This window comes from Paenibacillus sp. FSL F4-0097 (genome assembly GCF_038593125.1).
Classification (GTDB): Bacteria; Bacillota; Bacilli; order Paenibacillales; family Paenibacillaceae; genus Paenibacillus_AQ; species Paenibacillus_AQ odorifer.
Window position 1 is genome coordinate 3,575,630 of the sequence record NZ_CP151965.1, and the last position, 57,671, is coordinate 3,633,300.

The window sequence follows — 57,671 nt, forward strand, 5'->3', positions numbered from 1 at the left end:
TAACTTAGGAGAGAGCGAAACGGAGCATTTATCCGTTTCGCTTTTTTTTGTACTAATATCCCGATAGCCCAATCCTTCATCATGAGCCTCAGCAACTGTGACTTTTTTCATAATACCCTTTCTATATTCGACCCGTTTTATAGGCCAAAAGTATAATTTTTACAGCAGTTTACATAAATCTATCTTTTTTTTAATTGTTTTGAGATAGGATAGTAGATGTCAAGCAGGAAGTATTTATGGTAATTACTCACCGGACTATTTCTTGAGGAGGAAGGGTATGAAGGAGAAGAATTCAGTTTGGAAAAAGAGGCTGATGAACAGCACTCTAGCTGTGGCGGTGGCCGTACCACTTCAGCTGTTCACGTTCGGAGCCGGTTCGGCGGTATTCGCAGAAGGACCAAACGATCCTGCACCGTACATTGAGGCCAAAGTGGTCAATGAGCATGCAGGCCAGAAGATCCTGTTTGACAATACCCATGAGCAGACTGCGGGAGCAGCCGATTGGGTGATTGACGGCGCTTTTTCAGACTTTGGGAATGCCCTTGCCCAGGAAGGCTATTATGTCAAAGAACTCCGCAAGACGACTCCAATTACTTTGAGTGATCTTTCCGATTATGATGTCTACATCGTCGCCGAATCCAACGTGCCCTACAAAGCAAGCGAGCAGCTTGCGATGGCGGAATATGTGGAGGATGGCGGCAGTATTTTCTTCATCGGCGACCATTATAATGCCGACCGCAACAAAAACCGCTGGGATGGTTCTGAAGCTTTCAACGGCTACCGCCGTGGAGCGTGGGACAATCCAGCCAAAGGCATGAATGCCGATGAGGTCGCTTCTTCAGCCATGCAGGGTGTGGTTAGCTCTGACTGGCTGGCGGACGAGTTCGGTGTCCGTTTCCGCTACAATGCGCTTGGCGACATTAACGCAACCAACATCGTGGCTCCCGATCAAGCCTTCGGCATTACAACGGGCGTATCGGCGGTAGCTATGCATGCCGGTTCCACGCTGGCCATTCTAGACCCAGCCCGTGCGAAAGGTATCGTCTACCTGCCGCAAACCAATGCTGCCTGGGCCAATGCCGTAGACCAGGGGGTCTATAACGGCGGCGGTGTGGCAGAAGGTCCTTATGTGGCAGTTGCGAAAAAAGGCGCCGGCAAGGCAGCCTTCATCGGTGACTCATCTCCTGTAGAAGATGCAACACCGAAATACCTGCGCGAAGATACCGGCGCCAAGAAAACAACTTACGATGGCTTCAAGGAAGTGGACGATGCCACACTGCTGGTTAACACCGTCAACTGGCTCGCTGAGCAGGAGAGCTATACGGATTTCACCCAGGTGAATGGCCTGATGCTAGATCAGCCGACAGCACTGCTGCCATTCGAGGAGCCAGCGCTGTCCACTGAGCCGCAACCGGAGCCTTGGGCTCAACCAAATGCTGGCTACAAATGGTATGATCGCAGCACCTTCAAAGCAGGCTCCTACGGCGGACCAGCAGCCACTGCAAGTGCGGTTTATAACTTCACGCACCAGGCTGTGCTGCCAAATGCACAGAATTTTCAGATTCGGGTGAGTGCAGATAATCTTCCAGCAGGCACAAGCGTTTCCGGCTTCCAGGTAGGTGTCTACCAGGTAAGCAGCGGCGCCCAAATCGCCAAGATTCAGAACAGCGACGGCACCTGGCCAAGCAGCTACGGCTATAGCTCCTCATTCAATCTGACGGCTGATCTGAACGGTCATGCCTACAAGGACCTGACGATCCAGATCAAGCCGGGCACCACAGCTGCATCCAATCTGCGCCTCCGTCAGAACAGTACAAACCTCAAGACTGAATCGGTGACGCTGGGCAATGTTCCTGCTGAACCGCTTCCGGCTGAGGAAGATCCCATTCCGGCTACAATCTCTATCGGCAATTCCCGGGCTAAGGCAGCCGGATCACTGGTAACGGTGGAGGGGACCGTGACGACCGAGCCGGGTATCTTTGGCGGACAGTCCTTCTATCTCCAAGATGGAACCGGTGGGGTTTATGTCTTCCAGAGTCAGAGCGGCTTCCACGTGGGCGATAAGGTCAAGGTAACAGCGTCCACCGCACTGTACAACACAGAGCTGGAGCTGACCGAAGCAGTACAAATTGCGAAGACGGGCACGGCGGCACTGCCGCAGCCGATTGCGGCGAACATGGTGAATGATGCCAACCAAGGCCAATTGGTTCAACTGAACGGTGTGACAGTGGCGAACATTATCAACGCTACGCCAAGCGGCTCCTTTGAATTCGACGCAGTCAACGCCGACGGGACAAGCAATCATGTGCGCGTGGATGCCCGGACAGGCATTACTAAGGATATCTTCCCTTATACTGAGGGACAAAAACTTAATATCACAGGTGTTGCCGCAATTTTTAAAGGCATCTACCAGCTCAAGCCGAGAAGCCTCGATGACTTCGCCGCAGCAGAAGAAGAGGGGGCTCCGGTGACAACGGCGACGCTGTCTGCCGAGCCTAATGCTTCCGGCTGGTTTAACCAGCCGGTCACCGTTACCCTGAAGGCGAATACAGATACAGCTAATGTTTATTACTCGCTTAACGGCAACAATGAAGCTGAGTACAGTACACCTGTGGACCTGAAGGAAGACGGGCGGCATACATTGACATACCATGCTGTGCCGGGAAAAGGCAAATCGGAAGATCCCAAGACGTTGAACCTCAATATTGATACGGCTCCACCGGTTGCCGAACTGAAGGAATCCGGCCATGAGGTGAGAGATGTAGAAGAAGGAGCGCAGCTTTACTTTGAATTGACTGCTGACGATATATTGTCAGGTGTCACCTCGAAACAGCTTCTATTAGATGGGAAAACGATTGCCGAGGGCCAGACCCTGAGCGCCGCCGATTTAGGCGCCGGCTCCCACACCGTGAAATACACCGTGCAGGATGCGGCCAGCAATACGACTGAAAAGAGCTATACTTTCCAGGTTATTGGCGGCCAGGTGATTGCGACTGGTAAGCCAGGACAGGCTGATCTTTCCTCCAACAGCAGCTATGCTAATGGACTTAGTGATGGTAACTATACGGTCACCATGAACCTATGGTGGGGTAATAACGGCACGAGCTACAAACTCTATGAGAACGGCACACTGATTGATTCTAAGACACTGAAGGATGTATCGCCGGCTGCCCAGACGGCAAGCACAGAGCTTCATGGCAAGGTGAACGGCACTTATGTATACACTGCGGAGTTAACCAACAAATATGGCACGACCAAGATCGATTCGCTTACGGTCACCATAAGTGACTCTGCGCCGGGCAAGCCGATTCTGTCCGAAGATAACTGGGACGGAGATGGCACCTATAAGGTGTCGATGAATCTTTGGTGGGGAACTAACGCTACAGAGTACCGACTGTATGAAAACGGGGAGCTCATCGACTCACAGCCGCTGAATGCCCATACACCTTCGGCGCAAAGTGCAGCAACCACCATCAGCGGACGCTCTGCCGGTGTGTACGAATATCGGGCGGAGCTGGTCAACGCGGCGGGAGTAACTGCCAGTGATACGATCAAGGTAACGGTCATCCGCTAAACTGAATGGCAGTAACAATAACAGTAAAAAACGAAGAGCGCCGGATTCCAGGCCGCTCTTCGTTTTTTACATTACCATTAGTTCATTGTGCCTCGCAAAAAGCCCTGGTTCGCACCAGGGCTGCAAATCATATGGATTATAGGCCGCTATCATCGGTAGTTTCGTAACCATAGTCGAAGGTCTCGATAGTACCATCATCATATTGAAGTGTGAGCTGGTCAATAATAATCGTATGTATTGTATTCTGATATGTAAAATCACTGAAAATAAATAAAGTATCATTGGGCTCAACCGGCCCCACATATTTAAGCGAAAAGCTGCTCTTGCCGTTCAGCTGATCATTGGAAGGATCGCCTACTGGATTAAACGTGCTGATGTGGGCTGTGTAATAATTGATCCTTTTACCGGTTAAGTTGTCAGCTTCCCAGGTCAGCTTAACAGCATCGGCAGAGTTCGTACTATACTTGAATTCTAATGGCGCACCAATCCCTTGCCCGGATGGGGTATCTGCTGCTGGCAGATCTTCAGCTTCATCACCGGCGGGTCCGGTATCATCGTCCGAAGGCATATCTTCCAAGACAACGGCTTCCGGGGAAGGTGAAGATTCAGTAGGATCTGATTCAATAGAATTGGACCCAGTAGTGTTGGATTCAGCAGCAATAGCAGCTTTATCTGCGGTACTAGGTGGTATTTCTTCGATAACGGGATTACTTGCCACATTCTGCCCATTCAAGCGTGTTTCAACGCTAGGGGCCACGTAAATTCCTAAAAGAAAAGCTATCATGATGGATAAAACATAGATGAGGACTAAATTGAACCGATTCAAATACACACTTCCTTTATTGTTATTTTTAATATGAACCTACTTATAATGACATGATTATTAAGGATTTGACAATATTATTGCAAAAAAAAGTTGCGACTGTGCAGAGGCCAAATGTTTAAAGATCAACTCATTTAATATGGGTTGATTTTTTTATGTCCTACATGAAATAAATCAAATTAAGACTATTAATTTAAAAAGATTATGCTATAATCGTAATTATTACGATTAAGATCTTGGAGTTGAATGCCATCAATCGATACTTGTTGCAACGCTTATTGCAGCTCATCCCCGTGCTGCTCGGTATCTCTTGCATTACCTTTGCGCTGATGCACTTAACGCCAGGTGATCCAGTGGAGATCATGCTGCGTGCTGACGGCATTAAACCCACGCAGGAAGCTGTTGAGGTGACCAGACTTGCACTTGGTCTGGATGGTCCTGTACATAAGCAATATTTTCATTGGTTGAACCGGGTGTCCCATCTCGATTTAGGCCTATCTTACAGCAGCGGTCGTCCAGTATTCACAGAGCTAATGAGTCGCTTTCCGGCAACTATACTGCTCAGTGCCTGTTCCGTATTGTCCGCTATTCTTATTGCCTTGCCTATAGGAGTGGGATCTGCACTAAATCCGGGTAAATTGCTTGATCGACTGGGAAGAGTATGTGCACTGCTCAGTGTTTCAATGCCGGGATACTGGCTAAGTCTGCTCCTAATTTATTATGGTGCGGTGAAGTTTAAGCTATTTCCTGTGATGGGAATGGATGGGGTATCCAGTGTCATTCTACCTGCCCTCACACTAGGATTTGGAATGGCAGGAGTCTACATCCGCTTGATTCGTTCCAGTCTTCTAGACGTTTTGGGCAAGCGGTACATCACAGCAGCTAGAGCTAAGGGGCTGCAGGAATGGAGAATAATCATTCGGCATGCACTTCGTAATGCGCTTCTTCCGAGTCTTACCCTCCTTGGAGTTAACATAGCGGGGCTATTGGGCGGTTCCGTTATTGTTGAAACTATATTTTCTTGGCCGGGAATCGGTAAGTATGCCATTGAGGCGATTTTTGCGAAAGACTATATTGTCATTCAGGGTTACGTATTATGGATGGCTGTTGTCGTTGTCCTGATTAACTTGACAGTGGATTTATTACATCTGCTGCTGGATCCGCGAATCAGGCTGCGGTGACGATTTAGAAGGAGCGGATTGTCATATTTCGTATTAGCTTATTTAAGAATAAGGGATCAAGGTTAGGAGCGGGCATAGTACTTTTGTTCATATGCGTTGGAGTCTTTGCCCCATGGCTTTCACCTTCCGATCCGCTGCAGATTCACATGGAACACAAACTGGCTATGCCTTCCTGGCAATACCCGCTTGGTACGGATCATCTGGGACGCTGTGTCTTATCCCGATTAATCTATGGGACCCGAACCACCCTGAATTATTCGTTTATGGTGTTGATCGTTGTTTTTGCGATTAGCATCCCTGTTGGTTTACTGGCTGGTTACGCTGGCGGCAAGATCGATCATTTGATTATGCGGATCATAGATATATTGCTTGCCTTTCCCAGCTTAATCCTATCCCTTGCGATTACAGCCATGCTAGGTCCCAGTATGAAGAATCTGCTAATCGCATTTGCTGCTGTCTGGTGGACGGGGTATGCCAGAGTGATACGCAGCATGGTCCTTCAAATCAAGGAAAGTGAATATATTACAGCGGCCAAAGCGTCAGGCACTTCTCATTTACAAATTATTTTCAGGCATATTCTGCTGAACGCAGCCCGGCCTATTCTGGTTCTTGCTTCTATGGAAGTGGGTACGATTATGCTCTCCATTGCGGGTTTGTCCTTTCTGGGTTTGGGAGCTCAGCCGCCTACACCGGAATGGGGAGTAATGCTGAACGACAGCCGTGCCTATATTCAAACGGAGCCACGGTTGATGCTATTTCCGGGAATGATGATCATGCTGGCGGTTCTGGGCTTTAATCTGTTGGGAGATGGCTTGCGACAACCAGAGCGTGTTTTCGATTCTGCAGTGAAGTGGGGGGCCAGAACATGATGGCAGAGTCTCCACTGCTGAAGGTCAGTCATTTACGCACCTGCTTTCACACAGGCAGTTATAAAGTTACGGCAGTTGATGATGTCAGTATCGAGGTGAAATCCCGGCAGATTGTCGCACTTGTAGGCGAGAGCGGCAGCGGTAAAAGTGTTACGGCAATGTCCATATTAGGATTATTAGATTCTCCAGGCTTAGTTGAGAGTGGAGAAATCTGGCTTAAGGGTAACAATCTTCGTGAGTGCTCCAGCCGTCAGTTACGGAAGCTTCGGGGAACAGAAATGGCCGTAATCTTTCAAGATCCTATGAACGCGCTGAATCCGGTACTTACTATTGGCAGGCAGATCACGGAGACGATTAAACTGCATAAGCGGGTGTCGGGAAAAGAAGCAAGATTACTTGCCATGAAGCAGATGGAGCAAGCAGGGCTCAGCGATCCTGAATTACTTTTCAATAAATATCCTTTTCAAATTAGCGGTGGTATGTGTCAAAGAGTAATGATTGCCATCGCACTGGTATCCGGTGCAAAATTATTAATTGCAGATGAGCCTACAACGGCATTGGATGTAACCATTCAAGCCCAGATTCTTAAAGAGCTGGACCGAATCAGATGGACGAACAATGTCGGCATCCTATTAATTACCCATGATCTAGGCGTTGTTGCGGAGCTTGCAGATTATGTATATGTGATGAAGTCCGGGAAGATCGTGGAATCAGGCAATGTGTTTGAACTCTTTTCTAATCCCGTGCATCCCTATACTCAATACTTAATGGAGTGCAGATAACAACGGTAATATTACATTTTTCAGGGACGTGGTGATCTTGAAGTTATTGGAAGCGGTAAGCCTGAACAAGAAATATGGGATGGAAAGGGGGTGGTTCACACGTAATGCCAGAAGTGTTCATGCCGTCAACAACCTGTCTCTCAGTCTGGAGAGCGGCGAAACCCTTGGATTAGTGGGGGAAAGTGGCTGTGGTAAGAGCACTTTGGCCAGACTTCTTCTGGGACTGGAGAAACCATCCTCCGGAAGAGTTATGTACCGGAACGAGGATTATACGGACTGGAGCTTCAGCGAAATGCGCATGATCCGCAGGAAGATGCAGATGGTGTTTCAGAACAGTCTGGCTTCATTTAATCCGTTGTTTACGGTAGAGCAGATTATCGGGGAGCCTCTTCGAAACTATGGAGAGAGGAAGGCTGGAGCCCGCAGGGTTACGGTAGCAGACACACTTGAGCTTGTGGGACTTGAACGGCAGCATATTCACCGCTATCCGCATGAACTCAGCGGTGGACAGCAGCAAAGGGTCGGAATTGCACGAGCGATCACCTTGCGGCCGGAGCTGATTATCTGTGATGAACCTTTCTCGAGTCTCGATGTCACCCTGCGAAAGCAAATGATGGATCTGCTGCAGGAGTTGAAGCATGAGCTGGGATTATCCTATGTATTCATTACACATGACTTGTCAGTTGTAAATCGTTTTTGCGACAGTGTGGCAGTGATGTGTCAAGGGGAAATAGTAGAGAAGCAATCAGGTGCAACTATGTTGCAGCAAGCAGACCACCCTTATACAAGAACATTACTCTCTTCGGTACCCGTGCAGGACCCCCGCTTAAGGAAGAAGAGACTGGGCACAGAGTGGCAACCCAGCCATTCCTATGATGTTAAGTAGAGAAAGGATGTACCAAGAATGAGAACGAACCTTAAGACAAAAAGCCTATTATCAAAATCGTTATTCTTTATGCTTCTTGTGGTAGTTATGGTGATATCAGGTTGCGGTAACAGTAATAACAGCAATTCTACGGCTAGAGCCAATAATACCGCCAATAATGAAGCTGCACAAGGATCTGAAGCTCAGGACAAGACAGTCACTGTTGCTATATCGTCCGATGCCGGTATAGACCGATTGGATGCCGGTGCCTATGATGGTTCGATGAATGTGCACGCGATGATATATGAGGGATTAGTGGAGTATAGTGAAAAAGGCGAAATACTGCCGTCGCTTGCGGAGTCTTGGGATATTTCAGAAGATGGGAAAGTATATACGTTCCATCTTCGCCATGACGTCAAATTCTCTGACGGTACGGAGTTTAATGCTGATGCGGTTAAATTCTCCTTCGAACGCTGGATTAAGGATCCAGCCAATTCGTTAAATGTGGCGACTGCGATGCAATCCCTTGTTGTTGTGGACGAACATACGATTACAATGACATTCAACAAAGCGTATTATCCCTTCTTAACCGAGTTATCCTTTGCAAGACCGGTCCGAATTATCAGCCCTTCCGCTGTGGAACCCACAGGAGATATTACGGGTAAATTCATCAAAGCGATTGGAACTGGCGCATGGATGGCTGAGAGCTACAAAACAGATCAGGAAGCCGTACTCGTCAGAAATCCGAATTATTGGGGAGAAATGCCGAAGCTGTCGAAAATTATTTTAAAGGTAATCCCTGATCCACAGTCCAGAGTACTAGCGCTGCAAGCGGGAGATGTTGACATTGCCGGGGGACAAATGGGAAAGATTCCGGTCGAAAGCGTGCCAGTGATTGAAGCGGATTCTTCGCTGACCTTGCAAAAAGCACAAGGAACAAACTCTCATTTCATGATCTTTAACTACAAAACGCCCGCACTTCAAGATCTGAATGTGCGCAAAGCTATCAATTTGGCAATTAATAAAAAAAGCATTGTCGATGATCTTATGGACGGTATCGGCAGTGAAGCCCAAGGTCTGTTCCCGTTGACGGTTCCTTATGTGACGGAATCCAATAATACCTGGTACGGCTTCGATCCGCTGGAAGCGAAGCAGCTGCTAGCAACTGCCGGTTACACGGATTCGGACGGAGATGGAATGGTACAGAAGGACGGAGCGCAGCTTGAGCTTAATTTCGTGCTGCAGCAGGCTGAGTATCCCGAATGGAAGTCCATCAGTGAACTGGTTCAGTCTGAGTTAAAGGAGATTGGCATTAGAGTGAATCTTCAGGTTCTTGAACCGAATGCCTATTACGATGCCTTATGGACAAGCAAAGCCTATGATCTAATTATGTACCGGACTTATGACGATGCCTATAATCCGCATGCATTCTTGCTCTCCTTATTTCATAAAACAGCTGATGCATCTGCTGTGGTATGGTCTGATCCTGCACTAGAATCTCAAATTGACACAGCAGTAGGAACAACCGATATTCAGGAACGTCAGACCGCATATGACTCCATTTTTTCCAAATTGTATCAGGAGGCTATGTTTGCAGCTATTTATTTCCCTGACGATATCTTGGCAGTAAATAATAGAGTGACTGGATTTAAACCGGGGTACTCCACCTTTATGCCGGTCTTCTGGAATCTACTCGACATAGGAGAAAAATGATGTTAAAAGAGATTTCGAAATACTGGACATCAAGCTCGGAGAGTTATGACAAAGTCATACAGACTCAATTCCGCAGTAAAAAAACTATAAACCTCTGGAAACAACTGCTTATTAAAGGGTTGGGAACAACTCCCCAGCAAAAGGTGCTGGATGTGGGAACAGGACCTGGCTTTTTCTCCATACTCTTATCACAGATGGGTCATCTGCCTACAGCGGTGGATGCCTCTCAGGGAATGATAGATAGAGCTTCACGAAATTTTGAGAGTTATGGATACAAAGTTCCAGCTTATGTCGCTGATGCTGCCGACTTGCATATGGAGCTAGAGAATAGCTTTGATGCAGTGGTCTGCAGGGATGTAGTATGGACGCTGCCTGATCCACAGAGGGCTTATGCTGAATGGTACCGGATTCTAAAACCGGGCGGGACTCTGATTATTTTTGACGGCAACTATTTATATAAAGAGAGCAAGACTGTATTCCGTAAACTTTGGTATGCTTTGTCCTGGACGCTGATTCTGCTCACAGAACAAAGAATCCGCCAGCGAAGCAGTCAAGATAAAAGCCTGCTAAGCGAGTTGCCATTTGTTAATGTATTACGGCCTGAAGCTGACGAGACAGCGCTGAAACAGGCCGGGTTCCGAACCATAGATGTTCACCGAAACTTTATCCCTGCCCGTGCGATGCCGCTAGATTATTTGAAATACGGTTACCAGAATGTAAACCGGTTCATGATACTTGCCAAGAAGGAGTGAATGATAAATGGGTATACAACAAGAGGTGGAAATGTATTGGGAAGGCGAAGCTGAGCTGTACAGCGAAGGCATTCAGAAGGAACTGAACGGATTCCAGCGGGAGGCCTGGCTGAAGCTTATCCTCGCTAACGCACCACAGAAGGAAAGATTGCAGGTTCTAGATATTGGCTGCGGGCCTGGCTTCTTCTCTGTGATTCTCTCAAGTGCCGGGCATCTGGTTACTGCGATCGATTGTACCGACAATATGCTGGAAGAAGCACGTTCCCACTCCAGTCGGGAAGGTGTCACCGTTACTTTCCGCAAGATGGATTCGCACAAGCTTGACTTTGCTGCGGAGAATTTCGATCTGATCGTGTGCCGCAATGTTACCTGGAGCCTTACCGATCCGCAGTCAGCTTACAAAGAGTGGAAAAGAGTACTTAAGCCTGGGGGACGGCTACTGGTTTTTGATGCCAACTGGAATCGCCATCTCTGGGACGAAGAGATGCAGCAAAAGCGAGTAGAGGATCAGAAAGTCTATGTAGATAAGGGCTTTGGTGAGCTCCCGCATCATAAGGACATAGAGGAGACAGACCGTCTGAGTCTTGTATTGCCACTGACCAGAGAGTGGCGTCCCGAATGGGATATACGGACTCTCAAGGAAGAAGGATTCACCACTATTTTTGCTGAAGAGAATTTGAACGCCAAAGTACTGGATGAGAAACAGCAAGTCTTAAACCGGTCAACACCGATGTTCATGATTTGTGCTGAAAAATAATATAATAGTGAGAACCTACACATAATTAAATGAAGTAACAATAAAAAGCAGCGATCCTCTAAATGAGAGGCGCTGCTTTTTGAGTAAAGGACAAGAACATTATTTCATTTCCGATTTGATGTTGATCTAAAACCTCTTTTTTGGCTTGTTCATATTCCGTTCATATTGTCGTCACGAAGAGTACATCTTGATTGATTACACTTTGAATATGTCGTCAAGGCGGCACTTCAGATACAGGGACAAGGAAGGGAAGAGATCAACGTGGCAAATAAGGTGGAAATAAAAACAACTGGGACTAAGAGCCACAAGAAACGGAACCTATGGTTAAAAATAATCGGAGGTATTGTAGGGGCGCTAGTGTTGTTCATGGGCATCGTTTTTATCGTTGATGCAATCAGCGACGGGGTAGAGAAAAAGAAAATCGAATCGTATGGCCAGTATGTCAATGTGGATGGGAAAAAGATGAATGTGCTTATTCAAGGCAGCGGAGAACAAACGGTTGTACTCCTACCAGGACAAGGAACCCCGACACCTGCACTTGATTTCAAATTGCTGATCGATGAGATTACCCCTAATTACAAAGTCGTGGTGGTCGAGCCTTTCGGTTATGGTTTGAGCGATGAAACCGAGAAGGAAAGAACGACTGAGAATATAGTAAGTGAGGTTCACGAAGCTTTGCAGCAACTGGGTGTAGACCGTTACATTCTAATGGGACATTCCATCGCGGGACTATACGGAGCGACCTATGTGAACACATATCCGGATGAAGTTCTTGCTTTTGTCGGCATCGATAGCAGCGTTCCCAATCAACCCGGAATGGATGTCAAATTACCTTTGAAAGCCATGCAATTTCTTCAAAAATCAGGTCTAATGAGATTGGTCCAAAAAGTGAGCGGAGATCCGTATGAATCGCTTGCATTCGATGAGCATACCAAAGAACAAATGCGTTTGATTTCGAATCAAGTCGCGACCAATCCAACGTTGATGAATGAACTGAGCCACCTCGGTTCCAATTTCAAAAATGGAGAAAAAATCACAATGCCAAATGACTTGCCGTTGCTTCTCTTCGTTCAATCGAATAACGAGCACAATAAACAGTGGATTCCGCTGCATGAGGAGCAAGTCAAACAATCCGCACAGGGCAAAATGATCCCAATGGAAGGTTCACATTATCTGCATCATACAAAATATAAAGAAATCGCTGAGGCATTCAAAGAGTACATGAAACAAATTCAAATTCAATAGTAGGGTTGATAATTAAACTGCGGAGCCGAACTTGGTTCCGTGGTTTCTTTGTTTTTTCATTTATAAACACGATTTTTAAACCTTATTCCTGGGACATTGGAGTATGGTATACCTCAAGACAAATTTTGGTCATTTCGTCAATGGATTTTGCAAAGTCTGATTGTATCCATTTAAGGAGAACATTATAGAGGGCCCCTGCTTTAAAGTATATTCGGTACACATTCTCGTCGCTTTTGTCATGAGCAGTAGAAAGCATCATTTCATTCAAGCAATCCAGAATTACATGATCAAATTTTGCACTTTGAAGTGCTTTGTAGATGTTCCGCTGCTGAAAAATAACTTCAAAAAGCACTTTGATAAATTTTTGAGGTTCTTTAGCTTTGCCTGTTAATTCATTGGTGTAAGGTAAGAGTTTTTGATTAATTTCGAAAATAAGCGAATCGACCAAATCCACCAGGATCTCTTGCTTGGAGGAATAGTTGTTGTAATAGGCCGTTCGAGAAACCCCTGCGCGTTTCACAATATCGGTGATGGTGATTTTACTAAAAGACTGTTCCTGGATCAAGAAGACTAATGCCGTGCAGATGGCTTCTCTTGTCAAACGGTTAGTTTCTTTATTGGAACGATGCTGAGAGGTATTTGGACTGTATAATTCATGATTTGAGATGACATTTCCCCTCCGTTTGTACATTCTGATGTTCGTTTCATTGTTTTTCATGAGTCTTTTCAATATGCTAAAACCATAAGGCATTACAAATGTAATGTCAAAATAATCGTTAGTTAAAATGGGAGGGCGTCATGTTAGAAATCTTATATAGACGATTGTCAGCGGTGCTGCTTTTGATCCTAGCACTCTGTGCTACGGTATTCATTGGCAAAGAAATGGTAATCTCGATCGTGACCATTATCTTTTTGTTAGCAGATTTAGGCATTTCTTTTTTACTCTTAAAGAAACGTGAGAAGGTACATGTGGTTTTTATTAGTGTGATGGTGGCAGAAGGGCTATTCTTACTAACAAGAGAATTTTGGCTGCTTGCGCTTTCTATCCTGCTGCTGATCGTAGCGGGCATATGTAGAGGACTCTTTGGGCAATCGGGGAGCAAAAGAGTCACTCCGTTTCTAGCCGTTCGTAAAGTGTTATTCAGCATTACTGCACTTATCGTTACTGCACTTTGGGGGATTGGAATCTATGCAAAACCTATTACAACACCTGTGGCATTATCAGCTGATGCGGCTATGACGATCGATGAACGTAAATTGGATTCTGCAGCAATGATGCTGAAAGATATTGAAGTAATGAATTCTTTTGGAAGCCGTACAACCGGCTCTGAGGGTCACAATCAGTTTATTGCTTGGCTGGAGCAGCAGGTAACGGATATGGGGCTGCAAGTACATCGTGATCGCTATACTTTTGACAGATGGGAAGAAAAGAACAGTGCTTTAATGATTGATCAGCAGGCAATTCATGTCTCTTCAGCTTTTCCCTATTCCGGGGAAACTGACGAAAAAGGTGTGACAGGGGAGCTGGTGTATACGAAGCGTGGTGAATATGGCCAGGCCAGTGGAAAAATTGCTGTCATTGAAATTGAGAATTTTAGAAATTTTCCAAGTGGGATCGTTATGAATATGCGGGATTCATCTCCAATGGACAACCAAATTGCCCCAAATGAAGGCGATCTGGTCCTCACTACAGCTTTAAAAGAAGCTAAATTGGAGCAAGCGACGGAAATGGGCGTAAAAGCTGTTGTTTTAGTCTGGAAAGGGGTATCTGACGATAAGGTTGAAGAGCAATATGTGCCTTTTACCACCGATTATGCAGGAATCCCTGCAATCTGGGTTAATGAAACGGAAGGGAAAAAGGTGATCAGCGCAGCTCAGGAGCATAAAGAAGGTACGGTTATTTTAGAAGCGGAAATTCAAAAAGATGCCCCAACAGAATCCTTTTATGTGAAAATTGACGGTAAGAATAAAGACGAAGCGATTATCGTAAATACCCATACGGATGGGATAAATGTAGTGGAGGAGAATGGCGCTGTGGGCATGCTGTCTATGATTCGTTACTTACAGCAGGAGCAGCCGGAACGTACGATGATTTTCGCTTTTGTGACAGGACATTTTAGATTACCGGAGTTCAAAGGGTCCTCTCAGGCAACTTCCACCTGGATGGAGGGGCATCGAGAGCTGTGGGATGGCAAGAATGGTCATTTAAAAGCTGTAGCTGGAATTACGGTTGAGCATTTAGGCAGCATGGAGTGGAAGGACGATGATACGGGTCATTATGGTCCAACTGGACAAATAAGTACAGAATATACGTATGCAGGCAATGAAATGATGGCAGCCATTTGGCTGAAGGCTATTGAAAAGACAGATAGCACACGTACTGTATTATTGCGTGGACATAACAAGTTTGAGTTTGGAGAGAGTCAGCCCTTATTTGAAGCAGGGATACCGGTGATTGGATTCATTCCAATGCCCGACTATCTGCTCGTGGATAGTGACAACAGAGAGATGGACAAATTTGATGCAAAGCTAATGCATACGCAAATTGTATCGTTGCTGAAAGCGGTCAAGCTAGTGGACGGAACGGAGACAACTAAGCTTGGGAAGTCAGATGGGTATTCTTTTTTCTACGGTCGTACTAAATGATAGTGGCAGTTCAAGATTTGTCATGACGAAGATGACATTAGCTTGAATTCAAAAACACTGATGATTTAAGTCAGTGTTTTTTTGTTGCAAAAAGGGGGTATATTACGGCTTAAAATCAGAAAATTTCGTTTTTTTGTTAGCATCGAAGTAGGAGGAAACTTGTGACATCACATATACGCTAATCAATCAATAGCTCCTTCGGGTGCTTTTTGTGTTATTCACTGAGTTGTTAGAAAGATTTGTCCCTTTCTTGAACGTTTAGGGATTAAGAGATGTCGATGATTGAAATACTTAAAATTTAAGATAAGATAACTTTAATTATTAGGCCACGTTATTAATTTGACTGCTCAGTAACAGGTAAATCAGGTTCGCCAACTCTTGCTTTGTGAAATATTTCTCTTTTTACATAGCAAAGAACGAGGAATGTCATACTAAAACGAACAGGAAACGATGTCGCTGAGCCTTGCTAAACCTGATATTGAATGCAGCCTACAGTTAGCGGGCCTAATCATAAGTATCAACTTAAGACGAAAAATGAACAGAGTTTTGAAGGGAGCAGTAAAGAATGGCAATTGATACGGTGCTATGGAGCAGGCTAGTGACAGGCTTGACTCTCGGATTCCACGTTATTTTTGCGACGATTGGCGTCGGTATACCGCTAATGATCGCTATAGCAGAGTTCATCGGGATCCGGAAGAAAGACCCCCATTATACACTTATGGCAAAGAGGTGGTCTCGAGGATTTGTCATTTCTGTGGCGGTTGGTGTTGTGACCGGTACAGCGATTTCACTACAGCTGGCCCTGGTATGGCCGAATTTTATGAAACTGGCTGGGAATGTCATTGCACTTCCGTTATTCATGGAGGTGTTCGCGTTCTTTTTCGAGGCTATCTTCCTGGGCATTTATTTGTATACGTGGGATCGGTTCAAAAATCCATATACCCATTGGCTGCTGACGATACCGATTGTCGCCGGGGCAGGCATGTCTGCCGTTTTTATTACGACGGTGAACGGATTCATGAACCAGCCTGAAGGCTTTGTCATGGAAGCAGGCCAATTCACAGCGATTAACCCGGTGCAAGCGATGCTGAATACGGCGACGTTCTCCAAAGTGTTCCATGTATTAAGCTCGGCCTATTTAACAGGAGCTGCCTTGTTAGCCGGGATTGCAGCCTTCGCGATGCTGAGAAAAGGTGTGTCCGCATACCACAAAAAATCTTTAAATCTCATGATGGCGGTCGTTTTACTATTCGGTTTGCTGAACACGTTAGCCGGTGATGTGTCCGCCAAGTTTTTGGCCGAGCATCAACCAGAGAAGCTTGCAGCGGCAGAGTGGCATTTTGAGACGAGTAGCAGTGTGGATTTGGTTCTATTGGGATGGCTGAATGCAGAGCATGAAGTTCTAGGGGCTCTTCATCTTCCGAAGCTGCTCAGCTTCCTGGCCTTTGGAGACTTTAATGCAGAGGTGACGGGGCTCGAGGAATTCCCCAAGGAAGAATGGCCACCACTTCTCGTTCATTATCTGTTTGATTTAATGGTCGGAATCGGATTTACTCTGCTCGCGATTTCGTTCCTATATTTTCTGTTTGTGTTCTGGAAAAAGCGTAATGAGCTTAACAAGTGGATGCTTCGCATCATCGCACTGAGCGCCCCCCTCGCTTTTCTGGCTGTTGAGCTGGGCTGGTTTTATGCAGAGGTTGGCCGACAGCCGTGGATTATCCGTGGATATATGCGTGTTGAGGAGGCGGCCACGTCTTCACCGAATGTAAGAATTATATTCTTCGCCTTATTGCTCTTGTACATCGTTCTCGGCAGTATGTGTGTAATCGTGCTAAGACGCTTGTTCAACAATAATCCGGCAGAAGCTGAGATGGAGAAATGGATGAAGGATCATCCTAATCAATCTACGGAAAAGGGGGGCACTGAATGATGAGTTACGAATTGATTGGCATCTCGGTGCTCTGGCTGTTTTTGTACGGCTATTTAATTATAGCTTCCATTGATTTCGGAGCGGGCTTCTTCGCCTTTTATGCCCGTTTAACGAAGCAGGATCATCTCATTAATCGTCTGATTTCGCGTTATTTATCACCCGTTTGGGAAATTACAAATGTATTTTTTATCTTTTTCTACATTGGCATCGTCGGTTTTTTTCCGGACACAGCCTATTATTATGGCTCCGCGCTACTTGTTCCGGGAAGCATTGCATTGATTCTTCTTGCGATTCGCGGTTCATTCTATGCTTTTGAAAATTACGGTTCCAAGAAAAACATAGTATATCTTTTTTTGTACGGAGCTACAGGTTTGCTTATTCCAGCATCGTTGTCAGTGGCGCTAACTTTGTCTGAAGGCAGCTTTATCGTGAAGCAGGGGGAGACGGTTTCTCTGGATTACTGGGCGCTGTTCACCAATCCGTTATCGTGGAGTATCGTTGGACTGGCAATTGTGTCCGTTTTGTTCATTAGCGGCTCATTTCTGACATTTTACGCTTCTCGGGCAGAGGATCATTCCGCGTTGAAGCTGATGCGCAACTACGCCCTGTTTTGGAGCACACCGACGATAATCCTCGCACTTACAGCATTTATCTATTTGGGTCAACACAATGAGCGGCATTTTCAAAATATGATGGATTTATGGTGGTTGCTGGCACTTTCCGTTGCTTTCTTCATGATCGCGATGTGGCTATTATATAACGGACGCCGTTACGGATTAGCTTTTATATGCGTCATGTTGCAATTTTTCTGTGCCTTTTTCGCTTATGGAATTGGGCAATACCCTTATATTCTTGATCCGTATATCACGATTCAGAGCAGTGCAACTTCACCGGCAATGGGCTTAGCATTAGTTATTGTGTTTATCGGCGGTCTATGCCTGTTGATCCCATCCCTTATTCTGGTCTTCAGACTCTTCCTGTTTGATGCGGATTATGTAAAAGGGAAAAAATAAAGCTGATTAATCCATTACGGCATGTTTGAGGTTTCCCTACAAGCCTATATATAAAGGAGGTGTGATCTGTGAAGAGGAAATCCAGTTTGATTTCTCAACAAATGTCTTCACAAAGGAAAAACATGGCTCTCCTCGCAATCATTTCGCTCGGGCTTGGTATAGCTATTGTGAGTCAGGCTGGACTGCTTGCTGAAGCAGTCCAACGGATTTTTGTGGAGAGAGCTTCATTTTCATCGGTTATCCTGTTGCTCGGTATACTTCTGGCTATTATGGCTGTACGCACACTATTGTCTTATGGAAACGGTATTGTTGGCTTGCATATGGCAGCTGCTGCCAAGACAAATATGCGCGCAGCCGTGCTGCAAAACTTGACCCATGCTTCAATGCCTTCAACCCTTAGTGGACAGACGGGAGGGAAGGTCAGTATTGCTCTGGATGCTGTGGATGAGGCTGATAGTTATTTCAGTCAATACATGCCGCGTATGATGGAAGCTGCTATCATCCCGGTTCTGATTTTGGTCGTTACATTTATCCAACATGCCAACACGGGGTTCATTCTATTGTTTACTGCTCCGTTCATCCCGCTGTTCATGATTTTGGTAGGGCTGAAAACGAAGAACAAATCCGAAGAAAAATATGCGCAACTCGCTGAGTTTTCAGGGACGTTTCTGGACTCTCTTCAAGGACTGGTGACATTGAAAATATTTGGACGGGCTCACCGTCAGCAACAGGAGATTGAACGCAGTAGCTTGGGTTATCGTGATGCCACGATGGGTATTTTGAAGATTGCGTTTACGAATACCTTCATGCTGGAATCAATCGTGATGCTAAGCATTGGTATTGTGGCTCTCGAACTGGCCATCCAGTTGCTTGTTTTCAAAGCTATGACGTTCCACACTGCCTTTTTCGTTTTGCTGCTCGTTCCCGAGTTTTACAACCTGTTAAAGAATACGGGAACAGCCTTTCACAGCGGCCGGACAAGTATGGGTGCGGTTCGTAAGGTGGAACAGATGCTTGAGGAAACGGCAGGGGAGAGCAGGGACGCTAATGGCATTGAAGGAGCATTAACAACCGATGGAATCGACGAGATCGACAGCATAGATAAGGTCGGGGATAGGACCGACAGAATAAGCAAACTGGAACTTGCCCATTCTGGAGACCTTTTAATACCACCGTCTATCGTAATTGACCAACTTCGGTTTCAGTATGCTCCAGATTCTTTCGAGCTTAAGACGGGGCGGATCAAGCTTAGCCCAGGAGAACACATTGCGATTGTTGGCAAAAGCGGTTCCGGCAAAACGACTTTGCTACATCTCATTGCCGGTCTGCTGAAACCAGAATCGGGTACGCTTCTGGTGAATGGAAGTCCACTCTCGCAATACGATGAAACCGAATGGTTCGAACATGTTAGCTACATTACACAGCATCCGTATATTTTTGCAGGCACATTTTCTGAAAATATTGCGATTGGTGCTGGTGGAAACATCTCCAGAGCTGAAATTGAGCGGGCGGGGGAGGAAGCCGGACTCGCTGCGCTTACAGCCCAATTAGAGCATGGATTTGATACCTTTGTTGGTGAAGGAGGCCGGGGACTGTCTGGTGGGGAAAAGCAGCGGCTTGCCTTAGCACGCGCTTTTTTGAAGCGTCCTGCTATCATTTTGTTTGATGAACCCACAGTTGGACTGGATTTGCACACCGAGCGGGTACTGCAACGCTCCATAGCCAAACTGGCAAAAACGGCTACGATGATTACGGTGGCTCACCGATTATATACGATTCAACAAGCCGACAAGATTTTGTTTATGGACAATGGAGTGTTGGTGGACTCGGGACGACATGACGAGCTTCTGGAGCGCCTGCCTCAGTATGCCGAGATGATTGATGTAGAGCGGAAAGGGGGGATATCCTCATGAATGAACTGGCTGTTCTGTCAAAGGCGATGATTCAGGAGCGCAAGGATATCATTCTTTCGATTTTGGGTGGATTTATTGCCGGCATAGCCGGTGTGGCACTCTTTTCTGCGAGCGGGTATCTGATTTCACAAACGGTATTTGCGCCACCGCTTTATACTTTAATTGTACTCACCTCCATGGTCAAACTGCTGGGTCTGCTTCGGGCGGCGAGTCGTTATGGAGAACGCTTGTATTCTCACCGGGCGACTTTCTCCATGCTTAGCCGTTTACGTACATCCTTTTTCGCCAAGCTTATTCCTTTAACGCCTGGTATATTGAACAAAAATCGAAGCGGGGATCTGCTTGCGCGGATCGTTGGGGATGTGGAAAGTTTGCAAAATTATTTTTTGCGAGTCGCTTATCCTCCGATCATGGTCGTCATGGTATTTTTGGCTACGGTGCTGTTTACTTCTACCTTTTCGATCTGGATTGCCGTTTTGTTTGTAATAGGTATGCTGGTAACGGCATTCGTTGTACCGGGAATTGTGTTACTCGGGCAGCGGAGAACACATGGACGCGTTCGTGAGCAGAGGGCGCAGCTGTCCACGGAAGTTACCGAAGTGTTGTACGGTTTCCGGGATTTGAAAGTATATGGTCAATTGGCACAGCGGGAGGAGCAGCTTCAGCATGCTTCCGCTGTATTGGCAACTGAACAGCAACGAGCAGCCGGGCACTTGCTGCGCGGGCAATCGATGCATACTTTTGTTACATTTCTCGTTTCCTGGGGAGTGCTGACGCTCGGCTCCTGTTTAATTATGGAAGGAGCGCTTGCAGGCGTATTTCTTGCCATGTTGGTTATGGCATCACAAACCGTATTTGAAGAAGCGACGGCTATGGCCACATTACCCGCGTATAAAGTGGATAGCGAACACGCAGCCAAACGACTGACGGAAACAGTTCAGACTTTTGATGAGCAGTCTTCGCAACCAAGTGGCACATTGCCTGTTAATCATGCTGTTACGATGGAACTATCCAATGTTACATTTCAATATGAAGGGGAGTGGAGACCGGCACTCAGGGATATGTCCCTGCACATTTTACCTGGCTCCAAAACGGCAATAGTCGGGCCGAGTGGGTCAGGAAAATCAACAATTATCGAATTGCTGCTCAAACTGCGAACACCAACGGCTGGCGAGATACGATTAAACGGTATTTCGGTGAAGGAACTGGACGAGACGAGCATTTGGCAAACGGCTAATGTGGTATTTCAGCAAAGTCATTTCTTCCGGGGAACGATTCGGGACAACCTGCTGCTGAATGGAGAAGAACACGGTGACGAACAATTGTTGGATGTGCTAGCTAAAATGCAGCTGCCCGATACATCGTTGACCGATATGGTGTATGAAAAAGGGGAGAATCTGTCAGACGGCGAGAAGCAGAGGTTGGCTATGGCGCGAGCGATGCTCCGCAAAGGACGGGTATGGCTTCTGGACGAACCAACTTCATCGCTGGATTATGTGACAGAGCATCACGTATTGAAGCATCTCTACGCACAGGCGGCTAATGATACGCTTCTCCTGATTTGTCATCGGCTAACCGGATTGGAAGAGATGGACCAGATTGTGGTCATGGACCAAGGCAGGGTAGTCGAAACGGGGTCCTATTCGGAGTTGATGGGGCAAAAAGGCTATTTTTATGAGATGAAACAAATCGAACAGCAAATGATCGGAGAAGTTGAAGTGTAAATATAGACCAAACACATCAACTTGTTGCAAATGTCACTTCTCAGATTCCGATGGTTTATGCACGATTGATTCAAAAAATGGTTAAGATAAAAACTAAAGGTTGATCTTGTTTGGTATTATCCCCTTCAAGTAGACACTCGAAAAAACCTGCATGTTATCATGGAGGTTCGAGTGACACTTGGAGGGGATATTTTTATGGCGAAAAAAGGACAAACATTCCAACGGAAAAGGGCCACACAAGCTCCTTGCGAAGCTCGATTTAGATTGTAATGATCTTTATTGCTGTCACATTTTGGGTCGAGCTCTTCGTTGTATAGAGCGTAAAAACAGAATCGAAAGATGAGGCAGATCGTTTCAAGGCATTTTTTGAACTTAAGGAAAAGGTGCTAAAGAACGGGGAAGCAGGGCTGTTTTATATGGTTGCCAATAACCCGAATCATCAAACAGATCTTGGAACAAAGTTGACTATCTTCTACAATCCATCTCAATTGCGCGATAAGATTACGGATAAATCCATTAAGATCGCAGACAACATCAATGGAAATTATACTTTCCAAAAGGCGGACGTAATCTTTAAAAATGCTCAGGAAGTGAATCCTCCTTCTTCGGAAGAAAAAAAGAAAATGGCAGAAAAGCTGAGAAAACAGGCGGAAGAGTCCAATAAGGGCTATGCAATGATGTCTGTTGAAATGACAGATCAGTTTTCTCTTCTCAATGTTACGTATCAAAATGGCGAAGATAAAATCGGGGTTATGATCAATAATCTGAGCGGGAAAAGCGACCCAACATCGTATATTGACGAGAAAGTTGAATTTAAGCAGGAGAAGGTTCAAGTGAAGGGTGTAGAAATGCTGCATACAGAATTTGGTCCTTCGCAGTGGCACGAGCTGAAATGGGTATACGAGAGCCCAGACAAAAAGGTGAAATACGCCTATACTATACAAGGGGACTTGAATAAGGTAAGCAAAGAAACCTTGATGAAACTTGCCGAAGGTTATTTGGAATAATAAGTCCAACAACAACGGGAATCTTCTCCAATCCAAATGAGGGGATACCCTCTAGTAAGTCATAGTCCTTCTCCATTTTTTATCATAATCGTTTCTAAGCACCGTTTTTAATTTCGTGGAACAATTCAAAAGAACGGCCGCTGTTCGCATCATTTGCGACAGGGCGGTTCTTTTGTTTTCATAGGTTAGCTGTAAATTGCTATTCTTGCCAAACACTCATAGGGTCCCATGGCTTGATCTGATTGTCATATTTTCCAGCCAAAAAAGCTTTCATGTCTTCCAGCTTAGCAGGCACCTCGTTCCAAATTGGAAGGGGTGGTAACCCTCGTTTGCTTTTCAATAGGATATCCACTGTAACATACAATCGTTCTGGCTGAATCCAATGAAGGAAGAGGGAAATATCCATTTGCTTGGTCAGGGACAAGGAATCGATTTCGTCATTGTAATGCTTGTTGAACTCGCTGATCAGGTTCAAGAGGTAGTCTCGCTGTTCCTTCACGAAATCCAAGCCGCAAATGGCGCCATGCCCTGGAACAACGATTTCGGGTTTAATTTCATCAATAATGCGATCAAGCACTTTAACCCAATTGAGAGTTCCCTCTTCGCTGTATGCCGTACAACCATTAAACACGACATCGCCAGCGAACAGCACTTTTTCTTTTGGCATCCACAACAGTAAGTCACTATCAGAATGGGCTGGAGCTACGTTGTGAATCATAACTTCTGTATCGCCAAGACGGATGTTGATATCGTCCTTTATCTCAATACTCGGGAGCACCCATTCTACGCCTTCCAGGTCGAATCCTTCAAATTCCGCTGCAAAAAACCGCTCACCCGGAGTCGATTCCGGAGAATTCTTTCCTCTTCTGATGACGCTGTCCATCCAAGCGATATTTTCGGTGAGACGCTCTCTGGAGGCTTCCTTGTGCATAATAATACAAGCATCTTCAAACACTTTGTTTCCCCAGGCGTGGTCGCTGTTATAGTGCGAGTTCACCACATATGCGGGAGAGCCGCCGTTGCTTACTTCCATAAAAACCTCCCGCATTTCCCGCGCATGGAACAAATCGAAGAACGTGTCATACACCAACCCATCACCCTTGTTGATGAATCCGGCATTGGCCCAACTGATCCCACGATACGGCGAAATACCAGCAAAGACGCCATCTGCGACTTCAAAAAATTTAACGCGAGGTTTTTGGATAATACGTCCATACTTCATAAAAATTCTCCTTTACGTATATGTTTTTAGGATAAGGCATACTGACTAAGTCATTATTATAGAGAATGAAAAGAATAAATGCAAGCGAGTACTTGCTTGCATTTATTCTATGCGATATGATAGTAAAAGAGCATGCTCACGCAAGTGGTACCTGACTGCAAAACTTGTAGTAGAATAGGATTAACATATGCAAAAGGAGAACTACAATGCAAACTTCAGACAGAATCATTGAAGCCGCGACACGTCTCATCAAAAAGAATGGCTATCGGGGTGTAAGCACCAAAGCCATTGCAACGGAAGCTAAAGTAAATGAATCTACGATTTTCCGGCAATTCGGAAGCAAGCAAGGGATATTGGAAGCCATCATTCAAAGACATTCGGATATTCCGCAATTTGAGAAGCTGTTAAAAGAGGAAGCGACCGATAATCCGGAAGTCGATCTGCTGAATGTAAGTCAGCAGTACCGTTTATTTTTCCATAAAAATGCGGACATCATTTTGATTGGCATCCGCGACAAAGGAATGCTTCCCGAATTAGACAGAGTGCTGGCCGATCCGCCGGCGAAACTTCACTCCTTGCTGGTTGAATATTTTGAACGCTTGCAGAAGAAAAAAGTTATCGCCAGGCAGGATGAGCGTCTTGTCGCAATGTCTTTTCTCTCGATGTGTTACGGATTTCAGATGAGCGAGCTGATTCATCGGCAATATCAATCCCAATTCGTCACCGAGGAAGAGTTCTACAAGCATAGTGTCTCATTGTTTGTTAAAGGAATTTTGGCCTAGTCATAAGCATTATTGATTTATATATTGAGAACTCTAAACTTACGCTGGAGGATGACTTTTGTTCATGAATGTAGTTTTTATTAATGGAAAATAAAATACGTGGATGCATTATATAAAAACAGACTCATTAAATTAAGCCCATTTTTTTCTAGGGCTTTTTTTGTTTGGGACCTCAGGATTGTATTTGGTCTATACTCAAACTTTCGTGTCAGAGTTATTGTACGAGCTTTAATGCAAGACAATCATGCCTATTGTATTCGAATTATCCGAGGCTGTACTTACTTAATATCTTATAAGAAATTCTTGAAATTACAGAAATTTATCCAATAACGAGATGCTATTATACAAATACAAATAAAGACGAGGTGATGATATGCAAGCAAAATTGGCAGCGGACGCCATTCCCCTCCCCAAAAAGCGGAACTCATGGATAAGGACGATAAAAAAGTATAAAGTGATGTACGCTCTCTTGTTCCCGGCATTAGTTTACTTTGCCGTATTCAAATACATTCCTATGGCGGGAATCATTATTGCCTTTAAAAACTATAACCTAGCTTTGGGACTATGGGATAGCCCATGGGTGGGATTTAGAAATTTCACAGATTTTATGAACGGCGTTTATTTCTGGGACATCATGAGAAATACGATTATCATATCCCTGTATAAGCTGTTGTTCGGTTTCTCAGCTCCTATCATACTTGCTTTGCTGCTCAATGAAGTTTATACCCAATGGTTTAAGAAAATCGTACAAACGATCACTTATTTACCCCACTTTCTATCATGGGTCATTGTTTATGGAATGATGGTGGCATTACTAGCCCCAGGGGATGGTCTTTTTAACATGATTTTGAAGGAAACTGGAGTTGAACCCATCTCATTCCTAACGGAACCTGCCTGGGGCAGACTGCTGATCATCTTATCTGAAATATGGAAGGATATTGGATGGGGAGCGATATTGTACCTTGCAGCATTAGCAGGAATCGATCCAAGCTTATATGAAGCGGCTAGAATTGATGGCGCTTCCAAGTGGAGACAGCTATGGCATGTAACACTTCCCGGCATTCGAGGCGTTATGATTCTGATGCTGATCCTTAAATTAAGCCATATTCTGGATGCTGGTTTTGACCAAATATTCATGTTTGCCAACAGCTTTAATCAGGAGAAGATCGACATTATCGACACATGGGTATACCGTGAAGGGCTCGAGCGACTTAAGATTGGCTTGGCTACTGCTGTGGGATTATTTAAAGCGGTCATCGGATTTGTTTTAGTGTTGGCAGCGAATAAGCTCGCCAAAAAATTCGATGGGCAAATTTGGTGAGGTGGTTATCAAAATGATCAATTTGACAATCGGAGAAAAGGTCTGGCAAGCATTCGTTTATTTTATTCTTATTTTGCTAGCTCTACTTTGCTTACTACCCTTTCTATATGTGGTTGCTGTTTCAGTAACACCAGAATCGGAAGTGCTAAGAAGAGGAATTGTTATTATACCAGAAACCTTTACCTTTCTAGCCTATAAAGAAGTATTTATTTCTCATGGTATTGGGCAGGCGTATAAAATTACATTGTTTCGAACGATTGTGGGCACTGCTCTCAATGTGTTCTTTACGGTAATCGCGGCATATCCGTTATCCAAAAAATATTTGCCAGGTCGCAGCCCATTTTTACTATTCATTGTCTTTACGATGATGTTTGGGGGAGGATTAATTCCGACTTATTTACTAGTCCGCTCTCTGGGATTGCTAAACAGCCCGTGGGTATTGATTATTCCAAATCTCATTAGTGCATTTAATCTGGTAATCATTAAAGGCTTTTTCGAGCAATTGCCTGCTGAAATCGAGGAATCAGCGAGGGTAGACGGTGCAAGTGAACTTCAGTCGCTATGGCGGATCATCTTACCTCTGTCCTTGCCCGTCCTATCCACAATTTCTTTATTTTACGCAGTCGGGCATTGGAACAGTTACTTCGATGCTATTGTTTATATCAATGATTCCAACTTAATGCCGCTTCAAGTGATCTTGCGCAACATCCTGCTTAACGTCGCAACACAAAGTGCTGATTCGCTTGCCAATACCGGAGCTGTTAGTACGTTCGCTATACAAATGGCAGCAGTTGTCGTGACTACAGTTCCGATTTTGATCGTTTACCCATTTATGCAAAAGCATTTTACCAAAGGTGTGCTCTTGGGATCGGTTAAAGGTTAAAAAGATATTCCAACCTGAGTTGTTACGGGGAAACCGTGATAATATAGAAGCAAAGGAGAGGTCATTATGCAACGTAAAGCGATTACATTTGCTATTCTGACAGCAATGGTCGGTGTGGGAACAGTATTGTCAGGCTGTGGGGAACAAAAAGAGGTTACATCGACAGCTTCGGGTAATTCACAAGGCCAGTCTAGTCCCTTTGAAACCAAATTGAAAATTTCGATGTTTAACCAAGGAACTTTCAATGCTGCTGCTCCGATTCCTCCCCGTGAAGAAGATATCCAACGCCAAATGTTGGAGAAAGCAGTAAATATCGACTTGGAAATGCTGATTCCTCAATCAGGGCAAGCAACGACTAAATTAAATACGCTCATTGCTGGCGGAGATATTCCAGATTTGATCTTCTTAAAGAGCCGGGCTGATCTCGCACAATATTATGACCAAGGCGTTCTTGCGGATTTGACACCGTATCTGGATCAATTTCCTGAATTGCAGAAACGTTTTAGCAACGACTCCTGGGAGGCGATGTCCTATCAGGGAAAAACCATTGGGGTTCCAGGTTATGATAACGTAAACGGTATTAGTCGAAGCTTCTTTATCCGTAATGATTGGCTGAAAAAGCTGAATATGGAAGTGCCAACAACACCTGACGAGCTATTTGAAGTTATGAAAGCCTTTACAGAGAAAGACCCTGACGGCAATGGCAAAAATGATACGTACGGATTCATAGGTGGAATGAATAAAGAAGGTAATCTGCAAACCTACGGCTTCGATAGTTTGATGTGGATGTTTGGTGTCAATCCTCCCTCAGCCATTGATGTGAAAGACAATGAACCAGTGTTCCTGTTTACCGACCCAAAAATGAAAGAAGCACTCGCTTATATCAATAAAATGATGGAAGCTAAAGTTGTAGATCCAGACTGGGTGACGATGAATACTCCCGATTTATTGGACCAAAAGTTATTTAAGGGTAAAGTTGGCTTCATGATAAGGGATGCCCGCAGGCTGGAACCAGATTATCAGCAAAAAATGAAAGAAATCAGTGGAGAGGTGCCGGAATGGATCGTTATTCCTCCAATGACAGGTCCTTATGGTGATCAAATTGTAGAGAGAAAATCGTTCCAAGGCAATTCATGGGCCATATCCAAGAAAGCGGATAAGGACAAAATCATTCGGATCTTGTCCATGCTGAATTATCTCTTTACGGACAAAGAAGCTTATCCGAATTTTGCATACGGAATTAAAGGGATTCATTGGGATTTGGTAGACGGCAAGATCAAAAATAAAACCTCCGAATTATCAAAGGAAATGAAAGAAAAGTACTTATGGGTCGATCATTATAGAATGCCGCGTCGTGGTGATGATGCTGAGTACTTCAGCTTCCAGAATCCTAAGACGGCAGAAGCTTTTGAGAACAACCAGAAATACGTGGCGGCTACGTTGCCCGGGAATTTATTGACTGAAGACCCGAACGATTCATTGGCAGCTGACCGCCAACGTTACATTAATGAAAGCTTGGTCAAATTTATGACTGGCAAAGAACCTCTTTCGAACTGGGACAATTTCCTCAATACATTGGAAACTAAGTTTGACATGCAGAAGTATAAAGACTCAGTAATCAAGCAATTTAAAGAAGCAGGCTTAATCAAGTAAATCAAGTAGAAACGGCTTCGCCGTCCTTTTAAAGGGCGGTACCGTTTCAGCGAGAAAGATAAGGAACATTTATGCGCGAAGCATATAAATTCTTATCTTTTAAACGAAGAGAGCGGCTATAATTAGCCCCTCTCTTTATTGAAATATAAGAAGGTTAAGTTTTACTTTTTACTTTATACTTTATCCTTCTATTTTTCGAAGAAACGCTTATCGTCCTTAAAAAGGACGCCGAAGGCGTTTCTTCTTATCATATGCTATTATTTGTTTATTACAGATTTAAAAGGAAGATGATCGATGCGAAGAAGAATCAGCTTGCCTTTAAAACTATTTTTTATCGTGTTTGCATTTGTATTAAGCTGCATAATCTTGATAAGCCAATTGTCTTATCGCTATGTCCAAAAGGAAATAAGAACCTCTGACATTTATTACACCAACCAAATACTTGATAAGATTGATCAGTATTTCACAGTTAATTTTTCCTCCTTCCAGACGATGTTGTTCTCGGTCGAGTCATCGGTGAAAGCCAACATTGACAATCCGGACGTGATTAAAAAGCAATTAAGAGAGCTGTATGAACTCAACAGTAATTACGTCAGTAATATTTATTTGATCAAAAGCGATTTATCCATTCTAGGCGGAAGTACACCTACCCGAATATTTGATGAACCTTTAGCTGAAAGAGAACCATTGTTTGAGGCAGCTGACAAGAACAGAAGGATTACATTTGTCAGTGATCCTTACAAATCTAAATATTCCGGCTGGACAGTTACGATGGTCCGATATCTGAACAGTGCTCCGTTTCCTATGGCCATTGCGGTAGACTTAGATCTAAATGCCATTGAAGAAACCTTGTTCAAGATTAATAAAAAAGAACAAATGAATTTGGCTCTAATCACCGCATCGGGAAAAATCATTGCCGGGTTTTCGGAAAATAAAGGCCCCCTGAATGTTCAAGATCATACTTTTTCAATCGGTGAAACGTCAGCGGAACAAATTCTGGATACTACAGAAACAAACCTTCAACTGCACACCAAGGAGGGGATTCAGGTCTCCCTTCTGAAAAAACCGACTGAAAAATTTAACTGGACCATCATCTCAATCAACGATGAATCACGCTTGAAAGCTGCTTTATCCAGATTGGAAACCTATTATATAGAGCTTCTAGCTGCAGGTTTTCTCTTAAGTCTGTTCGTTTCCTTCTTTATTGCCAAATATATAAGGACTCCGCTCTATGCACTCAAAACAAAAATGAAGCGGGTGGAGCAAGGCTCCCTCACAACTACAATATCGATTAACCGAAACGATGAGTTTGGAGATCTTTCCCGAGCATTCGATCGTATGCTGCAGCAAATTGTGGAACTGATTCGGGGAGCAGAGCTTCATAATGAACTTGAACGCAAGCTGGAAATTCAAGTACTGCAGTCTCAAATAAACCCTCATTTTCTGTATAACACGCTTGGTTCTATCAGCAATGTCATACGACTCGGACAAATAGAGAAAGTAGATGTGGTGATTGAGTCTCTTATTTCAATATTGGAATATGGGATAGCCGACGCTTCGGAGAAGGTATCACTGCGTCAGGAATTGCAAAATGTATCGGACTATATCGCGATCCAGAACATCCGCTATAACAGAAACTTCCACTTAATCGAAAATATCGAAGCAGGGCTAATAGATTTTCCGGTTTTTAGAATGCTGCTGCAGCCCCTTGTGGAGAATAGTATCTTCCATGGTTATAACGGTGGGGGGATCGAAGGCCCTATTACTATTCATGCGTACAGGGAGGGCGGCAATGTCATCATAGAAGTAGTTGATCAGGGCGAGGGAATTCCAACTTATAAAATAAAGCATATTTTAATTTCAGAACCGGGGGATGTGGAATTGAAAAGAAAAAGAATCGGGTTAAACAATATTCATGACCGAATCAGACTTCACTACGGAGAACAATTCGGGCTCCAAATCATAAGCATACCTAAGGAAATAACCCGGGTTCGCGCCTTATTCCCAGCAGGCTTGTTTAAAGGAGATGCATGATGATGAGAGACTACACCTGCTTCATTGTTGACGATGAAGATCTAATCATTCAGAGATTGGAATTGTTTTTTCACGAGCTCTCCCTTAGGGATATGCGATTTCATTTAGTGGGAAAAGCGAATAATGGGCTGAAGGGGTTAGAGGAGATCGTAAAGCTTAAGCCGGATATCGTAATATCTGATATCGTCATGCCGCGAATGGATGGGATTTCCATGATTGAGCAGCTAAAGCCAAAGCTTCCCCATACCCAATTCATTCTTTTGACCGCTTATTCATCCTTTGAATACGCCCAGAGAGCTATTCAAGCCAACGTATTGGAGTACATTGTTAAGGTTCCGCTCAGGGATGCGGATTTGGATCGAGCTTTAGATAAGGCAGCCGGGATTTTAAATGAGGTAAAGAAAAAAGAAGCGGAATTTCAATCGTTAAACGTATCCGTGCTTGAAAATAAATATAGAGTCCGCAAGCAATTTTTTAACGAGCTTATCAGAGGCGAAATTCCTTCTCATCGGGCATCGGATTTTGCCAATCGCATGCAGTTCCATTTTTTTCAAGCCAACTATCGCTGCTTCATTGTCGAAATGAATATGTATGAAAGTTTCCGAAATGATTATTCAGCGTCTGATCAAAACATCTTGCGGTATGCGATTACAAATATAATCGAAGAAACGGTGATGAATGGCGGCAGTGGTGTAGCTGCGGATCTATCCGATAATCGTTTTATTGGCTTTCTTTCCTGGGAAAATAATCGTAGTGATCTGGAAACGGAATATGATTGCCAGACACTGGGGGGGCAGATCGTCTCCCATTTGCATCAATATTTGAATCAAAGGGTATCTGTCGCTTTTGGAGGTCAGCACCGAGGCTGGGAATCCATCAAACAAGCTTACACGGAAGCACAAAATGTGAGTGATGATTTCTATTATCATACAGAGAAAGTAGTAAAAACACCCATGCATCGGTTCCATTACCATAATGACAGAAAAGAAGAATTTCAGCAGAAACTGGCTGATTTTCTTGCTGGGGTGAAAAGAAAGGTTTCCAAGGAAGAGCTGGAGAAAGCGTTTGCTGATCTGAACCAATTTGTTACGGACCATAAAATCCATAAGTCCATCATGGCGCCTATGCTACGAGACTTGTACAGAGACATTATTGTGAAGTTTAAATCGGGGAACAAGTTGGCCACGGAAGTAGCAGAGTTTCCCATAGAATTTTTAGCTTTTCGGGAGCAGCTTGCCTATATTGGCGACTTTACCTTCGAATATGTACACGCTGGCCAACTTTTACATCGTATAGAAATCATGAGTGCTATGCGGTTTATAGAGAAAAACCTGAAACAGCGATTAACGCTCGAGGCGATTGCCGAGGAAGTGAATTTAGCTCCATCGTATTTTAGCAGCTTATTCAAAAAAACAATGAACGAGGGCGTTATCAGCTACATCAATCGTAAAAAAATCCAATTAGCTCTCGAGCTGTTAAATGTTCAGGATTATTCTATATTGGAATTGTGCGAGGAAGTAGGAATTGTGAATGAAGGTTATTTTTGCAAATTATTTAAAGAATATACGGGTGATACTCCTAAGCAATATCGGATAAAAATGACACGGTATGAATCCAATTAAGGTTGCAAAAAATGTGTGATTTTTTCGCGAAATCATGTAAAAAAAAAGGGATCAAAAGGATTACCATGATAGAAGGATCTAATCATGGAGGTTATCAAAATGGAGCTTATTAAAGCAGATGTAACCGTCGTCGGCGGAGGTATTGCTGGGATATGCGCTGCCATTGCTGCCGCACGCCAAGGGCTGCAAGTGTCACTTATTAATGATCGACCGGTTCTTGGGGGAAATGCGAGCAGCGAGGTCAGGGTTCATATCAACGGGTCGGCATATCTCGGAAACAGTCCATCCTATTATGCACGCGAAGGAGGGTTGGTGGAAGAACTCAAGTTGAAGATTTTCCACTATAATCCGTTATACAACAAGAAGCTGATGCTTTCGCTTTCGGATACGGTCTTGTTGGATATGGTCTATGCTGAGCCTAACATTTCTCTATTTCTGAATACATGCGTGCATGAAACGGGCATGGAGAACGGCAGAATTAAATGGGTGGAGGGCCTTCAATTGGCTTCCGAAAGGAAATTTCGTTTTGAAAGCCGAACCTATATCGATTGCTCCGGAGATGGAGTTGTCGGATATCAGGCAGGTGCTCTCTTCCGATGGGGGAGAGAAGCGAAACATGAATACAAGGAAGAATTGGCTCCTGAAGTGGCGGACCATTACACCATGGGCGATACGATCCTGTTTCAAGCCCGTGACGTAGGATATTCCGTTCCATACAAAAGACCTGGCTTTGCGTATGATATTACGAAGTTAGCCTTTTTCGATAGTATCAGAAAAGGCTTGAACCATCGGGCTTTTCCAAGAAAAATCAACGGGCTTGGCGGATTGTGGTGGCTGGAATACGGCGGACATATGGATATTATCAAAAATAATGAAGACATCGCGTTGGAACTGCGGAAATTGGTGTACGGGATTTGGGATTATCTCAAAAATAGCGGTGAATTTGATGATGTAGACAATCTCATCTTGGATTATGTATGCCCGATCCCGGGAAAGCGGGAGTCGAGGAGGTTTATTGGGGATCACATGTTGTCTCAGAACGATCTCACAGCAAAGCCGCATTTCGAAGATGCTGTATCCGTCGGTGGATGGTATATGGATTTACATGCTAATAAGGGCATCTACGATGAGGGGCCGGCTACAGCTTGGAATTTCGTGCCCGGATTGTACAATATCCCTTTCCGCAGTTTATATTCACGAAATATTCCTAATCTCTTGTTCGCTGGTCGCAATATAAGTGCTACCCATGTGGCTTTCGGATCTACAAGGGTTATGGCAACCTGCGGTTGTATGGGGCAGGCGGTTGGAACAGCTGCTTCTTTGTGCTCGAAATATGAGGTAGACCCCGCGGCCATAGTCGAAGCTCATATGGGGGAGCTGCAGGCGCTACTGCTTCGAGACGGGCAAACCATTGTAGGCCTTCAAGAAGAATTGGATCCTTACTTCGCTGACGGATTAACTATTCGTGCCTCGTCTCAGCGCAGTTATGACAATCTTCATCCAACCGAAGAGATTTCCTTGGAGAAAGGGTTATGTTTGGTCTTGCCGATTCAGACATCCGTGGCTGAAAGCGTACGGATCAAAATTAAAAATAGGTCCAAGCATTCGGAAACTCTACATGTGAAGCTGTTTGGCGGGGAACGGAAGGAAAACTACATTCCAACCAGCGAGTTGAGAGACTACCACTTGGTTATTACAGCCGGTCATGACGACTGGATTACGCTAGACTTGGACTGCAAGAAACCGGCTGACGACAAAATCTACATCATATTGGAGGGCACGGCGAGCCTTGCCATATACGGTAATGAAGAGAAATTGACAGGTGCGGTCAGCTTCCATTATAGGCCGGAAGAGCCGTCCAGGCTGAAGAAATTCAATAAGAGCATTTGCTTTAAGGACCTGATGCCAGCTCAGAATATGTATAGTCCTGAGAATGTTGTCAATGGCTACTCCAGACCTTATGGCCAACCGAACGGCTGGATTTCTGAACATTCGAAAGGACAGGAATGGTTGGAATTCTGTTTTACAAGCCCCAAAAATCTGGACGAAATCCATCTTGTTTTTAATTCGCAGCTGGATTTGGAGCATTTCAACGATCCGATCGAGTCCCTTATTCAAGATTATGATATGACCTTGACCTTAGAAGACGGAACCGATAGGACAATCATAACTCGTGGGAATTATCTCACCTTGAATAAACATAAGGTGGATGAGAAACGTGTATCCCGAATCCGGATTAATTTCTGCGCAACTTATGGTTCGCCTTATTTCGAAGTGTTTGCTGTAAAATTGTTTGCTCCTAAAATCGATAAATGAGGTCAGGTGAAGTCACGATGAAGGAATTATTCCCTCGTAAAGGGCTCCCCAATATAATTCAAAAATTGGAAAATGGGGATACCGTAACAATCGTCTATTTCGGCGGCAGTAATACACGTTCTGAAGGCTACAGGGTCATGACGGCGGATTGGCTTCGTAAGCAATATCCTAAGGCGGATATCCGCTCTGTGAATGCAGGCATTGATGGGACAGGATCGGATTTGGGCTGTGCCCGTTTGGAGACAGATGTACTGCGTCATCGGCCTGATCTAGTATTTGTTGAATTTGTCGGTAACGATGGCGGAGATCCCGAATCCAAGGCGCGTATCGAAGGGATTGTCCGTCAGATCCGCAAGCGGAACCGGTTTACCGATATCCTGTTCGTTTATACGCTGAAGGAGCGGGATGTGGCCTTATTTCAGTCTGGGGAATACCAGAAGGGGGCTATAATGCAAGAGGAAGTGGCCGACTATTACGGCATTCCTTCGATTCATCTAGGCGTAGAGGTCAGTCACTTGGTGTCGGAGGGAAAACTCGTTTTTACCTCAAGGGAAGACGTGTCCATTTCCGGAGCCGTTGTTTTTACGCATGATTCGATCCATCCGACTATTCCCGAAGGACACCAGATTTACACGGATACGATCACCCGGTCATTTGAGAAAATTAGAGAACTTCAAGATCATCCGGGAAGGTCAGTACATCACTTACCTCAGAATCCGTTGGTTCCGGCTAATCCTTGGGAGTATGCGACCATGCTGTCACTGGATAGTCTTACTGATTTTTCCGCAGGATGGTCTTACATGACTCCGGATGATTGTGCTTTAGTGCGCGAGTACAATTGGTTGTTCCCCGGCCTATGGCGAGCAGTCGATCCTGGAGAGGCTATCACGGTGCAGTTCGAGGGAACCCATATCGGGTTATTCGATATCGGGGGGCCTGATTCTGGCAGATTGAAGGTGTCGGTGGATGGTGGAGAACCCTTTATTGTCGATCGATTCACACTACACAACGATCATAATCGTAATCAGTATGTATTCTTGCCAGAGCTCCCGAATGGGAAACATACAGTTCGCTTCGAAGTCGATACCGAAAAGACAGACAAAGCTGCTGTGTTTGAGACATCTGGAAATGAACGAAGTATTGAGCATGTTCGGCAGCATCCAGATTGGTATGATCAAACGGTGATCCAGCTTGGGAAGTTGTTATTGGTGCAGCCGCCATTATAATTAATCATTAGGTTTTGTCCAATTGGAAGACCTACATCATAACTGTCTGCAGTTGACTGGCCAGTTATGATGTAGGTCTCTTTTTTTATATATAAGAATTTATAGGTTACATGCTATAAATTATCCTTATATTTCTACGAGTAACGGACTTCGTCTTTAAAGGAAGACAAAGTCGTTTCTTCTTGCTTAAAATCTTATAAGAAATTCTTGAAATCAAAGAAATTTCACAGTTCTGTGACATGCTATGATAAAAACGACGGAGCGGGATTAGCCAGAAGGATACGGTTGATCGCTTCTTTATGATCTTCGAACAAAGGAGGGTTTTATTATTTTGAAAGCGTTATCAACTTAAGGGAGGCTGTGAGTTGTATGATAAAAAGGAAGCTGTTTTTCTTAATCGTTTTCATCGTGACGATATTAGTTCCTTTCAGCCTAGACGGAATAAGGACCGCTTATGCAGAGACCTTACCGTATAAGACGATTATCATCGATGACGGGAGCATCACGATCAATGATGTTGTGACACCTGATGTGGGTAACGAGAACAACGGATATTTGGCACCGAATTGGACCACAAGTACAGGGGTGAAGGGGTATGATAACTCCAGTTCCAAATATACGAGTACAGCAGGCAGAACGATATCATGGAATCCACGATTGGAAGCGGGAACGGCGAGAATTTCGTTATACAAGCTTAACTGGGAAGATAAAGCAGATAGCAATGTAAAAATTGAAATCGTCCACAATGGAACGACGGATGTTCTTTTTATGGATTTGAGACCTTCATTTGGCGCTTCTGTGGGATGGGTTGATTTGGGAGAGTACTATTTTTCCGGAGTGGGTAACGAATTCGTTAGATTAACTCGGTCTACCAGCACAACCAGTACGATACTTACTCGTGCAGATGCGGTCAAGTTCGAAGGTAATATTCAGCAAAAAGAACCTCATAAGACGATCATCATTGATGATGGAAGCATCACGATTGATGATGTCGTCACCACTGATGTAAATAACGCAAATAACGGATTCTCCGCTCCTGATTGGACTACAAGTACGGGAGTGAAGGGATATAATAATTCCAGTTCCAAATTTACCGATGCAGTAGGAAGAAGCATCACATGGAATCCGCGATTAGAAGCAGGGACGGCGAAAATTTCATTCAACAAGCTTGATTGGGCGGACAAAGCAGACAGTAATGTTAAAATCGAAATTGTTCACAATGGGATTACGGATGTCATGTTTATGGATCTGAGACCCTCGTCGGGACCATCGGCCGGATGGGTTGATTTGGGGTCATATTATTTCAGTGGTGATGATAGCGAATTTGTCAGACTGACTCGAACACAACCTACGACCGGAAAGATCATTACGCGGGCCGATGCGGTCAAATTTGAAGGGAATATCCGGCAGCAGGCTCCCCCGTTGCCTCCGCTGCGCAGCCGTACATTGGCGAATCTCAGTTACACGGAAAAAGGCAGCATCGAGAATGACGGCTATAAAGCAACCTTCTATGAAGCAGCTTGGGATGGTGGCAAATCCATCGTTCGTGATTTGTTCTACAAGGACGCGGATACGGAGAACTGGGTACCTGTCAATAATGTATCAGAAAGACTTGAAGAACAATGGGTCTTATTGGATGGGAATGCGGGGAGTCGTACCAATTACTACGATACGATGAACAAACACTGGATTACATTCGACGAGATCGACTTCCCCGACAGCCACACGGCGATATTAACCGATTCATCACATGAAAGCGATTACGATTTACAAGTGAACTGGTCTATGTCAGGGGACAAACCTGATGTTTCCTTCGCCTTTACACCTCGCAGGGATGGCAATTATGTAATCGGTTATCAGTCCTTCACAACAGAGCAAATCTCAGGTGTCAATGAAGTGTTAAATGGTTTCAGATCACACGCCAAAATGGTAGGTTCAGTGGAATCAACAAGCTTAAGGGAACTGAGCGCTCCGATGAGTCTGGTTGAGAAGAATGACGGTTCGGGGAATCCATTGACGTATGGGGTATTTGTACCGTCGGATGAGCTTCCGGTTGAATTTGAACCGACGGGAGGTGTTACGAAGCAAAGGCTCGGCATGAGCCTTGTCAACAACGAAGGCAGCGTGCAGCCAATCTTGTATGCTCCTCAATTAGGGACCTATTCGCAAATGAACGCAGAAAGCACTTATCAATTTCATATGGGACTAATCGCTCAAAAAAGCAATTTGTATGAGTCCTACGCGGATATTCTTCGCAAAGAGTACGGTTATTCTGCATACCGTGAGAATGTATCAGATCAGTCGCTTACTGACGCGATGTTCAATATGATCGATTTACTTAAGATAGAGCCGCAAGGAGATGACTCTGTTGATTATGTCCCGTCACCCAGCGGGTGGTGGAGCCGTGCCAAGGGCTTCATTGACATCGAAAACGAGGATAGCGTTCGAACAAGCTCGAATGCGGTTCTTTTGGGGGCTTACTATTTGACTGGGGATGACCAGCTTTACGATACGAGAGCATTGCCGTCCGTCCAGTATGGCTTATCGCGAAATGGCATAGGTTGGTCGCCGACGCAGAAGCCAGTATACGGTGTGCCGTCGTTATGGAAAATGGCAACCTTGCCGTTTGATTTTTCAAGCGTAGCCGCTGTCAATCAGATGATGGGTACTTCGGCAGGAATTGGGGCGCTAGCACAGGAAGAGTACCTCGTGCGTGATCCTGACCAGAAAGACCGCGGTCCTGTCATTCAGCCCCTGATGATGTATCGTATGACGGGAGATGCGCAGTATTTACAGGCTGCCAAGGATGCAGCCGACAGCTATATCATGCAGCATATTGATACGCCTGCATCTGTTAATGTGAGTAAAAATGAGTTCATTTATTATTATAGCAAGCTGTGGATGGAGATATTGGAGCTTTACGAGGAAACTCAGGATCCCAAATACTTGAATGCTGCTTATAAGGAAGCCAAACGGTATGCAACGATGTTCGTTGCTCGTCCGGTTCCTGAAGGTGCCGTTACGATTCCGCAGCCTGAGACGTATAATTACGCGGAGTCGTTCCATTGGCCGGAAAGTGGTAAATATCAATATCCTCGGATCAAGCTCCCAGAAGATGTAGCCGGAGGCGTACAAGCGGATAGTGAGCTTGTTTCTCCCAATGGATTGACGTTTGAAGCGGGAAGTACAACTGGCTATTATCGGATGAATGCTCAGGAAGCTCCATTCATGCTGAGATTGTCGCTCTATACAGGTGATAAACTGCTGCAGGATATTGCTCATAATGCGGTTATTGGTCGGTATTCCAGTTATCCAGGTTATTACTATAAGGGCTTCGCCGTTAGCCAACTTGAACCAGAGTTTCCTCTGGAAGGCCCAAGCGGGGCTACATCTATCTATTATCACCATATACCGGGACAACTCGGGCAAACGATGGATTATTTGATCAGCGAACAATCGTTGAAATCGAATGGTAGTATTACATTCCCTACTGTATTTGAAACTAATTTTTTATGGTTCAAATATCACCTCTATGGAAATAAACCAGGTCATTTTTACGGTAATTCCGACGTTTGGCTCTGGATGCCCAAGGGGATTATTAAGACCAACCATCCTCAATTGAACTGGATAACGGGAGAGAGCGGGAATAAATTCTACATCGGGTTAAGCAACGAATCGTCAGCTGAAGTCCAGACTCCTATCGAATTGAATGCGCAAATCATTGGGTTCAACCCGGCACAAGATTATACCGTAACCATCATCCGCGACAATGGCACACCAGAGCAAACGGTTATGAGTGGCGGAATCATTCAAGCCACGGTTTCAAGCAAGGGAATAACCGCTATCATTGTAGAAGGACTCAACATTGATGTGCCGCTGCACCAGGTCAGAACTGCTGATACATCGGAGGCAAGCTATTTCTTCGATATCCACAGCCCTATAGATGCGGTTAAAGGTATGCTGATCGTCAAGCCCGACGAAACGGCCTATGATGCTTATGTGCAGGCAAAAACGACAAAACCAGCGACGATCCATTATTCCTTGGATGGCGGGGCGACGTATACGACGATTCCAGATACGATTTATCCGATGGAATGGTCGATACGGGTAAACGATTTATCCCAAACCTTCACTTATTATGTGGAATCGGACGGGAAACAGACTCGCAAGCGGACACTCTATTTGCCTGATCAGGTACAAGAAACTCCGGTTCAACCGGATTGGCAGAAGGGTTCATCGATCATTGTGGATAATACGGAGGCGGAGACAGAAGGCGTCTGGATACGGGATACAACCGCTAACGACTATTACTATGATAACTATGTGTACGCCAAATCGGCTGCCGGCACAGCGACAAGCAGAATTAAATGGCAGCCTGAGCTGCCGGAAAGTGTTACTTACAGTGTGTATTACAAGCTTCCGCAAATAACCGCTACAAGTGAAAATTGGGCAACGAATGCCTCATTTACCGTTTATTATAGTGGAGGCTCCGAGACGGTTACCGTTGATGAGACAACGGCCAATGGGACTTGGGTGCACCTGGGAGATTATCCTTTTGCAGCAGGCGATAGCGGATATGTCGAGTTAACCAATAAGGCCAACAAGTCACGGGTAGTTGCCGATGCGATGATGTGGGTCGATCCAAACAGTATGCCGCAATTGGAGTCTGTGGTGATCCTGTCGGATCGGAGTGAACTGCAAATGACTCAAACCGCACAACTAAGCGTGACCGGCTATTTGGATAACGGTCTGATTGGTGATCTATCACAGGCAAATGTGCAATATTTCGTTGATCGAACCGATCTGGCTGAAGTGGACAGTAGCGGTATGTTGACCCTTCTAAGTCTCGACGGAGAAACGGATCATATTGAGGTATGGGCCACTGTAACGATTGACGGGGTGACCTTAACAACGCCGTCTTTGACAATTGCGATCAGGGACTTAACGGTTATTGTTGACAGCACGAATACGACTGGGTTATACACGACAGAAGGATCTTGGAGCCAAAGCAATTTAGCCGGATACAAAATTGGGGTTAAGTCCCGTTACTCTACCGTGCAAGGATCATCAGCGACGTGGAAAGGCCAGTTCCCAGAGGGGAAATATACGGTCTCCATCTACAAGCTCGTCCATACGACGGCAAACGATAATTATGTCAAAGTAGAAGTGAAGCATCAGTCGGTTACCGAGGTCACGTATATTGATGCAACCGTCGGCTCCTCAGGTTGGGTTAATCTAGGAACGTTCGACTTTACTGGAGACGGCAGCGAGTATGTTCGTCTAACCAGGGTTACTCCGACAACGGTAGATCCGCCAACTCTACCTGCCGATATGATTTATACGAGGGCTGATGCAGTCAAGTTCGAACGGCATTCCGTTAGCCCGGAATTGCTTGCAAATGGGGTGCCAGGTAAACCGGCACTTTCGAATAATAGCGGTGTTGCCACAGGCATAAATGATGGCAATTACGAAGTTACGATGAATATGTGGTGGGGAAACAATGGCTCACTGTATAAGTTGTACGAGAATAGCCAATTGATCCAAACGAAGTCACTGGCCGATGTTTCGCCTGCTGCCCAGACTTCCATTATTCCTATTCAAGGAAAGCCGAATGGAACCTATGTGTATACATGTGAGTTATCGAATTTGTATGGAACGACTTCATGTGATCCACACACCGTCACCGTGACTAAGGCGAATCCCGGCAAACCTGTGTTGTCTAGTGACAACTGGGATCAAGATGGGGACTATAACATTACTGCTAATATGTGGTGGGGCACGAACGCAGCACAATATCGATTATATGAAAATGGCGAACTCATTGAAACGCAATCTTTATCTTCACAAACACCAAGTGCTCAATCGGCCATTACACAAATCTCAGGGAAAACTCCTGGCATTTATCAATATCACTGTGAGTTTATGAATGGAAGTGGAACTACGGAAAGTGATACTATACAGATTATTGTAAAATAAACCTATGAGCTGAGTGGATGAGAACGATCCATTCGGCTTTTTATTTCTAGGAATTTAGTATTGAATTATGCAAATCACTTGTAAAACGATGATGTAAGAAGACAGTACATTTTTGGAACATATGCCGGAGCATCCGATCGTATTTAATCTAATCTTTCAAAGCTCACAACTGGGTGATATTTACACGATACTGCTCATGCTAGATCAGCAGGGCGATTTCAGCCAACCGTATTATTTTGAACGTGAGATGTGCCAGATTAAAAAATATAACTATGTGCATCCTTGAAAAATCAATTACGGCTTTGATCGGCCCCTCCGGTTGCTGGAAATCAACCTTGTTGCGAACGATAAATCGAATAAATGATCAAGATCAGGATATGAGAGTGGAGGGAGGCGTCCAGATTTCGGGATATTCAATCTTTAATAAAGAGATACGAGCAAATGTCGCAATGGAAATGGTTCTTATTCTCCTATATTCGAAGTGAAGTCCATATAGCTGCACATCCAGTGATAATACGGTTTATAGAACCGTCGCTGGCCTAAGCAAAAGTAACAAAGCCTGACGGATTCATATCCGCCAGGCTTTATTCAATTAAGAGCCGTAAACCTCGAAATCGAATATTGAATATCCGTATACGGTCCCTCTAGCAGTACACAGCACTCTGACGTAACGTCCGCTATTTGCGGTAAATGTAATATCGTCAATAGAACCATTACCGGTCGTTGTTACGTAAGTATCCGTCCATGTTGTTGCGTCGTTAGACACCTGAACTTTGTAGCCTTTAGCGTAAGCATCTTCCCAATTCAACTTGACGCGGTTCACACTTTGGGTTGCACCCAGATCGACGTAAATCCATTCATTGTTGCTTCCTTCCATGCTCGCCCAACGGGTAGTGGAGTTGCCGTCTGTTGCTTTGGAAGCTTCAAATCCTGCACCTTCGATAGAGCTGGCTACCGCTGTCTTACCTAGCGCAAGGTTGGTGTTGTCAGGAGAAGTTGCACTTGTAGTTTCTGTTGCGGTATTGCTGTTAGCAGACAGGTTGCCTGCAGCATCGACAGCTTTCACCGTATAGCTGTAAGCTGTCGATGCGGTAAGTCCGGTATCGCTGAAGGATGTGTCTGTAGGTGCGCCTACTTCCACGCCGCCACGGAAAACCCGATAGCCTGTTACACCGACATTATCTGTGGAAGCAGTCCAACTCAGATTAATTTGGCTGCTTGAAACTGCTGTTGCGGTCAGATTCGTTGGATCCGAGGGAGCTTGTGCATCCGCTGCACTGTAGGTAGGCTTCCACCAGTTCCCCGAGATGAACAGTAGGTTCAGCATGTTAAAGGAGTCGCTGAAGTAACTTTCCTTTTTGTTCTTCATCCAGTCCCAACCGGCATTGACCCAAGCTTGATGCGTGCTGGTAGTCGTCGCTGCGGAGATGAAAGGCGCTACGAATACCGCTGTTGCATAAGTACCGCGATTCGAACCGTTCAGTTGGTAACCGTCCTTCACATTGTTCGGATTGTTGCCTGTTTTTCCTTTGATCCATACCACCATTTTATTAGCGATATCCTTACCGCGGGTATCTCCGTACAAGGCGTAATCCATTACGATCCGAAGTGGTACACGGCTTGCATTGTAGTTGTATTCATTTGTTTCAGGGAACTCTTCCAAATAGTTTGGGGGAGCCGGCTTAGGCGGGTTGCCTACCACGAAGTCCGATATCAGACCTGTGCTAGACGAATAAGCTGCTGTAAATTGGCTGTATACGTTATACAGATTGTTGATGACATTTAGCCAAGTTGAATCTCCAGTTACTTCATTGAAAGCCCGTAGATGGCTGAGCATCCAGTCGGAGGGACGGGTATTCAAGGCGCTCTTCGTATCCCAGTCACCAAGGTTCAGCCTGTTGTTAGTTGTCACATTGCTAAGCTTAATAGCGCCAATCATCTTTTTGGCTTCAGCCAAATAATTGATCGTTCCGGTCGAGCCCCATTGGCGATCAGCTAGAATAAGGGAGTAAGCGATATCGAGGTCCCCGTCTGTTGCCGAACCGAAGTGCCCTTGAGCCCCAGTACTATCTGCTACTACCCATCCCATCAGGTTCGGGTTGTTAGAGCTCTTGAACGCTCTAGCCGTTTTGAACAAACCGTCATAGATTGTTCTGGAATTCGTATCGTAACCGGCCATAAGCACGGTAATGACCATACCGTATCCTTGGCCTTCCGATGTGCCTAGCGGATCGAAGCCGTCCGCTTCGCCAGTAATGTCACCTTTTACATAGTATCCTCCAGGCAGCGAGGACAGGTTGTTTTTAAGATAAGTAGCCTTCCAGTAGTCATAGTAGGAAGCTACAGAACTATTCAACGAGGATTGACTGACGTGGTTTGGTTTAATGATACCCGGATAGCTGACTTGTTGAGGAAACGGTTTCAATTCACCCGCTCCATGAGCTTTTGGTTGAAGCGGTGCAGGTGCGGCTAATGTCGATAGAAGCATAACCGCCGAAAGCATAACAAGTAACATCACTTTCATTGTGCCTGAGGTCGATTTCAATGAGTACATAAAAATTCCTCCTTAAGTGATGGTTAGTTTAATTAACGTCAATGAATTCTCCTTCCCTATAGAATGATCTCCAAAGTAAAACGCTTAACAATAAGTGCTACACACGCTTATAATGTTTAAGCGCTTTAACTTTAGGGCGGAAGTGACATTTACTTATATGCTGAAAAAGATATGGAGATACGTGCTTCATTAGGGAATCATCGCATCCTCAACGTTACTATTAACACTTTCATTGTGCCCGAGGTCGATTTCAATGAGTGCACAAAAATTTCTCCTTAAGTGACGGTTTTTAATTAACGTCAATGAATCCTCCTTCCCTATAGTCTGATCTCCAAAGTAACACGCTTAACAATAGATGTTATTTAAGCCTATAAAGTTTAAGCGCTTTAACTTTAGGGCGAAAGTGACATTTGACTTATATGCTGAAGAGATTTGAAGATATGCGCTTCAATAGGAAATCATCGCATCCTCAACGTCACTTTTCACCTATAGGTAGAAATTGCTAACCCAGCAGCATTACTTATGCTCAAATGTATCACAACTATTTTCGCCGTGTCTAGGTGTTTGTGAATAAAATTTAAAAATTAATATCCATAAATAAAAGCGTTTACACCAAACGACAGTTCCTTTTTAAGATATTGATCCCCTAGTACACACAAAGTTGCGAACTAGGACTGTTTTTTTATAAGTCAAATTTGTTCTAATTTAGTCTAAATAAGCGCTTACATTAGGGGGTGGCTAAACTTACAATAATGTCTAACCATTTAAATTTGGGAACTTCTCCTGCAACGGGGAAGAATTTCACTGTCATGGCTTTCATGCAAAGCTAGGTTGAATATTGGAAAGGGGGCTGTCATGGGGATTACAAGACGAAAACCAACAGTGATTATCTTGTTTACCGCTCTGATTGTTCTTGCTTTACTCATGTTGGGCTTAACTAACAAAAAGGCGGAGCTGCCTGAAAACTGGATATTTACCGTAGATGGATATGCAGTAACAGAGGAAGAATTTCATTTCTATGTAACAGAGCAAAGAGCTGTAACAGCAGACTATTTCTTCAGAACTTATGGGGCTCAAGTAGATGAGGGCTTCTGGACACGTAAATACGGCAAAAATCATGAAACCCCCTCTGAATACGCCAAAAATTCTGCGATGACTGCATTGCTAAAAACCAAGCAGGAGCAATTTATTGCAGATGAGCGGGGGGTCGCCCCTTATAAAAGCTTTGATGAGCTAGAATCCGACATGGATGATGAAAATGTTAAGCGAGCTAAGATGGATGATTCAGGAGAGACATACTATGGGCTGCCTCAGTTTGATTTATATCAATACATGCAATATTTAAGTGGCGCCCGTTGGCCGGATTTGGTAGAAACCCAGGTTAAGAAAACGAAAATGAGCAACGCGGAGTTACAAGTTGAGTATGCATCAAAAAGTGCGGAATATACTCGTGTTGCTGATAAATTAACGGCTGCGTTAGCGACAACGGGGCAGGCCAAGGAAGAGAAAGTGCTAAATCGTTTGGATATATCCAAAGAAGATACCGAGTCTCTTAAGTTCTGGGAGTCATTAGCTGCTGCTACTGTAGGTGAGACAGTAATCGGTAAATATATGGACGAGGATGTCATTGCCACATTAATCACAAAACCGGAAATCACCAAGCTTAAACTGGAAGAAGTGAAAGATTCCATTATATACGAATGGGCGGAATCTGACTTGCGAGCGTTAATTACAAATACGAATAAATTGAAGATCGTGTATAACGGTAATCGATTCAGTGAATTAGTAGTGAACTAGAATAGTTAGTTTTTAAGTTTATAAAAATCTATGTCTATTGAGATTTCCACAGATACAGATTTTTTATAAAGTATAAATTTATTAATTTCAAAGGGAGGAAATTTTGGAATGATACGATCGAAATGGATGCAAAAAGCTTTGTCGATAGTTACGGCAACAACGTTGGCATTCCCTGGTCTGTTCGGCTTGGCGCCTTCATCTGAAGTATCAGCTGCGGGAGGGGGCGAATCTTTTGACTCCGTTGTACTAGAATTGACACAAGCCGCAGGTCAGGCAGGCAGGATAAATCTTTCCTATAAAGGTTCGCCTTTAAGCAGTCTGGTTAAAGGACCGGTTATTGACGAGGTAAGTTATGATTCCAGCAATTCGCATCTTTTAACTGTTAATAATCAGGGTAACATTACTTTATCTAACGGTTATACATTTGCGTCGCCAGGTGCCCCGGGCGTCCCGGTGACAATCACGGCAACGGCAGGTTATTACCCTGACTCAGAAGTGTTATTCATGGAGGACTTCGAGAACAACAATGGTCCGATGACATCTATGAGCAAATTAGGCTCGTCCTTCACGCTGTCCGATGCACAGTCCCGCTCTGGATTGAAAGCGATTACACCTTCGGATGATACGAATAATGAAAAGGTAGCCCAAGACGTGGCATTGCCGGCTGGCAGCAATTATAAGATGACGGCATGGTATTTTGACCCGTATCCTAATGAGGAGAAGACTGCGACGGATAGAACGCAATTTGCTATTGTAGATGGCAAAAATGCCACCTTTGCCGGGACATTCTATCAAAGTTCAGAGGCTGATGTTATTCATAACCCGACGAAATATACTTGGGCTTATGCACCATCATCAGCGGGTACAGCAGGCAACCGTTGGAAAGATAGCGGGGCTTTACGTTCCACAGGCTGGCATAAATTCGAGTGGCTTATTACACCGAATGGTGCGACGTTACAAATAGACGGAACATTAATATCCGATTCAGCGCAAAGTGATATTTACAAAGCTATGAAAAGCGGTACAACCATTCAGCCTAAAATAGCTGGAGGATGGAATAGCCAGTCAGGGAACAAAGCTTATATTAAAAATAAACATCTAATTGACGATTTTTATGTTGTAAAAGATGTGGCTACAACAACAGGTACCAGAACATTAACAGTGAATTTGGTACCTCCCGGCGGATTGCCAAATTTAGAAATAATCACTCAGCCAACAAGGGCAGAAGTGAAACAAAGTGAGACAGCAACATTTAGCATTACGGCATCAGCCGCTGCTACTGCTTATCAATGGTATGTATCTGATGACGAGACTGGCTTGAGCGGGACAAAAGTCAGCGGAGCTGATAAGGCAGTATTAACACTTTCCAATGTGGACGCAGCTTCACAACAAGGCAATTTTTATTATTGCGAAGTCTCCTCGGCAGAGGGAGTTGTGGTGAAATCCCATGCTGTACCGTTGTTGATAACCACCAATACGCAGGTAAATGCACCAATTAATCCAACGCTTGACTCGGATACGGGTATTTATAATGGCGCTTCCAATTACGGCGATACCCTTGTAACGCTGTTCAAAGACGGTGGACCTGTTGGTTATTATTTATCGAAAAATGGGGGGCCCGACCAGCCTAACAATCATGAAAGGCATCATGTTCTGCCCTATGCAAGGGCACTGGGAGTGGGCAACTACACTGTTACAGCTATTGTCATAAATAATGCGGGAGATATCAGTGAAGAAGTTGCAGCATCCGGAATATTGAAAATCGAGAAATTGCCTACACCGGCAAATGCCAGATGGAACGGCACATACGCTACATGGGATCGCGTCGCTAACGCATCTGCCTATTCGGTTCAACTCTTCAGTAATGGAGTGGTTAATGGAAGCCCGATTGCAGCGACAAGCAATGATACGGCTTTGTCTCCGACTTTAAACGATACCTTTAAAGTAAAGGCAAACGGCAACGCAACGTCACGATTCTTGGACTCTGATGAATCAGGGGAGAGTGCACAATATTCAGCGAACATTGCGCTAATTCGCCAGAACGATACATTACGGGCAGGAGATAGAACGCGGTTAATGGTTGACACAGCTGATGTGTTCGTTGCTGATAACATCAGCTTCAGTCCGGCGGATCAAGACAAGAATAAGATTGAAGTTGATGATGCCGGATTCGTGACGGTTAAGAAAGGTTATATTCCGACAGGGAACGAAGAAGTTACTGTACATGTGAGCGTTGATTACTTCAATAAGGCTGACACTAAATTTTACGATGGATTTGAAGGGGAGAAGAAATTTTCAAATGGTGCGAACGGATATATTCACAGCGATGTGATGTCCCGTACCGGAGGAAAGGCCGCGACATCAAGCGGCGCCGGTCAGGTGGCGACTGTTCCAGGTACCTATAATTACGCCCCTGCAACCGGTAAGACAACAATCGTTACTGCTTGGTACTATGATGATGGCAGAGCGGCTTCCAATGACCACGCTGTCTTTGGCTTAACCCCATCGTCCAATGAACATATCGCAATAAATTATGGCAATGGAGATGGTGACTGGACGGCAAATCTGACCAATTACGCAGTCAGACCCGGTTCATCCGGGAGATTCTATCCTGTAGATGTCAAGCGAAGTGAAGGCTGGCATAAATTTCAATGGTTCGTTACATCAACAGGAACAACCTATAAAATTGACGGACAAGACATTCAAAGGCAATCAACAGCTGGCGGAAATTTTGATACCCTAGTTAAGAACAATATTTCCAAGATCGATGCATTGCAGCTTGCTACGAACTGGGGCAACAAGGCTGGAACGGTTAAGGATATACAGAACAGGCACTTTATCGATGACGTATATGTTATCGATAGTGGAATAACAGCCCAAACCGGAACATCTTCTATTACGCTAAAGCTTTTGCCCAAAGAGTATAGCCACTTGGAAGACAGCACATATGTTATGGGTCTGGACGACTATAATATCACCGTAAATCCTGATTTAGCAGATCTAGCTGGAGTGGAGATCGGCGCTGTAACACTGCAGCGGGATGTGGATTATACGGTTAGCGGTAATGTATTGAAAATTAACAAAGAATCATTCGCAAGAAATAATATCGTGCCGGGGAAATATACCGTTAGACTTGATCTGTATCCTGCCGAAATCACATTCGAGTTGAACATTGTACCCCTTGAAGTCCGTGATTATTATTTCTCCAATAACGGTGACGATCATGCAGATGGACGCACACCGGCTACAGCATGGAAATCAATCTCCAAAATTAATGAATATGTATTTATGCCAGGTTCAACCATTTATCTGGATGCGAATAGCGTATGGAATGAACAAATCAGACTGCGTGGCAATGGTGAGGAAGGAAATCCGATTACGCTTACAAAATATAATACGACCGACCCTAATCAACGCCCGGTAATTAATGGTGGAGGAACAGCGTCGAGCCCATCTGGCATTTCCTTAAACGGTACCATTGAGTTATATGACGTTAACTATTGGATTGTCAGTGGAATTGAAGTAACGAACATCGGCAATGCGGCAGGTGACGGCCGTTCCGGTATCGCTGTAATGTCACGGATTTCCAAGCTGGGACAAGGACAGTTTAATATTCAAGATTATGCTGATGCTCGTATGCAAGGAATCGTCATTCGAGATAACTATGTTCATGATGTTAATGGGCTGCACCAAGCAAATGGAGCAAGTAAGGTATCCGGCGGCATCATTATTAATGGTTATGTAGATATATTGGTTGAAAGCAACAAAACCCTTCGTTGTGATAACGAAGGTATTCGCAATAATGCCTACGGGCCAAGCAATCCAGGGACTAATAACACAGGCATTACTTGGAGTAACTCAAGCTACCCTTGGGCATCCAACGCTGTGTTTAGAAACAACTGGGTTTCTAGTTCGGTTGGAGATGGCATTGTCATGTCCGGCGGGAACAACTCCCTTGTGGAACGAAATGTGGTCACAGACAACGGTTATAGCTATTTAAGCGATAAGAGCGGCAATCTGGTTACGAACTGGGGTCCAAATAATACAACACCAACATATCTAGGTTCGCAAAACTATGCAGCAGCGTGGATTATGGCAAGTAAAGGCACCATCTTCCGCTATAATGAAGCTGTGGATAACCCTTATCATGCAAGTAATGACGGTATGGCTTGGGACATTGACAACTATTGTCAGGACAATGTGTATGAATACAATTACAGCCGAAATAACTATGGTGGTTGGTACTTACAGATGAACGCTGCCAAGGGCAATATCGTTCGCTATAATATTAGCGTGAACGACGGCCGCAGCCCGGATTTTAACAAGAGTTTTAACAGTCTAATATTGCTTGCAGGAGGTTCTTCAACGAGCGAGGAATTAAGTGGCTTATACTATAACAATGTTATCGTCACACCATTGAAGAATAGCAGTTCGTTAGTATTTGACCCAACAGCCTCCAACTTGCACATTTATTTCCAAAATAATATATTTGCCTACACTGGGGCAAACAACCAGGTTGGTCTGAAAGGCGGGGGAACATCAGCTCCATTTGCAACCGGACGGTTTACAAACAACATTGTATATCCGGCTAATCTTTTTGGCAGCATGAACGCAGGTGGAGGCGGATATCTAGGTGCAGGCGTAACAGCAACAGACAACCGCTATGTAACGGAAGAGGAACTAAATTCTATATTAAATGATTATAAATCTGCGCCGGAACATTGGATTACCAACAGCGGAACAGTGGATGCCAAACTTGATTACAGTGCGATGAACGGGTTCCGTCTTGCTGACGGTAATAACCTGGCCTATGGTGCAGGTGCTGAGATTGTAAGCCCATATGTGGATCGCGCGAACGCTCTGCCTCATATGACGGAGAGAACAGACTTCTTTGGCAATCCACTTAGCGGCAGAACGCCTTCCATCGGCGCACACAACCCTTATGCGGTAACTTTTGATTCCAATGGTGGCAGCGAAGTTGCGATGAAGTTCGCTGATCTGGGCGAGACAATTACCGAGCCAACAGCGCCGACAAAAGAAGAAACTGTTTTCGGCGGTTGGTATCAAGATGCAGGATTAAACGATGCCTGGGATTTCGTTGCTGATCCTGTTACAAGGGATATTGGATTATATGCGAAATGGGTTGAAGACGCAGGTACGGCACCAACGATTACGACGAATTCGCTTGCGGATGGCAAGGTCGGACAACCTTATTCGGCAGTTCTTACGACTGAAGGCGATAAGCCTATCAAATGGGCCGTTGTAGAGGGACAATTACCATCAGGATTGAGCTTGGATGAAGGTGCAGGTGTTATCTCTGGTACACCGGATCAGTGGGGTCAATTTACGTTCAAAGTTCAAGCAAATAATGACGCAGGCAGTGACACAAAACCGTTCAATATAGTGATCACTAAAGATGTCTCAGTTGACACAGCTCCGGGGATTATCACTAAGAATTTGCCAAGCGGAAAAGTTGGACAACCGTATACGGTAACACTAGCGGTATATGGCAGCGAACCGATTACTTGGAAGGTCCAGGGAGGAGATTTGCCAGTAGATTTGAACCTAGATGAAGCAACAGGCGTTATTTCGGGTACACCTCAAGAGACAGGATATTACGAATTCACGGTTGCAGCAACGAATGACTTTGGTATAGATGAGCGAGTATTGAGCATCGAGATTAAAGAGGATAAGCCAGTTGTTACAGCTCCGGAGATTATCACTAAGAATTTGCCAAACGGCAAAGTTGGACAACCGTATACGGTAACATTAGCAGTATACGGCGACGAACCGATTACTTGGACAGTAAGCGATAATTATTTACCTTTTGGGTTGAATTTAGAAGGAGCTACGGGTGTTATTTCAGGCGTGCCTACTGAAGCGGGAACTTACAAATTCAATATTACGGCTTCCAATCATGCTGGCATGGATACGATAGAGTTAACTATTGTAATTACTACAAATGACAGTGGTGGCAATAATGGCAATAACAATGGCGGCAATTCAAATGGCCACAGCAGTACGCCGACTCCTTCGCCAGAGTTATCAGTAGCGGAGCGTATTGATGCTACAATCAAAGAGAAGCTGAAGAAGGGCAATTCCATTGAATTGACGATGTCAGCCGGAAAAGATGAGCTTGAGATTCAAAGCGATACGATCGGTGCGATTATTAAAGCTGACAAACCGCTAATCGTTACGAATGACACCTTATCTGTTGAATTGTCCGCTGAATTGTTGAAGCAATTGAATACAGGAAAGCGGATGAAGGTTGTTATTAAACCTGTAGATGAAAGAGACGGAGCTATAGGGCGGGGATATGAATTGAAGATCTTCGCGGATGGCCGGGAAGTAACGGATTATACAGGGCTTATACCCGTAATCTTCGATCTGTCAAAAGAGAAGTTGTCGACGAACGATCTTAGCATGTTATGCGGTGTCATGCTTCGATTGAACGGTAATATGGAACGTTTAGGCGGCAACTATGACCATGAGACAGGTAAATTTACCTTCAAGGCAAAAGGACTAGGCTATATCTTCGTTACAACCAAGCCTGAACCTGTGAAATTGGAATTCACTTTAGGGAAGACAGGGTATAAATTAAACGGAATCGAAATGAGTATGGATGTTGCTTCGATGGTAGTTAAAGGCAGAACGTTAGTGCCACTGCGCTTCGTTGCTGAGAGCTTAGGAGCAAATGTAAGCTGGGATAACGTTATGAAAACCGTAATGATTACCTTGAAAGGTCAGACTTTGTCGATTAAGATCGGTGAACTTGCACCAGGAATGGATGTAGCAGCTGAACTTGTAAACGGTCGTACTATGATCCCATTACGTTTCATTGCTGAGTATTTTGGTGCAAATATATTCTTCGATAATACTTCGAAATCTATTAGTATCATGAAGTAGTATTCCTAAAATTAGCAGCTACGCACGAAACCCTCTAACATGCACTGTATGTTAGAGGGTTTTCTAGTGTGCGCCAGGCATGGACGATAACTTGGCAGTGAAAGTCCGCACGAACTATATAATTGTCTTAACTGGAAACAATTCTTTAGATTGTGTTAATCTGTCTAATAGTGAACTCGATTTAGAGAGAGGGAAGTTACTTGAAAAGAAACGTGTTATATATTGAAGATAATGAGAAGATAGGCAGTTGGGTAAAGGAAGAATTGGAACAACGAGGATTTTCAGTACAATGGCTCCTTTCTGGTGAAGGAGCTGAAAAAGAAGTGAATCAGCATGAAATCGTTATTTTGGATATCATGTTACCCGGTTTAGATGGATTTACTGTGGGAAAACGATTAAAAAAGGCAGCTCCTGCTGTTCCTATTTTGCTGTTAACTGCTCGAACATCGATAGATGATAAGGTAGAAGGGTTACAATTTGCTGATGACTATTTAACGAAACCATTCCATACGGATGAATTAGTTGCTAGATTAGAAGTACTAATCCGTCGAAAGGGCGGAACACATTCCGAACGTATTTCATTAGGGAAATATATTGAAGTAGATCCAGAAGTTCAAATGGTATTTGACAAACACACAGGAGAAGAAATTATATTGACAGGGAAACAACATCATATTTTGATGTACTTCTTACGCCACCCTAATCAAGTTTTACCAAAAGAACAAATTTATGAAGCCATTTGGGAAGAAGCTTATATCACAGGTGATAAAACATTAATGGTACATATTCATCGACTGCGTCAAAAGCTGGAACGTCATCCAGACTCCCCAGAGATTATTGAAACGTTGAAGGGAATAGGCTATCGGGTGAAACTATGAAACAGACTAAATCATTATTTCGTCGTTTTCTAAAAGGACATTTTCTATTTATCTTTTTACCTCCGATCATACTTATTTTCTTATCTGCGTTCATTGAGTCTCCTTTTAATGAAGAAGAGCTGAATAAGTTAAATTATTTTTACGTTGTACTTCTTTTGTTTGGTTTTATTATTGTCGCATTTGTGGTAATCTCTTGGATTTTCTTCTTGAGACTTCGTAAACGTCTTAACCGCTTACAGGATGTCATGTCATTTTCCGCTAATCATAATTCATTTCCTAAACCAATAGTTGTTCAAAGTGATCGTATGGATGAAATAGACCAGTTAGGCAGTTCTTTTAATTGGATGATTCAACAGCTTGAAGACAGTCGCAAGCGAGAACATGAAGAGGAATTGTTACGACATCGACTCATCGCGAATTTATCTCACGACTTACGAACACCGCTTACCATTTTGAGAGGACATGTCACCCGATTAAATAAAGAATCATTGAGTCTAGAAGGACAAAACTCATTATCAGAGATGAACCATACGATTACTAGAGTCGGAGATCTAATGGATGATTTACTTTCCTATACATTGCTTACATCAGGAAAACATCCTTTTGAGCCCATTTCAACAGATATTGGACGTTTAGTAAGAGCATCTGTTGCTGCGTGGTATCCTGTATTTGAAGAAAAAGAAATCCAGATCGAGGTTGATTTACCGACAGAGGCGACTTTTTATTGGGAAGTAGATCCTAAATGGATGACACGGGTTCTTGATAATTTATTTCAGAATATTCTTCGACATGCAGCAGAGGGGAAATATGTAAGCATTGGGGTTGATGTAGAAAAAGAACAGATCATTGTTGCAGACAGAGGTCCAGGTATGGATAACTCATCCTATGAGCGTGGGGCGGGGATTGGTTTATCGACTTCAAATTATATGTTAAAAAAAATGAAACTGAAAGCTGACTTTACATCAAATGAAAATGGCACAAGAGTAGCTATTGGTAGAGAGAGCTTAACCTAAAGTTAACCCAGAAGTAAATAGCAGGATAACCGAGATGTAACTTTGCTTCTTTATAATTAGAACCATAACAGAAGGGAAGTGTTATGGTTGCTTACAATTAATAACTTAGTCAAACATCGCGGAACTGGGGAAATCTTATCAGGTATCAGTTTTAAAGCTAGACCTGGTAGAGTAACTGGTTTTTTAGGTCCAAATGGGGCAGGTAAAAGCTCTACGCTTCGTATCCTGCTTGGGTTAGATCGTGCCACCTCAGGGAGTGCGCTAATCAATGGAAAGCCATTCGCAGAACTACATAATCCTCTAGCAACAGTAGGTGCCGCACTTGATGGATTTGGAGCTCATCGTATGCGAACAGGACGGGCACACTTGCGTTGGATTGCTCGTGCCGCAGGATTGTCTAACTCACGTGTCGAGGAAGTTTTGGAAATAGTAGGTCTTACTAATGCCGCTGGAAAAAGAGTTGGGAAGTATTCTCTTGGTATGGGGAGAAGACTTGGAATTGCAGCTGCGCTGCTTGGTGATCCAAAAATATTGATTTTAGATGAGCCCGTAAACGGGCTCGACCCAGAAGGAATTCGTTGGATTCGGACATTTTTACGTGAACGTGCTAAGTCTGGAAATACGGTGTTATTATCCAGTCATCTAATGGGAGAGCTTGCAGAGACCGTTGATGATGTGGTGATTATTAAGCATGGAACCATCGTTGCAGATGGAACTTTGGAAGAAGTAATAGGTAACTATTCCACGCTGGAGGAAGCCTTTTTTGCCCTGACATCTGAAAATGCAGGTGATGTTGTATGAGGGCATTCAACGCGGAACTATCTAAATTGATCTCCCTGCCAGGCATTTGGCTAGCCTTACTTATTGGAGCATTTGCTCCAGCGGCCATTGCTGCTTTGGACAGCATAGCACAAAAAGAGGAGATTATAGCTGGAATTAGCACACGGCTATCGGAAGTTGGCTATATCGGGTTAGCTCTTGGTGTGCAAGGTGTTATTATTCTTGGTGTGCTTGCTGTCAGCAGTGAGTATTTGACAGAGAGCAGTGAATCAGGTGGAGGACAACAGATTACAACGAGTTTAACAGTTGTTTCATCCCGTCTTCATTTTTTGCTGGCAAAAGCAGGCGCTGTGACTGTGATCAGCATACTGCTTTGTATTGTTGCTATTATGACAACTGTGTCTGTAACGCATCTTATTCTTGGTGAATATGCCCCTGCATTTGAATGGTCCAGACTTATCGGTGCCATTTGTTACTGGACATTCACTGCTCTTTTAGCACTTGGAATTACTTTGCTAACTAAGAATGGCATCATCCCGCTTGCAGTGCTCATAATAAATTCATCCGTTGTATCATTTAGTGTCCTGTTATATAGGGTTACAAAGTTGGCGTTTTACTTACCAGATAGGGCTGGCGCTGAAATGTTTATGTTTACGGACAACACGTCAACAGGCAGTTTATTCGACAGGTTTCACACCCCCTTCACAGGCGGTTTAGTCATGTTTGCCTGGGTAGTCGTTGTTTTCATTGTTGCAGCTATTGTATTCCATAGGAGGGACGTTGCAGCATGAGTGTCTCATCTAGTAGAAAGATAACACAAATCCTTGGTGCTGAACTGGATAAATTAGTTACATTACCATTGATAGGGCTCACTCTTATGGTTACATTCATACTTAATTTAGGTTTAGCCGCAGCTTTTACTTCTGTTGATCTACAAGAGGCAGCAGGAACGCAAAATATACTGAATACAGGACTTTCTTCTATGGGATATCTTCAAGCAGGGTTTATTATTCTTGGTATATTAACTACTTGTTCGGAGTATACAGGGGGACAGATTCGAACTACTTTAACTACGATACCTTGGCGAGGGTTTCAATTATCCACGAAGTATTTGGCCTTGGCCATTATAACCATTCCTGCGGCGTCTATTACTACTGCATCAGGTGTGCTATATACCTTTATCATGATGAAAGACACAGCAGTAGTGATTGAAATAGACGAAATGATAAAATCATTAGCAGGTGCAACAGGCTATCTAACTTTAACCACACTTCTCAGTGCAGCTATAGGTGCTTTATTAAGACGAACTACTCCTGCTTTAGTGGTACTGCTTGGCTATTACTTCATTGTCAGTCCATTGTCGAAAGATTTTCTACACAATACTAAATATTTTTTTCCAGATACAGCAGGTTATTATATGTTTATGCCGCCTTCCTCCGATGAAATAAATGTCCTTACACCAATGGAAGGGACAGGTATTTCCATGTTATGGACACTGGTCTTTATTACAGCAGCCATTGTACTTTACCGTAAACGAGATGCCTAACTCTGAACTAGCTGATATGATCATTTAACTAGATCAATATGCAACAAACATTAATGTTTGAATAAAAGATGTTTTTGAGCAATTCAATGAATAAGTATTTCATCTAAGAACGGACACCAATATGAGTGTCCGTTTATTTTATAAATCAAAAGAATAGTCTGGATTAATGACATAGTCTAGGATTTTAATAATAGAAAATAAATGTACAAATATCGCAAAGAATCATGAGCGAAAGTTCTGCTCACTTTTTTCTGGACTGATCAGTTCAGATATGTTATATTTCAATGACGGGAGGTGTTACTTATCGCTAGGACAAAAGAATTTAACAAAGATCAAGCGCTGCATCAAGCCATGCTATTGTTTTGGAA

At 44.2% G+C, this 57,671-nt stretch carries 38 protein-coding genes and 1 pseudogene (2 of these 39 running past the window's edge); 34 read left to right on the top strand and 5 right to left on the bottom strand.

Features of this window, described 5'->3' with window-relative positions:
- Together MHH86_RS16015 and MHH86_RS16020 are read left to right on the top strand one after the other, a co-directional pair.
- On the top strand, window positions 1-3 hold the 3' portion of the coding sequence (locus MHH86_RS16015) for an AraC family transcriptional regulator (RefSeq protein ID WP_342479353.1). It extends 1,917 nt beyond the left edge of the window; 3 of the gene's 1,920 nt are visible here — the last part of the coding sequence; the start codon falls outside the window, past its left edge; its stop codon occupies window positions 1-3.
- A 274-nt stretch (window positions 4-277) separates the two neighbouring features.
- Window positions 278-3,574 (top strand): chitinase N-terminal domain-containing protein, encoded by a 3,297-nt coding sequence (locus MHH86_RS16020; protein WP_342479354.1) that lies wholly within the window; start codon window positions 278-280, stop codon window positions 3,572-3,574.
- 136 nt (window positions 3,575-3,710) lie between these two features.
- Here MHH86_RS16020 and MHH86_RS16025 read toward each other — a convergent pair whose 3' ends face one another.
- Window positions 3,711-4,331, bottom strand: a complete 621-nt coding sequence (locus MHH86_RS16025) for a hypothetical protein (RefSeq protein WP_342479355.1) — start codon at window positions 4,329-4,331, stop codon at window positions 3,711-3,713.
- A 302-nt stretch (window positions 4,332-4,633) separates the two neighbouring features.
- On the opposite strand from MHH86_RS16025, the gene nikB reads away from it, so the two are divergent.
- The 8 genes from nikB to MHH86_RS16065 all read left to right on the top strand — a co-directional run bounded on the left by nikB (window position 4,634) and on the right by MHH86_RS16065 (window position 12,561).
- Window positions 4,634-5,578, top strand: coding sequence for a nickel ABC transporter permease (nikB, locus tag MHH86_RS16030; protein ID WP_342479356.1), 945 nt, complete (start codon window positions 4,634-4,636; stop codon window positions 5,576-5,578).
- 32 nt (window positions 5,579-5,610) lie between these two features.
- A complete protein-coding gene (gene nikC, locus MHH86_RS16035; protein ID WP_143763136.1) occupies window positions 5,611-6,447 on the top strand; it encodes a nickel transporter permease in 837 nt (278 codons plus the stop codon).
- Window positions 6,444-7,229, top strand: a complete 786-nt coding sequence (locus MHH86_RS16040) for an ABC transporter ATP-binding protein (protein ID WP_051490952.1) — start codon at window positions 6,444-6,446, stop codon at window positions 7,227-7,229. Before nikC ends, MHH86_RS16040 begins: the two co-directional genes overlap by 4 nt.
- A gap of 37 nt (window positions 7,230-7,266) precedes the next feature.
- Window positions 7,267-8,115: an ATP-binding cassette domain-containing protein gene (locus tag MHH86_RS16045; protein ID WP_051490951.1), complete on the top strand. Its 849-nt coding sequence runs from the start codon at window positions 7,267-7,269 to the stop codon at window positions 8,113-8,115.
- Between the two features lie 18 nt (window positions 8,116-8,133).
- Window positions 8,134-9,807, top strand: coding sequence for a nickel ABC transporter substrate-binding protein (locus MHH86_RS16050; RefSeq protein ID WP_038571294.1), 1,674 nt, complete (start codon window positions 8,134-8,136; stop codon window positions 9,805-9,807).
- Window positions 9,807-10,559, top strand: a complete 753-nt coding sequence (locus tag MHH86_RS16055) for a class I SAM-dependent methyltransferase (protein WP_038571297.1) — start codon at window positions 9,807-9,809, stop codon at window positions 10,557-10,559. The genes MHH86_RS16050 and MHH86_RS16055 overlap by 1 nt, the downstream gene beginning before the upstream one ends.
- 7 nt (window positions 10,560-10,566) lie before the next feature.
- Window positions 10,567-11,316 (top strand): class I SAM-dependent methyltransferase, encoded by a 750-nt coding sequence (locus tag MHH86_RS16060; RefSeq protein ID WP_038571300.1) that lies wholly within the window; start codon window positions 10,567-10,569, stop codon window positions 11,314-11,316.
- Between the two features lie 261 nt (window positions 11,317-11,577).
- On the top strand, window positions 11,578-12,561 hold the full coding sequence (locus MHH86_RS16065) for an alpha/beta hydrolase (protein WP_038571303.1): 984 nt from the start codon (window positions 11,578-11,580) through the stop codon (window positions 12,559-12,561).
- 82 nt (window positions 12,562-12,643) lie between these two features.
- Here MHH86_RS16065 and MHH86_RS16070 read toward each other — a convergent pair whose 3' ends face one another.
- Window positions 12,644-13,279, bottom strand: coding sequence for a TetR/AcrR family transcriptional regulator (locus tag MHH86_RS16070; RefSeq protein ID WP_200870205.1), 636 nt, complete (start codon window positions 13,277-13,279; stop codon window positions 12,644-12,646).
- 80 nt (window positions 13,280-13,359) lie between these two features.
- Between MHH86_RS16070 and MHH86_RS16075 the strand changes: the two genes are divergently transcribed.
- From MHH86_RS16075 to MHH86_RS16100, 6 genes are all read left to right on the top strand, one after another.
- Window positions 13,360-15,207 (top strand): hypothetical protein, encoded by a 1,848-nt coding sequence (locus MHH86_RS16075; protein WP_076143655.1) that lies wholly within the window; start codon window positions 13,360-13,362, stop codon window positions 15,205-15,207.
- Window positions 15,208-15,772: 565 nt separating this feature from the next.
- Window positions 15,773-17,137, top strand: coding sequence for a cytochrome ubiquinol oxidase subunit I (locus MHH86_RS16080; protein ID WP_076099136.1), 1,365 nt, complete (start codon window positions 15,773-15,775; stop codon window positions 17,135-17,137).
- A complete protein-coding gene (locus MHH86_RS16085) occupies window positions 17,134-18,150 on the top strand; it encodes a cytochrome d ubiquinol oxidase subunit II (RefSeq protein ID WP_036677093.1) in 1,017 nt (338 codons plus the stop codon). Before MHH86_RS16080 ends, MHH86_RS16085 begins: the two co-directional genes overlap by 4 nt.
- A 68-nt stretch (window positions 18,151-18,218) precedes the next feature.
- Window positions 18,219-20,063: a thiol reductant ABC exporter subunit CydD gene (gene cydD, locus MHH86_RS16090; protein WP_076106652.1), complete on the top strand. Its 1,845-nt coding sequence runs from the start codon at window positions 18,219-18,221 to the stop codon at window positions 20,061-20,063.
- A complete protein-coding gene (gene cydC / locus MHH86_RS16095; protein ID WP_342479357.1) occupies window positions 20,060-21,787 on the top strand; it encodes a thiol reductant ABC exporter subunit CydC in 1,728 nt (575 codons plus the stop codon). Before cydD ends, cydC begins: the two co-directional genes overlap by 4 nt.
- Window positions 21,788-22,170: 383 nt before the next feature.
- Window positions 22,171-22,794, top strand: coding sequence for a hypothetical protein (locus tag MHH86_RS16100; RefSeq protein WP_143760499.1), 624 nt, complete (start codon window positions 22,171-22,173; stop codon window positions 22,792-22,794).
- 199 nt (window positions 22,795-22,993) lie between these two features.
- Here the strand turns inward: MHH86_RS16100 and MHH86_RS16105 are convergent, their stop codons facing one another.
- Window positions 22,994-24,016 carry an MBL fold metallo-hydrolase gene (locus MHH86_RS16105; protein WP_076274556.1) on the bottom strand — a complete coding sequence of 341 codons (1,023 nt, stop codon included), beginning with the start codon at window positions 24,014-24,016 and terminating at the stop codon, window positions 22,994-22,996.
- A gap of 206 nt (window positions 24,017-24,222) precedes the next feature.
- Here MHH86_RS16105 and MHH86_RS16110 point away from each other — a divergent pair, with 206 nt between their 5' ends.
- The 10 genes from MHH86_RS16110 to MHH86_RS16155 all read left to right on the top strand — a co-directional run bounded on the left by MHH86_RS16110 (window position 24,223) and on the right by MHH86_RS16155 (window position 42,115).
- A complete protein-coding gene (locus MHH86_RS16110; RefSeq protein WP_341138590.1) occupies window positions 24,223-24,798 on the top strand; it encodes a TetR/AcrR family transcriptional regulator in 576 nt (191 codons plus the stop codon).
- 373 nt (window positions 24,799-25,171) lie between these two features.
- Complete coding sequence (locus MHH86_RS16115; protein WP_036677080.1) at window positions 25,172-26,119, top strand: ABC transporter permease subunit; 948 nt, start codon at window positions 25,172-25,174, stop codon at window positions 26,117-26,119.
- Window positions 26,120-26,132: 13 nt separating this feature from the next.
- Window positions 26,133-27,002, top strand: a complete 870-nt coding sequence (locus MHH86_RS16120; protein WP_036677077.1) for a carbohydrate ABC transporter permease — start codon at window positions 26,133-26,135, stop codon at window positions 27,000-27,002.
- A 66-nt stretch (window positions 27,003-27,068) separates the two neighbouring features.
- Entirely contained in the window at window positions 27,069-28,655 is a 1,587-nt protein-coding gene (locus tag MHH86_RS16125) for an extracellular solute-binding protein (RefSeq protein WP_076143648.1), read from the top strand.
- Between the two features lie 294 nt (window positions 28,656-28,949).
- Complete coding sequence (locus tag MHH86_RS16130) at window positions 28,950-30,689, top strand: sensor histidine kinase (protein WP_076143646.1); 1,740 nt, start codon at window positions 28,950-28,952, stop codon at window positions 30,687-30,689.
- On the top strand, window positions 30,689-32,311 hold the full coding sequence (locus tag MHH86_RS16135) for a response regulator (RefSeq protein WP_076143644.1): 1,623 nt from the start codon (window positions 30,689-30,691) through the stop codon (window positions 32,309-32,311). The genes MHH86_RS16130 and MHH86_RS16135 overlap by 1 nt, the downstream gene beginning before the upstream one ends.
- Window positions 32,312-32,395: 84 nt before the next feature.
- Window positions 32,396-34,627: an FAD-dependent oxidoreductase gene (locus MHH86_RS16140; protein ID WP_076143643.1), complete on the top strand. Its 2,232-nt coding sequence runs from the start codon at window positions 32,396-32,398 to the stop codon at window positions 34,625-34,627.
- Window positions 34,628-34,644: 17 nt separating this feature from the next.
- Window positions 34,645-35,853 carry an SGNH/GDSL hydrolase family protein gene (locus MHH86_RS16145; protein WP_076143641.1) on the top strand — a complete coding sequence of 403 codons (1,209 nt, stop codon included), beginning with the start codon at window positions 34,645-34,647 and terminating at the stop codon, window positions 35,851-35,853.
- Window positions 35,854-36,222: 369 nt separating this feature from the next.
- Window positions 36,223-41,829: a hypothetical protein gene (locus MHH86_RS16150; protein ID WP_342479358.1), complete on the top strand. Its 5,607-nt coding sequence runs from the start codon at window positions 36,223-36,225 to the stop codon at window positions 41,827-41,829.
- Window positions 41,830-41,941: 112 nt separating this feature from the next.
- A complete protein-coding gene (locus MHH86_RS16155; RefSeq protein ID WP_162164256.1) occupies window positions 41,942-42,115 on the top strand; it encodes a hypothetical protein in 174 nt (57 codons plus the stop codon).
- A gap of 306 nt (window positions 42,116-42,421) precedes the next feature.
- Here MHH86_RS16155 and MHH86_RS16160 read toward each other — a convergent pair whose 3' ends face one another.
- Window positions 42,422-43,138, bottom strand: a complete 717-nt coding sequence (locus MHH86_RS16160) for a discoidin domain-containing protein (RefSeq protein WP_244886518.1) — start codon at window positions 43,136-43,138, stop codon at window positions 42,422-42,424.
- Window positions 43,115-44,263, bottom strand: a pseudogene (locus MHH86_RS16165) (glycosyl hydrolase family 8); the annotation flags it as partial. The pseudogene MHH86_RS16165 and the gene MHH86_RS16160, both read right to left, overlap by 24 nt.
- A 951-nt stretch (window positions 44,264-45,214) precedes the next feature.
- Between MHH86_RS16165 and MHH86_RS16170 the strand changes: the two are divergent.
- The 8 genes from MHH86_RS16170 to MHH86_RS16205 form a co-directional block, all read left to right on the top strand.
- Window positions 45,215-46,180 carry a hypothetical protein gene (locus MHH86_RS16170; protein WP_342479359.1) on the top strand — a complete coding sequence of 322 codons (966 nt, stop codon included), beginning with the start codon at window positions 45,215-45,217 and terminating at the stop codon, window positions 46,178-46,180.
- A gap of 108 nt (window positions 46,181-46,288) precedes the next feature.
- The gene (locus tag MHH86_RS16175; RefSeq protein ID WP_076143633.1) at window positions 46,289-53,086 is read left to right on the top strand and encodes a stalk domain-containing protein; all 6,798 of its coding nucleotides are present in this window, start codon (window positions 46,289-46,291) and stop codon (window positions 53,084-53,086) included.
- A 200-nt stretch (window positions 53,087-53,286) separates the two neighbouring features.
- A complete protein-coding gene (locus MHH86_RS16180) occupies window positions 53,287-53,964 on the top strand; it encodes a response regulator transcription factor (RefSeq protein ID WP_076143631.1) in 678 nt (225 codons plus the stop codon).
- A complete protein-coding gene (locus MHH86_RS16185; protein ID WP_342479360.1) occupies window positions 53,961-54,977 on the top strand; it encodes a HAMP domain-containing sensor histidine kinase in 1,017 nt (338 codons plus the stop codon). Before MHH86_RS16180 ends, MHH86_RS16185 begins: the two co-directional genes overlap by 4 nt.
- Window positions 54,978-55,064: 87 nt before the next feature.
- On the top strand, window positions 55,065-55,778 hold the full coding sequence (locus MHH86_RS16190) for an ATP-binding cassette domain-containing protein (protein WP_076223719.1): 714 nt from the start codon (window positions 55,065-55,067) through the stop codon (window positions 55,776-55,778).
- Window positions 55,775-56,548: an ABC transporter permease gene (locus MHH86_RS16195; RefSeq protein WP_326047211.1), complete on the top strand. Its 774-nt coding sequence runs from the start codon at window positions 55,775-55,777 to the stop codon at window positions 56,546-56,548. Before MHH86_RS16190 ends, MHH86_RS16195 begins: the two co-directional genes overlap by 4 nt.
- A complete protein-coding gene (locus MHH86_RS16200) occupies window positions 56,545-57,303 on the top strand; it encodes an ABC transporter permease (RefSeq protein WP_076106682.1) in 759 nt (252 codons plus the stop codon). The genes MHH86_RS16195 and MHH86_RS16200 overlap by 4 nt, the downstream gene beginning before the upstream one ends.
- A gap of 294 nt (window positions 57,304-57,597) precedes the next feature.
- Window positions 57,598-57,671: the start of a TetR/AcrR family transcriptional regulator gene (locus MHH86_RS16205; RefSeq protein WP_232061372.1), read on the top strand. The gene runs 511 nt beyond the window's last position; 74 of the gene's 585 nt are visible here — the first part of the coding sequence; its start codon is at window positions 57,598-57,600; its stop codon lies beyond the right edge, outside the window.

Coding starts and splice junctions, on each gene's coding strand:
- MHH86_RS16110 (WP_341138590.1), top strand. CDS start 24,223: ATGCAAACTTCAGACAGAATCATTGAAGCCGCGACACGTCTCATCAAA.
- MHH86_RS16145 (WP_076143641.1), top strand. CDS start 34,645: ATGAAGGAATTATTCCCTCGTAAAGGGCTCCCCAATATAATTCAAAAA.
- MHH86_RS16195 (WP_326047211.1), top strand. CDS start 55,775: ATGAGGGCATTCAACGCGGAACTATCTAAATTGATCTCCCTGCCAGGC.
- MHH86_RS16120 (WP_036677077.1), top strand. CDS start 26,133: ATGATCAATTTGACAATCGGAGAAAAGGTCTGGCAAGCATTCGTTTAT.
- MHH86_RS16020 (WP_342479354.1), top strand. CDS start 278: ATGAAGGAGAAGAATTCAGTTTGGAAAAAGAGGCTGATGAACAGCACT.
- MHH86_RS16040 (WP_051490952.1), top strand. CDS start 6,444: ATGATGGCAGAGTCTCCACTGCTGAAGGTCAGTCATTTACGCACCTGC.
- MHH86_RS16130 (WP_076143646.1), top strand. CDS start 28,950: ATGCGAAGAAGAATCAGCTTGCCTTTAAAACTATTTTTTATCGTGTTT.
- MHH86_RS16105 (WP_076274556.1), bottom strand. CDS start 24,016: ATGAAGTATGGACGTATTATCCAAAAACCTCGCGTTAAATTTTTTGAA.
- MHH86_RS16070 (WP_200870205.1), bottom strand. CDS start 13,279: ATGAAAAACAATGAAACGAACATCAGAATGTACAAACGGAGGGGAAAT.
- MHH86_RS16200 (WP_076106682.1), top strand. CDS start 56,545: ATGAGTGTCTCATCTAGTAGAAAGATAACACAAATCCTTGGTGCTGAA.
- MHH86_RS16115 (WP_036677080.1), top strand. CDS start 25,172: ATGCAAGCAAAATTGGCAGCGGACGCCATTCCCCTCCCCAAAAAGCGG.
- MHH86_RS16085 (WP_036677093.1), top strand. CDS start 17,134: ATGATGAGTTACGAATTGATTGGCATCTCGGTGCTCTGGCTGTTTTTG.
- MHH86_RS16150 (WP_342479358.1), top strand. CDS start 36,223: ATGATAAAAAGGAAGCTGTTTTTCTTAATCGTTTTCATCGTGACGATA.
- cydC (WP_342479357.1), top strand. CDS start 20,060: ATGAATGAACTGGCTGTTCTGTCAAAGGCGATGATTCAGGAGCGCAAG.
- MHH86_RS16185 (WP_342479360.1), top strand. CDS start 53,961: ATGAAACAGACTAAATCATTATTTCGTCGTTTTCTAAAAGGACATTTT.
- MHH86_RS16175 (WP_076143633.1), top strand. CDS start 46,289: ATGATACGATCGAAATGGATGCAAAAAGCTTTGTCGATAGTTACGGCA.
- MHH86_RS16055 (WP_038571297.1), top strand. CDS start 9,807: ATGTTAAAAGAGATTTCGAAATACTGGACATCAAGCTCGGAGAGTTAT.
- MHH86_RS16135 (WP_076143644.1), top strand. CDS start 30,689: ATGATGAGAGACTACACCTGCTTCATTGTTGACGATGAAGATCTAATC.
- MHH86_RS16125 (WP_076143648.1), top strand. CDS start 27,069: ATGCAACGTAAAGCGATTACATTTGCTATTCTGACAGCAATGGTCGGT.
- MHH86_RS16075 (WP_076143655.1), top strand. CDS start 13,360: ATGTTAGAAATCTTATATAGACGATTGTCAGCGGTGCTGCTTTTGATC.
- MHH86_RS16080 (WP_076099136.1), top strand. CDS start 15,773: ATGGCAATTGATACGGTGCTATGGAGCAGGCTAGTGACAGGCTTGACT.
- MHH86_RS16140 (WP_076143643.1), top strand. CDS start 32,396: ATGGAGGTTATCAAAATGGAGCTTATTAAAGCAGATGTAACCGTCGTC.
- MHH86_RS16050 (WP_038571294.1), top strand. CDS start 8,134: ATGAGAACGAACCTTAAGACAAAAAGCCTATTATCAAAATCGTTATTC.
- MHH86_RS16060 (WP_038571300.1), top strand. CDS start 10,567: ATGGGTATACAACAAGAGGTGGAAATGTATTGGGAAGGCGAAGCTGAG.